We start from the raw sequence: 57,348 nt of genomic DNA, 5'->3' as shown, positions 1-57,348 counted from the left end.
TAGATCCCACCGCCCGTTGTCGCGTCAAAGCCACGAATACTGATCGTGTCGCGCCGGGTATCGACGCCGTTGGCTTCACCATTGACCCCCGCCGTATAGCGCAGCACCTGCCCGATGCTTTGTGGCTGCTGAGCATCGATCTGCTTACGGGTGACCACACTGATCGATTGAGGCGTTTCCATGATCGACGTATCGGTCTTGTTGGCACTCATGGTTCGGCTGGCGACCAGGCCATCGTTGCGGCCCAGCGAGGTGTCGTACGCAGTGCCACTGATTGCGGTCGGCGCCAACTCCAGCACGTCGCTGCTGCTCGGTACCAGCAGCAGGCTACCGTCATCCTGGCGCTGATAGGTCAGCCCCGAGCCGAGCAAGAGCTGCGTCAAGCCGGCCTCAGTACTGAAATCGCCTTGCAGCCCCTGGGTATTCTTGCCAGCCGTCAGCGTTGAGCTGCCCGCCATGGTGATCCCCGCCTGCGCGCCAAACCGTGACAGCGCGGCATCCAGGGGGCCTGCGTCGATGCTGTAATGCTGCGAACTACCGGCGGCAAAGACAGGAAGGCTGCAAAGCGGTTGCACGCTGAGCAACAACAGTCCAAGCGTACGGGCACGCAGGGCGCGGGAAGGTGAAGTCATACGGGGCTCCTAAGGGGTTAAGACCCACCTCTGGCGGGTGGGTGATCCCTATAGGCCAAGCGAGTTTGAAAAAACTATCGCGCAGCGGAAAAAATAATTCAGGCGGGTACGATCGAAACCCAATACCGGGTCATGCGCTCGATACGCACCGGCAGCGTGCGAGCGACCAGCGTCAATGCTGCATCGGTGTCATCCAGCGAAAAACTGCCGGTGAGGCGTAACCCTGACACCTGCTCATGGCAACGTAAAACACCGGGACGGTAACGCGAGAGTTCCGCCACCAGGGCATCCAGGCGCAGGCGATCCGCCGGCAGCACTCCGCGCAACCAAGCCTGGGAGACCAGGAGATCGGCGCGGTTTGGCACGCCAATCCCGAAGCGGTCCACGCGTGCCTGCCATCCAGCCTCGAACGAGGATGGCGCTTGTTGGCCTCGTGAGTGCACCTGCACCTGGCCTTCCAGTACCGTCACCTGTGTGCCCTGCCGATCATGGCGCACCTGCAAATACGCGTCGCGACTCTGCAGGATCGCGTCCGGTGTGATCAGTTGCAGCGAGCGCGACTCTGCCCGAACACGCAAGGCCAACTCACCCTCGATCATCTGGATGCGCCGCACTTGGTCAGTAAAATCCAGGTTCACGGCGCTGGCCGTGTTCAGCCACAGCGAGCTGCCATCAACCAGGGCCCACTGGTGACGCTCGCCCGTTCCTGTGCGGTAGTTCGCCAGTGCAGCGCGCACCGGCGTGGAGCCCGCGCCTTGCCAGGCAACCCCGCCAACCGCCCCCAGGATCAACAGGCGCTTGAGTACCTGCCGACGTTTCTGCATGTCCGGCCCGGCCGATTCCAGTGCCCTGCGCGCGGTGGCATCGCGCAAAAGATTTGCGCCAGGCTGCTGCAATAACGGCAAGCTGGCGACACGTTGCCAGGCATGTTCATGCTCATCGCTCGCCTCGCGCCAACACCGCAATGCCTCCAGATCAGGCGCATTCATCAACCCGGACTGCATCCTGACAAGCCAATCAATGGCGGTATCGCGCACCTGCGGACTAATGTCGGACCTCATTCGAAACGGCTCGCATAGCAAACACTGAAGGCTTTACCCATGGCCCTTTGCACTTGGGCCACGGTCAGCCCCAACTGCGCAGCGATCTGTGGATACGTCAGGCCGTCGAGCTGAGACATAAAGAAAACCTGTCGTACGCGCGCAGGTAGGCCAATCAGCAACGAGTCGAGTTGCAACAAGGTTTCGATCACCAGATAGCGGGCCTCGGGTGACGATTCCACCCCTTCGGGTCGAGCAGCCAACGCTTCAAGATAAGCCCGCTCAATCTCCTGGCGGCGCCAGCGATTGATCAGCAGTCCATTGGCAATTGCTGCGAGAAACGCCATGGGCTGGCGCAACTCGCGCACCTGCTGAGGCGCGCGCAGCACGCGGATGAACGTGTCGTGGGCCAGGTCCTCGGCATCGGCACTCTGCCCCAATCGCCGGTTCAGCCAGCCCTGCAGCCAGCCGTGATGATTCTCGTACAACTGTTCGACGGACGATATTGGGCTGGCATCCTGCATGTGAGGCTCGCGAGGCGTGAATGATAACGCTTCTCATCTTATTGGTCCGGCGGAGGGTTGTACAGCGTTTACACATGTTTCGCGGTGGAATTCTCCGCCAATCAAACTACGACCCGGTGACCTTGCGGTGCGTGTGGGCAGGAAATTCCGTGTCGTTTCGCTGACTCCCCAGCCTCAACGCCACCGCGGGCGGCTCGAAACCGTCCAGTTCGAATTGATCAACCGGGGCCCCGCCTCAGTTGTCCGAATTTGATTATATCTTGGCAGCATACTCAATATCGGCAAGCCCCAGCAGTCCCTACCATCCTCATCAAGGCCATTGCCGACGGCGAGACTCAACCGATCATGCGGCGCTGGCTGGACGGGAAACGCGGATATCCGCACCCGTTTCAGTTCAAACAACCAGGGTGAGATGAAATGAAGCAACTTCTTATTTGGGCGCTTTTCGGCACTATCGTGTCGACTCCACTGGCCGCGCAGGCATCGGATGGGGCAGATGCGCTGGTGCGCTGGCATGAGCAATTCAAGCAAGAGCAAAAAAAGCTCACTGAGCGCCAGGAGTGATCATGGCTCCGGTAGTTCTCAGCCATCCGGCTTGATCTATGTGCCGGGAGCTGTCGTTCAGGCGGCAACTATATGATGGCCGGCACCGCGCACGTCTGGGAGTCCGCTTCTATACACTTGAGCAAGTACGGCTAGGCGCAGGCATGTGGGTATAGTCGATCCTATCGTCCAGCGCACATCCCGGAGTTTCCAACCCGTGTCTGACTTGCCAGGCAACGCCGCCTACACAAAACGCTTCGACGCCGTACTCGCCTATATCGACGCGAATCTTGAAGGCGACTTGTCGGTGAAGACGCTGAGCCAAGTGGCGTATTTTTCGGCGTTTCACTTCCATCGGCAGTTCACCGCGTTTGTGGGCATGCCTGTTGCGCGCTATGTGCAGCTGATGCGTCTACGACGCGCGGCGCATGACTTGTCTTCCCGCGCTGACTATTCGGTGCTGGAGGCCGCATCGGGGGCGGGCTTTGAAAGCCCAGAAGCCTTTTCCAGGGCGTTCAGGCGAGCGTTCGGCATGGCGCCGAGCGCATTCAGAAAGCGGCCGAATTGGCAGGTCTGGCGTGGGGTGTTCAGCGTCCCTCATTTTTCCAGGAGCATCATCATGCAGGTACGAATAGTTGAGTTTCATTCCGTCAGGGTTGCTGCATTAGAGCACCTCGGCGACCCAGAGCGCGTGGATGAAAGCGTGCAGTCATTCATCGCCTGGCGCATGCAGAGCGGGCAATCGCCGGTAGCTTCCAGTCGCAGCTTCGGTATTCCTTTCGGCAATCCTGATACCACCCCGGCCGATGAGTTCCGGTTTGCCATTTGCGGCGAGATCCACGCGCCGCTGGCAGCAAATGCGTTCGGCGTCACTGAACGCGTCATCCCGGGTGGGCGCTGTGTGGTGGTGCGTCATGTGGGTTCGCCGGATCACATCGCAGAGTCGATCTATCCGATCTATCGTGACTGGCTCCCTGGCAGCGGCGAAGAGCTTCGAGACCAGCCATTGTTTTTCGAGTACCTGAGCATCTTCCCCGAAACACCGCAGGATCAATGGCAGACCGATATTTATGTGCCATTGCAATAGTGGCGCTTTACCGCCGGTAGAGTGAAGAATGCCCATCCAAGGCCGCGATGGCGGTGTTATTGGCGCACCGCTATGATGTGGCCTTTCGCTAAACGCCTCAGGAAAGACCATGCCCGCCCTCACCTTCCGCAACGCCCTGCCCGCCGACGCCGCCCGTTGCTTTGATATCGAAATCAGCGCCTATGAGGGCGACGAAGCCGCGACGCTGGAGAAAATCGCCACGCGTATTGCGCAATACCCGCAAGGTTTTTTGATCCTGGAGGCCGCTGGCGAGGTGGTGGGTTTTATCAATTGTGGATGTGCCCATCAGGTGGTGATGTCGGACGAGGCGTTCAAGGAGCTGGTGGGCCATTCGCCCGAGGCGCCGAATGTGGTGATCATGTCGGTGGTGGTCGACCCGGCGCATCAGGGCAAGGGCTATTCCACGCTGCTGATGACCGAATTTGTGCAACGTATGCGGGCCATGGGCAAGCAGACCATTCACCTGATGTGCAAAGAGCGCCATGTGCCGTTGTACACGCGCATGGGCTACCGCTATGTGCAGCCTTCGCCCTCGGATCACGGCGGGATGGCGTGGCATGAGATGGTGATGGCTTTTTAATGGAGCCCCGTGAAACCAATCCCGTTTGCAGCATCCAGCCAGGCACCACGAATTGACTCGGAATGCCTTGATGTCCAGGACTCGGATTAGCAGCCGGGTGTTTCTGTCTAAAGCGCTGTGATCGTCAGGGCTTTACCGAACAACCGGTTCTCATGGGTTTCGCCCTGGAAGGTATACGTCGGCGAACCGAGCAGCTCGTACCCGCGCCGAGGGTAGAACCCCAGCGCCCGCTCATTACCCACCCACACCGTCGCCCACACTAACGTCGCGCCCCCCAGCCGCGCACGTTCTTCCGCCGCTTGCAGCAGTTGATAGCCGATGCCCCGGCCGGTAAAGCGTTCCTGGATGTACAGGCGTTGCAGTTCGGCCACGTCGGGCCCTGGAATCAGCGGGTGGCCGGCGCGTAACTTGAGTTGGGCAAAGCCGACGAGGTGACCGCCGGATTCAGCCACCACCAGCGCAATCCCCGGCTCGCTGATCAGCCGTGCGATGGTCTGCGGCGCAAAGGCTTGCAGCGCTTCGGTGGCGATGGAAGTCCGTATACCTTCGGTGGCATAGGTGTCGAGGAAGACCTGCATGCCCAGCACGCCGATACACAGGGCATCCTGGGGAATGGCGTCGCGGATCAGGTAGGTCATTGCGGCATGGGCTCGATACGGGATAGTTTTTTGTAGGCGCGAACACGTTCGCGCCTATTGTGGGGCTCATTCACCTCACTCACCGGCAAGGCTGAGTAGTAAGGTTTTTACGGGTTAGAGATTAACGTCCCCGTACCGGCAGGCGGGTAGATGATTTCCTGGGTATCCAGGTTCCGGATGCTGGAATAGGTGTGGTACTGGGTACTGTAGTTGGGCCCGACCCCCTGGGTGCTTGCACTCAGGCGGTAGGTCACCACATAACGCTGCCCGGCCTTGAACTCCACGTCGTCGGCGCCTTCATTACAGAACGCACCGCCAGTGCCCAGGGCATTCATCGACACGTTGCACCAGCGCAGCGAATGTTTGCCAGGGCTGAGCTTCAGTGCCTGTTCGCCGGTCACGTTGAGGATCGAGTGACGGCCAGCGCCGGGCAAGGGCACACCATCGACTTCGAACGCCAAGGCCAGGCGGTGAAATGGCACGCCCAGTTCACGTTCGCGCCAGGTATCGAAGTACACCAGCGCGGGGTTGGGGGCGCCGTTGGACAGGTCGACGGGGTGGAGTTTTTCCGGGGCCCAGTCGCCCTGGTAGTTTTTGTAGTGGTAGTCGGAGCAGGCGCCGAGCAGTGGCAAGGTCAATACGGCGGCAAGTTTCAGCAGTTTCATCGGGTAACGGTCCTTGTGGGCGATGAGATCCTATCGACAGCACTTTTGTTTTCTTGAATAACCATCGCGCCCGAACACTGACAACCATGGCGGTGCCTCGCCGGGCTGTGTAATCATCGCCTCTCGATCTCTCGAGGGATGGAGCCACCGCCATGTCGCTGAACACCACCACCCACCCGGCGCAAGCACCGCGCTTCTGGCGTGACGAGCGTCTGCCGTTCATCGAAGCGCGGACCATTGCCGACGGGCGCAAGGTCACCTACACCCGCCACTCCCACGAGCATTTTTCCATCGGTGCGATCACCACCGGGCGCAGCTATTACCACTATGGCGCGCAGACCTTCCAGATCAGCGCCGGCACCGTGGTGTTGATGAACCCCGGCGATGTGCACGCGTGCAACCCGATCCATGACCAGCCCTGGTCGTATCACATGCTCTACCTCGACACCCCGTGGCTGACCGACCTGCAATACCAACTGGGGTTCAGTACCGACCAGGGGTATCGCCCGTTCAGTGCGCCGCACACCCGCGACCCGGTGCTGTACAAGGGCCTGATCGAGCTGTACCAGGTGCTGCTGGATGAGCAGGCCGAATTGCTGCACAAACAGAGCGTGCTGGTGAGTTACTTCACGGAAGTGCAACAGCGCCTGAACCCTTCGCCGGCCCCCGTGCGGGAGGTCAACCACAAGCTGGAGCGGGCCGCCGAGTACATCCGCACGCACTGCACCGAGGCCTTGAAACTGGAAGACATCTGCCTGGCCGCCGAGCTGTCGCCGTCTTATCTGATCCGCGCCTTCAAGCAGTATTACGGGTTGACGCCCCATGCCTTCCTGGTGAACCGGCGCATCCAGTTTGCCCGTACCCAATTGCGCAAGGGTGAGTTGATCGCCGATGTGGCCTTGGCTGCCGGCTTTGCCGACCAGGCGCATTTCCAGCGCACCTTCAAACAGCATTTCGCGGCCACGCCCGGGCAGTACCGCGACTTGCTCAAGCCATCAGCAAATAACCCACACTGGCCACCAGCAACGCGGCCATTGAGCGGTTGAACAGGCGCACGCCGTGCGGGTTGCCGAGGTAGCGGCGCAAGAACGTACCGGCATAGGCCCAGCACGCTACCGACAGGTAGCAGATCACCAGGTAGAGCCCGGCAAACAACCACACTTGCCGGGCGTCGCCATCGGCGACAAACAAGCCCATCCCCGCCACGCAGGCCAGCCAGGCTTTCGGGTTGAGCCATTGCATGATCGCGCCATAGAGCATCGACGGCGCGGTGGCCGAGCCGTCGGCGTCCAGCCGGCCATCGTCCACCGCCAGCTTCCACGCCATGTACAACAGGAAGGCCACCCCGCCCCACTGGATCAACTGAGTCAGGATCGGCCAGCGCACCAGGACTTCATGCAGCCCCAGGCCGATCAGCACCAATAGCAACGTAAAACCTGTGGCGGCGCCGAACACGTGTTTCTGGCTGGCGGCAAACCCGAAGCGCGCGCCTGAACTGAGCGCAACCACATTGACCGGGCCCGGGGTGATGGAGGTAGCCAGAGCGAAGGCCGCCATGGAAATGATCAAGCTCATTGCAGTTCCTTTTTGTCATGCCAAGCGAAGATGACTTCACGGTAAAGGGCCAGGCCAACGCGGTATTGAACAAAATGACCCTGGCGCCTCAAATGCGCCCCGGTTGGGCTTCCTTGACGGTAAATAGACCCTGTACCCTGTCGCCGCGCCCCCACTGTGCGCCGACCGATCCCAGCCACGTCAGGATGCCAATGCCAAACCCGATTCCTCGCCGGCGCGATGCCGCCGTCACCCGCGACGCCATTTTGCTGTCTGCGCGCAAGGTGTTCGCCCGCTCGGGCTATGACGCCGCTACCGTGCACGACATCGCCGTCGGCGCGGGCCTGACCACGGCGCTGGTCGACCGCTACTTCAGTTCCAAGGAGCAGTTGTTCGCCGACGTTGTCGCCGACACCCTGGCTCGCCCGCTTATTCCCGCCGACGGCCATCTGCGTGCGGACAACCTCGGGCGCACCCTGGCGACGGCACTGGTGAGCATCAGCGACGACAGCAGCGCGTCGCTGGAAGGTTGGCTGCTCCTGCTGCATTCGGCGTCGAGCCCACGCGCAGCGGCGATTGGCCGCGCGCAGCTGGAAAACAGTCAACAGCCGAGCATGGCCGCGACGCTCAAGGGCGCGCACGCGCAAGAACGCGCGGCGCTGGCGATGGCGCTGGTGGCGGGCTTTCAGGTGATGCACCAGCAACTGGCGTTGTCGGCACTGGTCAAGGCTGACCCGCAGGTGTTGATTGACTTGCTGACACCGCTCTTTCAGCAGTTGGTAGACGCACCCTCGACGTGACGGACGTGCGGCCATTCAACTGGAGTGAGCATGGGGACCGGGCTGCACACTGGCTTACTCGCCGGTCATGCGCGCCAGGCTGTTGCTCAAATGCAGCAGCATCGCTGCGCGTGCCGCGTCAGGGTCCTGGCGGCGGATGGCGTTGAGGATCGCCTCATGTTCCAGGTTGGCCAACTGCCCCAGCTTCATCAAGTCCGCATCGCCGCGCTCCTGGGCATTGATGCGCGCACGCGGAATCACTGAATTGCCCAGGTGCTGGATCACGTCGGTGAAGTAGGTGTTGCCGGTGGCCTGGGCGATCAATTGGTGAAAACGCACATCGGGCTCGACGCTGCTGCTGTCCTGGTTGCCGAGTGAGTCCTGGTAATCGTCGAGGGCCTGGCGCATCTGCTGCAATTGCGCGTCGCTGCGGCGCAAGGCGGCCAGGGCGGCGGCCTGGGTTTCCAGGCCCATGCGCAATTCGAGGATGCCGCGCACGCTGACGGCGGTGTCATGGGTCAGGTGCAGGCCCTGGCGCTCGTCGCGCGCCAGCACAAATGTGCCCACGCCATGCCGGGTTTCCACCAGCCCGGCCGCCTGCAGTTTCGACAATGCCTCGCGCACGACCGTGCGGCTGACGCCGTACTCGCCGACGATGGCGGATTCGGAGGGCAACCTCTCGCCCGGCAGCATTTGGCCAAGGAGGATGCGCTGGGTCAGCGCGGTGACGATGTCATGGGCCAGGCCCTGGGAGCGCTTGCGAGGGGGGTTGTTGAGCATCGGTCATTCCATGCATGGGACTCGGCCAATACTAACACCCTCGATCGCCACCAACTTGTATGACAACAAACAAACTTATCCTTTGCGATGCTGCGTTTTTTTACCGGACCGACTTGCCTGCGGGGAAAGTCCCGCAGCGCATACCTCCCGCAATATCGATGTTATTCGAGGGAAACCGGCTTCCACACAGGGTGCAGACAACTGAAATTTACGTTGCCACATCGAAAATCCAAGTTGTATGATGTCTATCAAGTTGTCAGACCTCTCCGACAACCCCTGAACCCATCCCCGCACAACAATAATCAGTGGGAGTTCTACCTCGTGACCCCTTCCAGCCCTGCGACAGCTGCGCCTGCCCTCGACCCCGTCCTGGCCCGCGCGATCAAGAAAGTGAAGAGCCATGTGCTCCCACTGTTCGTGATCATGTTCATCGTCAACTACATCGATCGCGTCAATATCGGCTTCGTGCGCACCCACATGGAACACGACCTGGGCATCGGCGCGGCCGCCTATGGTTTCGGTGCCGGCTTGTTCTTTATCGGCTATGCCTTGTTCGAAGTCCCCTCCAACCTGCTGCTGCAAAAAGTCGGCGCGCGTATCTGGCTGACCCGCATCATGTTCACCTGGGGCATCACCGCAACCCTGATGGCCTTTATCCAGAACGAAACCCACTTCTACATCCTGCGTTTTCTGCTGGGGGTGGCCGAGGCCGGGTTCTTTCCGGGAGTGATCTACTACTTCACCCGCTGGTTGCCTGGGGTGGAGCGCGGCAAGGCGATTGCGATCTTCCTCAGCGGCTCGGCCCTGGCTTCGCTGATCTCCGGCCCGCTGTCCGGGGTGCTGCTGCAAATCACCGGGCTGGGCCTGCATGGCTGGCAATGGATGTACATCATCGAAGGCATGGCCTCGGTGCTGCTGTGCTTTTTCGTGTGGTTCTGGCTCGACTCCAAGCCCCACGACGCCAAGTGGCTCAGCCGTGAGGAACAGGACGCACTGGTGGGCGAAATCGAGCGCGAACAACGCGAGCGTGACGCCGCCACCACGGTCAAGCCGAGCCTGGGCAAGCTGCTCAAGGACCGCCAGATCATGCTGTTCTGCGCGCTGTATTTCTGCATCCAGCTGACCATCTACGCCGCCACCTTCTGGCTGCCGAGCATCATCAAGAAAATGGGCGACCTGAGTGATATCCAGGTGGGCTTCTACAACTCCATCCCCTGGCTGATCTCGATCATCGCCATGTACTCATTCGCGGCGCTGGCCGGCAAGTACAAGCACCAGCAGGCGTGGGTGGCCACGGCGCTGTTGATTGCAGCGGCGGGCATGTTTTTCTCCACCACCGGCGGACCGATCTTTGCGTTTGTCGCCATCTGTTTTGCGGCGATTGGCTTCAAGTCGGCGTCGTCACTGTTCTGGCCGATCCCCCAGGGTTACCTGGATGCACGCATCGCGGCGGCAGTGATTGCGTTGATCAACTCGATTGGCAACCTTGGCGGGTTTGTCGCGCCCACGACCTTCGGTTTCCTGGAACAGACCACCGGGTCGATCCAGGGCGGTTTATATGGGCTGGCCGGCACCTCGATCCTCGCGGCGATCCTGGTGTTTTTCGCCAAGACCCTGCCAGGCGCCCACACCCCCAGCGTGCCGCACCCCGCCCCCGTCTTGAGCAAATAAGGAAGCGTTTTCATGAACACAGAACATCAGCACCACGCCCGCCACGCTCCGGTCGTCACCCACCTGGACGTGATCCCGGTGGCCGGCCATGACAGCATGCTGCTCAACCTCAGCGGCGCCCATGGGCCGTTTTTCACGCGCAACATCGTGATCCTCAAGGACAGCGCCGGGCATATCGGCGTGGGCGAAGTACCGGGGGGCGAACGCATCCGCGAAACCCTGGAAGACGCGCGCAGCCTGGTGATCGGCAAGCCGATCGGCCAGTACCAGGCTATCCTCAATGCCATGCGCCGCACCTTTGCCGCCCGCGACAGCGGTGGGCGCGGCCTGCAAACCTTTGACCTGCGCATCACCATCCATGCCGTTACCGCCATGGAAGCCGCACTGCTCGACCTGCTCGGCCAGTTCCTCGAAGTGCCGGTAGCGGCGTTGCTGGGCGAAGGCCAGCAACGCGATGCAGTGAAGATGCTCGGCTACCTGTTCTACATCGGCGACCGCCACCAGACCGACCTGGCCTACCGCAGCGAAGCCGACGCGGACGACTGGTTCCGCCTGCGTCACGAACCGGCCATGACCCCGGATGCCATCGTGCGCCTGGCCGAAGCCGCCCAGGCCCAGTACGGCTTCAACGACTTCAAGCTCAAGGGCGGCGTGCTGCGTGGCGCCGAAGAAATCGAAGCGGTCACCGCGCTGGCCGAGCGCTTCCCCGACGCACGCATCACCCTCGACCCAAATGGCGCCTGGTCCCTCAAGGAAGCCATCGCCCTGTGCCGCGACCAGCATCACGTGCTGGCCTATGCCGAAGACCCCTGCGGCGCGGAAAACGGCTACTCGGGGCGCGAAGTCATGGCCGAATTCCGCCGCGCCACCGGCCTGCCGACCGCCACCAATATGATCGCCACCGACTGGCGCGAGATGGGCCACGCGATCCAGCTGCAATCGGTGGACATCCCCCTCGCCGACCCGCACTTCTGGACGATGCAAGGCTCGGTGCGCGTGGCGCAGATGTGCCATGAATGGGGCCTGACCTGGGGCTCGCACTCCAACAATCACTTCGATATTTCCCTGGCGATGTTCACCCAGGTGGCCGCCGCCGCACCGGGCGATATCACCGCGATCGACACCCACTGGATCTGGCAGGACGGCCAACGACTGACCAAGGCACCGCTACAGATTGTCGACGGCCATATCCAGGTGCCCGCCAAGCCGGGCCTGGGGGTGGAGATCGACATGGACGCCGTGGCCCACGCCCACGAGCGCTACAAGGGCATGGGCCTGGGCGCGCGCAATGACAGCGTCGCCATGCAGTTCCTGATTCCCGGCTGGAGCTTCGATAACAAACGCCCCTGCCTGGTGCGCTGAGCCGATGCCCGCGAAAAAGTGACAGCCCGAGTGGCGTCAACCGTTGATCAACGAGAAGTGCGCGCCCACCCCGGCGCGCACGCCCTCGGCCACCGCCAACGCCACGGAACCGGCGGCCAGTGACGCATCGCCACAGGCAAACACGCCGGCCACGGAGGTCTGGCGGGTTTCGTCAGTGTGCAGGTAAGGACCGGTGGGGCCGTCGACGCGCCCGCAGCCCAGTTGTTCGGCCAACGGGCTGAGCCGGGTCCGCGACATTGTGAACACCCCATCCAACTGCACGATTCGGCCGTCAGCCAGTTCCAGGTCGGCACGCTCACCGCTGATGCGCGTCACGGCTGCGCTTTCCACGCTGACACCGCGCCGGTCCAACTGCGCCTGTTGCTCGGCATTCGGCGTGAACACGCCATTGGTGAACAAGGTGGTGCTGCCCCAGTCCGGCAACATCAGGGCATGGTGCATCGCCAGCGGCGAGGTGGCCAACACGCCGATGCGCCCTTGGCCCAGCTCATAGCCATGGCAATAAGGGCAATGGAACACCCGCTTGCCCCAGCGCTCCTGCAAGCCGTCAATGCCGGGCAATTCATCCACCACTCCGGTGGCCAGGATCAGCCGCTTGGCCTGGAACTGCCCATTGCATTGGGTGCGCACGCTGAAACCGCCCTGCTCCGCCCCCGCCTGGACCACGCTGTCCTGCACCCAGGTGACCGTCGGGTACTCCATCAACTGGCTGCGACCTTCGGCGGCGATAATCCCGGGCGCCTGGCCGTCCTGGCCGAGAAAGCCGTGGGAGGTCGCCGCAAACCGATTGCGCCGCAGCCCCGCATCAATCACCAGCACCTTGCGCCGCGCCCGCGCCAGTTGCAGGCCCGCTGACAGGCCGGCGTAGCTGCCGCCCACGATAATGAAGTCGTGCATCATGGAAGTGACCCCGTGTTGGCGCGCGCGGTGGTCCGTGCGCCTTCACGACACACCATAAGTTACGTAAAAATACCGCGTCAAGTGTCTCGCAACTTTTTAGGTTACGAACGATACTCCCGACCGAATCGACTTGAGGGTTTTTGATGAGAAATGACACCCGCCTCTCGCGCATGCTGCATGTGCTGATCCATATGGGCCGCCATGAAGCGCGCGCCACCTCGGAGACCATCGCGCAGATGCTCGGCACCAACCCGGTGGTGGTGCGACGCACGCTGGGGCTGCTCAAGGAAAAGGGCTATGTGCGTTCGGAAAAAGGCCATCAGGGTGGCTGGACCCTGGGCAAGCCCTTGAGTGAAATCACCTTGCTGGATATTCACAACGCGCTGGGCACGCCGTCGATCTTTGCCATCGGCCTATCCACCGATCACCCGCAATGCCTGGTGGAGCAGGCGGTAAACGCGGCGCTGACCGACGCGTTCGACCAGGCCCAGGCCTTGTTGCTGGCGCGCTTGGGCGATGTGACATTGGCGCAACTGGCAGATGACTTTGACGAGCGCTACCGCATCGCCATGGCGCCCTGATCGCGTTATAACCCGCGCTTGCGCAACCACTGCAGGAACCCCTTCTTCGCCGGCACCACCGGCGACTCCTGGGTCATGACCTGCGCAGCATGGATGCGGAAATCCAGCAGTGCTTTCATCGCTTCGCCGATGTCATGCCGCGCATCCAGGCACGGCTTGAGGTATTCCTTTTCGATACGGTACAGGGTGCAGAAGGTCTTGGCGGAGAAGTCCGCCGGGGTGGCCTCGTCGGACAAGATCCCGGCTTCGCCAATCACTTCCCCCGGCCCCATGCGCCCGGCCTCGAACTTGTGCCCGCCCTTGACCAGCATCACTGAGACCACGCCGGATTCCACGATAAACAAATGGTCGCTGACCTCCCCCGCCGGCAGGATCATTTCACCGGCACGGTAGCTGTGCAGGGTCATGTTCTGGCTGAAGGTGTCTTTCTCTTCCTGGCGCAACGTGGAGAAAATCGACGAGCGCTCCAGCAACGCCCGCGCACCGGACACCGCCGGCGGCGCGCTGCTTTCAGTGGCGGATAACAGCCCCACGCCCGCCGCCTGCAAATGCCGGAAGGCCAGGTCATACAGCTGGTTGCGCACCTCGCGCTTGAGCGGCATGGCCGGCACGAACCCGCTGATTTCGTACTCCACGCCCCCACTGGCCGAGGTCTTGAACGCCACGCTCGGCGCGGGCTTGGCCAGCAGCGGCCGGCAACCTTGCATCGCGCGCTCCAGCGCCTCGATCACCGTTTGCGGGCGTGCATGAGGGCTGACTTGCAGGCACACCGACAAGCCGAACATATCCGCCGGGCGCGAAAAGTTGATGATCTTGGCCTTGGCCGCCAGGGAGTTGGGAATCACCGCCATGCTGCCCTGGGAGGTTTGCAGCCGCGTGGCGCGCCAATCGATGTCAGTGACACGGCCTTCGGTGCCGTCGATGGAGATCCAGTCATCCAGCTGGTAGGGCTTGGTGGTATTGAGCACGATCCCGGAAAACACATCACTCAAGGTGCTTTGCAAGGCCAGGCCGACAATGATCGCCACCGCGCCGGAAGTCGCCAGCACGCCCTTGACCGGGAGGTCGAGCACATAGGCCATGGCGGCGATGATCGCGATCAAGAAGATCACCGCGCCCATCAAGTCCTGCAACAACCGCCCGGTATGCCCGACGCGCTGCATCATCAAGGTGCCGAGCAACACCGTGAGGGTCCGCGCGGCGAACAGCCACCAGCCGATCTGCAACGCGGTGGCCGCCAGGTGCAAGGCCGTGTTGTCGGCATAAGGCGCCAACTGCATGGGGTTCATGCCGTCGTTGAACAGCACGGCGCTGAATACCGCGAAGATCACCAGCCGCGCCGCCAGCTTCCAGTTGGCCAGGTTGGCGGAAATCAGGCGCCATACGGCGATGTCGATAAAGATCAGCGCCAGCGCGCATAACATCGGGTGATCAGCGATAAATGAGGGCATCCAGGCGACTCCAGGGTGAATGACGGGAAGATCGCATGAAATGGGGATGCGGGGTATAGCGCAGAACAAAATGTGAGGGCGAGCGCGCTCGCTCCCACATCAGGTTTGGCGTCACCTTTGAGTCAGTGCTACATCCGCCCGAACTTACCCGATTGGAAATCGGCAAACGCCTGGTGAATCTCCTGCTCGGTGTTCATCACAAAGGGACCATGCCCAACGATCGGCTCGTCGATGGGTTCGCCACTGAGCAGCAGCACCTTGGCGTCGTCATTGGCCTCCAGAGTCAGTTGGGTACCGTCACGCTCGAACACTGCCAATTGCCCCTGGCGCGCAAGCTCTTGGCCATTGACCAGCACCGTACCGCGCAGGATCACCAGGGCGGTGTTACGTCCGGCATGCAGGTCCAGGCTGACCGCCTTGCCAGCACGCAGGCGCAGGTCCCACACATCGATGGGCGTGAAGGTGCGCGCCGGGCCTTGGGTGCCCGCGAACTCACCGGCGATCAGACGCAATTGCCCGGCCTGGTTGGCCAACGGCAACAGCGGAATATCTCCGTCGAGAATCGTCTGGTAGCCGGCGTCGGCCATCTTGTCCTTGGCTGGCAGGTTGACCCACAGTTGCACCATCTCCAGTGCCCCGCCGCTGCGGGCGAAGGCTTCGGAGTGGAATTCCTCGTGGAGGATGCCCTTGGCGGCGGTCATCCATTGCACGTCGCCCGGGCCGATCTTGCCGCCGGCACCGGTGGAATCACGGTGTTCGACTTCGCCGTCATACACGATGGTCACGGTTTCAAAACCGCGATGCGGGTGTTGGCCGACGCCGCGACGTTGCTCAGTGGGGGTGAAATCGGCCGGGCCGGCGTGGTCCAGTAACAGGAATGGGCTGATGTGTTTGCCCAGGGTGTCGTAGGAAAACAGCGTACGCACCGGAAAGCCATCGCCGACCCAATGGGTGCGGGGGCTGGTGTAGATGCCGATCAGTTTCTTCATGGTGGTCCTCCAAAGTGCCTACACCATAAGTCGGCATAAGCTGGAGTACTAGCCGGTGAAAGCAGCTTGGTTCGTTCTACGTATAGGACAATCCGCTGACTCGGCGCTCACGTGCCAATGGGGAAGCCCTATACGCCGCCAACACCTGGCACGCTTGGCCCCGCCCAATCGGCGCGCTACTGCCGTCACGTAAATAGCTCAACGACAAGCCGCCAAACCCCATCCCCCTCTTAGCCAACCGTTGGAATTGTCACGCTCATCACCACAATCCGCCGCGTGATATTGCGCAGGGCTCAGGTGAAACCGACGGTCTGCATCGCGCGTCGGGAAGGCGCCGGGGCATCCGACAGGGAAATAGTCCGAGGGCTGGTCATCCCTGGCCTATGTGCTGATTGGCGGAGTCCTGGTGGGCACCGTGTTGACCCTGTTGTTTTTGCCGGCGCTGTGCAGCCTGGTGCTGGGGCGGGAGAAGCAGATAAGTGTCGAAACCTCCCACTTGACGGCCGGATAGCCTTCCGGGACACCGCTCTCCAAGGCTATACCGCCCCCCCTGTGGCGAGCGAGCTTGCTCGCGTTGGGCCGCGAAGCGGCCCCAGTCCAGGCGATGGGGATGTTCAGGTCAATCGCGTTGTCTGCTTCAGGGCTGCTGCGCAGCCCAACGCAAGCAAGCTCACTCGCCACAAAGGGAGATGCGATCATCGGCTAAGAGGGGCTCACCCACACTGAACGGATGAGCGCCTATCCCGGTCAGCGCTTTGAAAGCTCCATGATCATCCGGCTCAGCAAGTAGACCCGCGGCGCGACACTTTCCACTTCCGCATATTCTTCAGGCGTATGAATGTTGCCGCCGACAATCCCAAAGCCATCCAACGTCGGTGTCCCGACCCCGGCCGACAAACTCGCATCCGCCGCGCCACCACTGCCTTCAATCGTCAACTGCTTGCCCAATTCCGCATAAATGCCTTGGGCAATCGCCACCAACTTGTCTGACTCCGGTGTCTGCGGCATCGGTGGCAAGCCGCGTTGCAAACTGGTCTTCACTTGCGTCTCGGGAATCAACTTGTTGGCCGACACCCGTGCCAGATCTTTTTCGATCCGATCGAACTCTTCGGGTAACGCCGCGCGCACGTCGGCCTTGGCGATGGCTTGATCGGGGATGACATTAGTGCGATCCCCGGCCTTGATCACAGTGAAGTTGATGGTGGTTTTCTTCTCTTCATCCCCCAGCTTGCCCAGTTGCAGGATCTGGTGCGCGGCTTCCATGGCGGCGTTGCGCCCCAGTTCCGGAGCGACGCCGGCGTGGGCGGCCTTGCCTTTGACTTCGACCACCGCGGTGGCGCTGCCCTTGCGCCATACCACCAGGCCGTCCGCCGGCCGGCCGGGCTCCAGGTTCAGGGTGACGTCGTGGGCCTTGGCGGTATTGCGGATCAGCTCGGAGGCGGCGTCGGAGCCGGTTTCTTCGCTGGCGTCGAGCAGGAAGGTGATTTGCGCATAGTCCTTGAAGCCTTGGTTTTTCAGGACCTTGAGTGCGTAGATACCGGCGACGATGCCGCCCTTGTCATCCATCACGCCGGGGCCATAAGCGCGGCCGTCCTTGATGTGGAACGGGCGCTCGGCAGCGGAGCCTTCCTTGAATACGGTGTCCATGTGGGCCATCAGCAGGATCCTGGCCTTGCCGGTGCCCTTGAGGGTGGCAATCACATGGCTGCTGTTGGCGGCCGCATCCGGCACGCGCTCGATGCTAAAGCCCAACTGCTGGAGTTCATCGACGGCAATGTCACTGACCTGGGTCAGGCCCGGCCCGTAGCCGGAGCCCGAGTCGATATTCACCAGGCGCTCCAGCAGTTTCAGGGCATCGGCCTTGTACTGTTCGGCGTCTGCCTGGATCTGTTTATGGGGTTCGACGCTGTAGGCCGGGAGCGTGAAGGACAAGGCCAGGGTCGCGGCCAGAAGGGTACGGGGGAAGGTAAAAAGCATGCAACGGTCCTTGTTTTTATAGGGAGGTTACGCCACACCCTACCCCACTAAACCGACCGCAACCAAGCCCCCTGCACCGCACTGACGCAGTTGCGCCCGCTGCTCTTGGCTTCGTACAACGCCAGGTCAGCGTCATTGAGCCAACTGGTGGAGTCGGCATGCGTGAGTTGATAAGGGGCCAGGCCGATGCTCAAGCTGGCGCGCAAGGTCGGGTCCTGGGCGTAGGCCAGCGCGTTGAAGCGATCACGCAGGGCGTCCATCACTTCGGTGGCACGGTTGAGCGGCATGCCCGGCAGGATCACGCAGAACTCATCACCGCCGTAGCGCCCGGCCAGGTCGGCGACACGCAGGTTCTGGCGCAGCACCTTGCTGAGCTGGCGCAGGACGATATCGCCAGTGACATGGCCGTAGGTGTCGTTGATCACCTTGAAATGATCGATGTCGATCAACGCAATGGCCGCGCCCTGCTGCTCGCGCCGGCAGCGCTGAAACTCGATTTCCAGATGGTCCTTCCAGGCGCCGTGGTTGAGCAGGCCAGACAGGCTGTCGGTGCGGCTCAGGGCCAGCAGTTCGCGCTTATGCCGTGCAAGGTTCAAGGCCTGGCGGTAGCAGATCCAGCCCAGGGCCAGCGGGTAAAGCATGAGGATCGGCAGGCACGCATAGAGCTGTGCCGGCGTGGTCAAGGCAATGAACGCGGGCGTGAATATCAGCAGTGATACGCCAATCCCCAGCCCCTGTGCCACCCAGCCCATCAGCATGAAACGCGGGCCGCCGATGGCGACGTTGTTCATGGTCATCATCGACAGGGTGGTGACGCTGGGCAGCGGGTTGAAGTGCATGGCACCGACCCAGAAGCCGCCGCAAAAGGAGTCGAACAGAAGGTTGCGGCGTTCACTGCGCAGGGCCTGGGGCGCGCGCAATGTGGACTGAAAGGCCAGGTGCGGCCATACGAAGGCGTTGAGGATCATCCAGACCCACACCCATAGGGGCGGGTTCACTGGATACATGCCAAACGCCACGCACACAAAACCGAGCGTCAGCCCCAGGGTGCGGGATTTATACAAGCGTGTAGCGAGTGGAAATCCCTTTCCTCCGGCGGCCGGCATGCTCTGATGATCCTATATGAATGCCTGGAGTCTATCAGGGCGGCGGCAATACGCCACTACCGCTTATAAGCTTACAGCCCTTCCGGGGAAAAACCCCGCGCCAGCATCAACGCCACCCCCAGCAACAGCGCGGCCGTGACCCGTTGTAACAACACCCGCCGCCGGGGGTTTTCCAGCACGTGCCGGATACGCTGGCCGAAATAGCAGTACAGGCAACCGCTGGCACATTGCAGCAGCAGGAAGGTCAGCCCGAGGATGGCGATGTCCGTCGTCGAGCGGTGCTCCCCTGCCCCGGCGAATTGTGGGAACACGGCGCTGAACATAATGAGGGTCTTGGGGTTGGAAAACCCCGTCAGCAAGCCCTTGCCGAACAGGCCGCGCGCGCCCTCGACACTGCCGGCGGTGTCGATTGGCAGGCCGCTGCTGGTCCACTGCTTGTAGGCCAGGTAGAGGATATAGGCCACGCCGACAATCTGGATGCCCTGGGTAATCGCCAGGTTGCCCTTGATCAGTTCGGAAAACCCCACGGCGAAGATCAGGATCGAGATCAGGTACGACACGCTGGCACCGACCTGCGCCGGGATCGAATTGCGCAACCCGCCCTTCAAGCCCAGGCTCAGCAGCAACAGGGTCATGGGGCCTGGGCTGAACGTCAGGGTGGTGCAAAACAGCAGAAAGTAGAGAAACGAAGATAGCGTCAATGCGCTGGTCATGGCCCTGGCTCCTGGGATCAGACAGCCGCAGATGGGCCGGATGCCGCGCAGTCTAGGACAGCGGCATTGCGCAAGGCAGGTAAAGTAATGCCTAATTCGCCCTAACTTCACCGGTAAAATGACCGGCAAAGACAAGGAAGCCTTATGTTGGTAACCCCCATCGCTTTTGTCGACGGCACCCCCAAGGTGCAGCAGATTGTCGACGCGTTCAGCCAGTCCATCGAGCAAGGCGAATGAGCACCCGGCAGCAAATTGCCGTCGGTACGTGAGTTGACCGAGACCCTGGGCGTCAGCAAATTCACCCTCAACGAAGCGCTGGATCGCCTGCGCGGGCGCAACCTGCTGACGTCCAGCCAAGGCCGCGGTTTCTTCGTGGCGATGGACACCGCCCGCCCCGCCTCGGCGGCCTGGGTCGACCTGCTGCCCCAGGACCTGCTCAGTGTGTTGCGACGGCCCTTGGTCAGCGCCGGCAGCGACCTACGCCCCGGCGGCGGCCACTTACCGGAAAGCTGGCTGGACAGCGAAGCGATTCGCCAGGCGATGCGCAGCGTCGTACGTGCGCCATCGCTGCGTATCGCCGGGCTGGGCACGCCGGCCGGGCTGTTGCCGTTGCGCCAGGCGCTGCAACATAAGCTGCACGGCGAAGGCTTGTCGGTACCGGTGGAGCAAATCATCACCACCCCCAACACCGTGCAAGGCCTGGACATGCTGATGCGCCTGCTCGCGCGCCCCGGCGACACGGTGCTGCTGGACGCACCGTGCTACTTCAACTTCCACGCCAACCTGGCCCTGCACGGGGTCAAGGTGTTGACGATCCAACGTCGTCCCGACGGTTTCGACTTCGCCGCCCTCGAACAGCTGCTGGCCGAGCACCGCCCCAGCCTGTACCTGACCACCAGCGTGCTGCACAACCCCACCGGGCATTCCTTCAGCCCTGGCCAGGCGTTTCGCCTGCTGCAACTGACCCAGCGCTACCACTGCCATATCATCGAGGATGACCTCTACGGCGACCTTCACCCCAACCCGCCGCCCCGCCTGGCCGCCCTCGCCGGGCTCGACCAGGTCACCTACCTGTCAGGCTTCTCCAAGATCCTCAGCGCCAACACCCGCGTCAGCTACGTGGTGGCGGCGCCACAATTGGCGGCGAACCTGACCCACATGAAGTTGATGAGCGGCGGCGTGACCTCCGAGCTGTTCGAGCAGATCGTCTACCGCATGCTCAGCGAAGGCAGCTACGCCAAACATCGCAAGCGCATGGTGCAGCGCCTGATGGAGGCCGGTGGGCGTGTGGAGCAATGGCTCAAGCGGTGTGGCTGTGAACTGCCGATGGGGTATGAAGGCGGGATGTTCATCTGGGCGCGCCTGCCCGTCGGCGTGGACAGCGAGCGCTTGGCCCAGGCCGCATTGAAGCAAGGCATGGTGCTCGCACCTGGCGCACTGTTCGGCTACGACCCGGCCCATCGCGACTCGATGCGCTTCAATGTCGCCCACAGTGATGAAGCGCAGGTGCGGCAGCTGTTCGAGGCGCTGCTGCTCAAGGCGTGACGCGCCCCAGCCGTGCCAGGTGCAGCCGGACGCAACGCCCTGGCTTCCTCCAGCAGTGTCTGGATCACCTGCTCCTGCTCGTCATAACGGCCCTCTCCCCAGTGGCTGTAGCGCCTTTTGCCGGTGGCGTCGAAGAAGTAATGGGCCGGCCAGGCCTGGTTGTCGAACGCCTGCCAGATCCTGAAGTCGTTATCGATAGCCACCGGGTACCCGATCCCCAGCTTCTTCACCTGCTGACGCACGTTATCCAGCACTTTTTCGTGGTCGTACTCGGGGGTGTGCACGCCGATCACCACCAGGCCGTCCTTGGCGTACTTGTTCGCCCACTGGTTCACGTACGGCAAGCTGCGCTGGCAGTTGATGCAGTCGTAGGTCCAGAAATCCACCAACACCACTTTGCCCTTCAGCGCGGCCGCATCAAGCGGCGCTGAGTTGAGCCAGGCCACGGCACCGTCCAGGGACGGCATGGTCGGGTTGGGCTGGCTGAAAGGCTCGGCGTCGACTGCTTTGGGCAGCAAGTAACATAAGGCAGCGGCCAGGGCCAGGCTCGCGAATAAACAGCAGATGGTCCGGGTCTTCATCACAGCGTCCTCGGCAGGTGTTCGATGACGTCCATTGAGCCTGCGCGAGGTATCCGGATTGTGTCGAAAAAAGCCCGCGGTATCGGTATTTTAGCCTCACCGTGTATCTGCTTATCGCCAGATACACTGGCATACAAAGGGCACAAGGCAAGGCACCGGGCAGTGACTAGACTGCGCAGCAATAATGACTGCTTGAGGAAAACAGCATGGACCACGTCGATCACATCCTGATCGTGGATGACGACCGGGAGATCCGCGAACTGCTCGGTCATTACCTGAAGAAAAACGGCATGCGCACCAGCGTGGTCGGCGACGGTCGCCAGATGCGCAGCTTCCTCGACACCACCCCGGTGGACCTGATCGTGCTGGATATCATGATGCCCGGCGACGATGGCTTGCAGCTGTGCCGGGAACTGCGGGTCGGCAAGCACAAGGGCACGCCGGTGCTGATGCTCACCGCGCGCAACGATGAAACCGACCGCATCATCGGCCTGGAAATGGGCGCGGATGATTACCTGGTCAAACCCTTCGCCGCACGCGAGCTGCTGGCCCGGATCAACGCGGTGCTGCGCCGCACGCGCATGCTGCCGCCGAACCTGGTGGTCAGCGAAACCGGGCGCCTGATCCGTTTCGGGCGCTGGCGCCTGGACACCACCGCGCGCCATCTGCTCGATACCGACGACACCCAGGTGGCCCTGAGCGGCGCGGAATATCGCCTGCTGCGCGTGTTCCTGGATCACCCGCAACGGGTACTCAGCCGCGACCAGTTGCTCAACCTGACCCAGGGTCGCGACGCGGACCTATACGACCGCTCCATCGACCTGCTGGTCAGCCGCCTGCGCCAGCGCCTGCTGGATGATGCCCGCGAACCGGCCTATATCAAGACCGTGCGCAGCGAGGGTTATGTATTCTCCCTGCCGGTGGAAATCCTCGGGGCCGGACAATGAAGTGGCGCCTCGGCTGGCCACGCACGCTGGCGTCGCAGTTGTCGCTGATCTTTCTGGTCAGCCTGGTGTGTGCCCATGGCCTGTCCTTCAGTGCGCAGTTCTACGAGCGCTATATCAGCGCGCGCACCACGATGCTGGATAACCTGGAAAACGATGTGGCCACCTCGGTGGCAATCCTCGACCGCCTGCCCGCCAATGAGCGCGCCAGCTGGCTGCCGCGCCTGGACCGGCAGAACTATCGCTACCTGCTCAATGCCGGCGAAAGCGGCGAACCGATGAACAGTGATGACATACCAATGGCGGCCGCGTCGATCAGGCATGCCCTGGGCGAGCATTACCCCCTGACCTTTCGCACGATCCCCGGCCTACAGAAACACTTTCAGGCGCACCTGACGCTGGCTGATGGCAACCCGATCACCCTCGACGTACGCCCCGCCGCCCCGCCCGTTGCACACTGGTTGCCGGTGGTGCTGGTCCTGCAACTGGCGCTGCTGCTCGGCTGTACCTGGGCGGCCGTGCGCCTGGCCATCCGCCCGCTGACCCGTCTGGCCCGCGCCGTGGAAACCCTCGACCCGAACGCCCACCCGACGCCCCTGGACGAAACCGGCCCCACCGAAGTCGCCCACGCCGCGGTCGCGTTCAATGCCATGCAGCAACGCATTGCCGAGTACCTCAAGGAACGCATGCAGATCCTTGCGGCGATTTCCCACGACCTGCAAACCCCCATCACCCGCATGAAACTGCGCGCCGAACTCATGGAAGACTCCACCGACCGCGACAAACTGTGGAGCGACCTCGGCGAAATGGAGCATCTGGTGCGCGAAGGCGTGGCCTACGCGCGCAGCGTGCACGGCGCCAGCGAGGCCAGTGCACGTATCAACCTCGACGCATTCCTCGACAGCCTGGTGTTTGACTATCAGGACATGAACAAGCGCGTCAGCCTGTCTGGCAGAAGCGCTCGGGTCTTCGACACCCGCCCCCACGCACTGCGCCGCGTGCTGGTCAACCTGGTGGACAACGCGCTGAAATTTGCCGGCAGCGCCGAGCTGGAAGTGGGCGCTACGGCGACGGGCGAACTGTCGATCAAGGTGCTGGACCGCGGCCCCGGGATTGCCGAGGGTGAACTGACGCAAGTGCTGCAGCCGTTTTACCGGGTGGAAAACTCACGCAATCGTGGCACCGGCGGCACGGGGCTGGGGTTGGCAATTGCGCAACAACTGGTGGTGGCGATTGGCGGGACGCTGACCTTGAGCAATCGTCTGGGCGGCGGGTTGTGTGCCGAGATTCGCCTGGGTCGGCCAGTCAGTCGGCCGCGCAAAGACTTATAGTGCGAAGGGGCTTGGTCGACACCTCACGATCCTCCACATATGACAAATACTAAACTGCCATCACGGACAAAGACCGCTTCACCTAAATTACTTATCACGCATTAAAAAACTGCACTAGCATATGTCTACAGCTGCACAAATACCCTCGCAACACCCCCCGCTCACCGCGTTCACTCCTATAGAATAAACGGACGAATGTTAAAATTTGTCACGTTTTGCCGTAATCAATTCGATTAGTATCTAAACGCTAGCAGCGATTGAACTGTCGGCCTTGCATGCCGGAAAAGGGAGTAGGTGATGCATTTTTCCAACGTCCTCGCTATTGCACGGACTCCGTCTAAAACCGAGGATTTTAGAGCGCTTATAGTTCGCACTGTACCGAATGATTTAAAAGTCGATACACGTAGCTACGGCCAACTAGTTGACTCACTGGATGACCCCGTCAATTACCGCGCCATCATTATAGAAATCGATACGCCCTCTGCCAGCCATCAAACTCTGGACATCATAAAGAAGACACGAACCCAACATCCGGGTTGCATCATATGTGTCGTGGTGACATTTGCGTCCACCCAGAGCAAGACCAAATACTATTTGGCCGGCGCCGATTACTGCATCAAAGTAGTCGAAACTTCCCCCGAGAAAAAACTCGATTTAGTCGATGCGTTTCTGAATGAAACGTATCGGTCGGATTCTTGCGAACTGATCCTCGACCAGGACCGGATGTGCATTTATGGCGGTGGCCAAAAGTTAGAGATCTCCTTCGTTGAAATGAAGGTACTCGAAGCACTGATTCATAAGCGACTGCTCAGTCACGATGAAATCGCCGCGGTCATGGGGCTCAATACCAAGTTCTACGATTCCCGCGCTCTGGAAAAATCCATCAGCCGCCTGCGCAGCAAGATCAAGGCGCAATATGGCGAAAACATCATTCAGAATATTCGAGGCTACGGCTATAAATTAAGCCGCGGGATTATTTCTGCCAACCATCTGCACCCTGTCAAGGAGAGGTCGAATCGTGAATAGCGAGAAAATATCACCTGCAGGCATTGCCGAGTTCAAGTTCCTGAGGCAGGCGATAGTTGAACGAAACTGCACGCTATGGGGAAGTGAAACTCGCGTCGACAGCACGACCAACTTGCTCACTCATGCGCATGAGCTGCATCCGATGTGCCGCGAACAACTGCAATGTGCCTATCGTGAGGCCCTGCAACTGTTGACGCCACGTTCAACGAACGCAACCCGAAAACTACCAGCGGCTTCGCGTTACCCGGCCATGCATAAGTTCCTGCGCATTGACCAATCGGCACTGATGTGCCCAGACATGCTCAAGCAGTTAATCCAAACTTCCGATACGTTGGAGCAGTACAAACAGCAACTCGTCATCAGCGTAGAAAACCCCTTGGACGCATTGCCAAGTCCAGTGGAGCGCAGGGCCATGGTGCGCCAGCTTTATACCCTGAAAGACCGCAGCGGTATCAAACTTGCCTACAACAACTACAAACTCGATACAAAGCCGGCTGACCTGCTGATAGAACTCAAGCTCTATGACTATATAAAAATGCCCTTTCCGGACACGGCCATCCGCTTGAGCCTAAATACGCACTCCGACCTGTTCAATCGGCTCTACGACCGTATGCTAGAGCTGATAAGCGTCACGCGCGTGTCATTTATCGCGGACCAGGTTGAATTTTCCGACAGTGCCATGCTCGCCAAACACCTGCCTTTTAATTACTTTCAGGGCGGTTATTACTCGCCCGCTGAAAGTTTATAGTTTTCTCCCCCCACTGATAACGGTGAACACGATGAGCTCACTCAAAAAGCACGCCTTCTCGCCCGCACCTGTGCCTATTGCGCTTCAGGATTTTGCACCCAACGTCGAGTTGACCTATCGCGACCACACTTATACTTTACGGGACAATACCGTGAGGGCCACGCTAACGTCTGCGGTGATCGACACTCCGTTGCATCACAACCACTACTTCACCCCACCGACAAGTCACTACATTTTCATTGATAAACTCAACTTCTCAACTACCCCGTCAACACCGTGTCTGCAGGCTGCTGCACAACCGTCCAGTGACAGCCACTTAAAATCTCAACTTACCAATACTAAGACACATCGCAATCTCCAGGAAAACAACGCTGACTTCACCGCGCTGCACACGCCGGACTTTTGGTTACTGACACAACAGGATCGGATACTGGTTAAAGGTGGCCTGCGTATTTCATTAACCACGATTGAATCGGCGCTGATCAAGAAGATGCTCCACCATGAAGAACGGGTGGTCAGCAAAGAGGAACTGATCCGCAACATCGGGCGCGAACCTGAACTGTATCGCGGTCTGGAAATGTGCCTTAGCCGCCTCCAGGAAAAATTCAAACGGGTTAACGACGGCGAGCGCTTGTTTCGTTCAGTGCGAAATCGAGGCTATTGTTTGACGCAGAAGATAAAAAAATCACTGGAGCTCACCACGCAACGCCACTAAAACAAAAATAATACACTTACACAATAATCACCCTGCCACCCACCACCCTATTAAAACTGCCTTTTTATAACAACCCCCTCCTCGTCATACAGCTACTAGATACTGCCATGACCCTGTTATAAGTCGTCAGCTATTGCTCCCTACCGTTGATTACTATCCCTTTGTGCGCCTCTGCGCGCCTGTCGTTTGGTGGTTATTAACGCCACGTGTCGCTTAACTCTGCCACCACGAGTGGTCACCACTGGGAGCAGTAGCATGCTGAATAACCAAAGAATGCATCGTCATCTAACACCTAAAGGCTTGACCTTCTGGGGGCAATGGACACTGGCCTCCAGCCTGGTCGTGGCATTACTATTTGCATTGGTTGTTTTAAAGACCGGCCAACTTGACTATTACTATCGGGCATTGGCCGCTTTTACGATACTTGCCTCTCTACCGGCGTATATGTTGTGCGATGTGTACAGCAAGAAAGATGATTATGGCGTGGGCCTGGGGCGGCTCTTCATGGGCTGGCTGCTAACACTGATTATTTTATTAGCCGTGGGCATCGCCTGTAATGCCGGGGCACTGTTCCCCCTGGAGATCCTGTTACTGTGGGCCGCCACCAGCTACGCGCTACTAGCATTATGCTATATCCCTATTCATAGTCTTTCCCGTTATTACCACAACCAACTTCACGAGCGGCATAAATCGCTGATCGTCGGTACAGGCAAGCTCGCCGCAGACCTGGCCACCACCCTGTCCCGGCGTAAACGCTCGCCCCTGGTTGGCTTGGTCGGCGCCCGCGACACCGCTGCGCCGCAGCTGCAGTCGCAGATACTCGGCGAGCTGCCGGACCTGCCGCAGTTGATTCGCCAGCACGGTATCCGTCGGCTCTACATCACCCATTCACTGCAGGAAGCCACGCATATCGAGGCGTTGTACATCAACCTGTTGGACATCAGCGTGGATGTGATCTGGGTGCCCGACCTCAATAACATGCTGCTGCTCAACCACTGCGTCGCCGAGGTGGATGGCTTGCCGGCGATTTTCCTCAATGAAAGCCCACTGACCAGCCGCCCGACCGCGGCCCTGAGCAAGTCGCTGCTGGACAAGAGCCTGGCATTGCTGGCGATCATCCTGCTAAGCCCGTTGTTGTTACTGTTCGCCGTGCTGATCAAGCTCACCTCTCCCGGCCCGGTGATTTTCAAACAGGACCGGCACGGCTGGAACGGCCAGGTGATCAAGGTGTGGAAATTCCGCTCGATGCGTGTGCATGACGACAAGGAAGTGCGCCAGGCCAGTCGCAACGATTCGCGCATCACCCCGGTGGGCCGCTTCATTCGCCGCACCTCCATCGATGAACTGCCGCAATTGTTCAACGTATTGCAGGGGCACATGGCGTTGGTCGGCCCACGCCCCCATGCGGTGGCGCACAACGACTACTACTCCGGGAAGATTCACGCGTACATGGCACGCCATCGCATCAAGCCCGGTATCACCGGCCTGGCACAGATCAATGGTTGCCGCGGGGAAACGGAGACCCTGGAGAAGATGCAAAAACGCGTCGACATCGACCTGCGCTACATCAACAACTGGTCACTGTGGCTGGACATCAAGATCCTGCTGAAAACGCCGTTTACGCTGCTGTCCAAAGACATCTACTAGATCACTGTGGCGAACGGGCTTGCCCGTTAAGGCTTTTTGTAGGAGCGAGCTTGCTCGCGAAGAACTCACAGGCGCCGCGTTCATTCAGGAAGCACGCGTTATCGTTAACGTTTTTCGCGAGCAAGCTCGCTCCTACAGAAGCCGATTAGGGCTTGCCCTCATGCCATTCAGTTAAAGCTTTTTTGTAGGAGCGAGCTTGCTCGCGAAGAACTCACAGGCGCCGCGTTCATTCAGGAAACACGCGTTATCGTTGACGTTTTTCGCGAGCACGCTCGCTCCTACAGAAGGCGATGTACGCTTAACTGAAACGGCATTAGGGCTTGCCCTCATGCCGTTCAGTTAAGGCTTTTTTGTAGGAGCGAGCTTGCTCGCGAAGAACTCACAGGCGCTGCGTTCATTCAGGAAGCACGCGTTATCGTTGACGTTTTTCGCGAGCACGCTCGCTCCTACAGAAGGCGATGTACGCTTGCCTGAACGGCATGAGGGCAAGCCCGCTCGCCACAAGGGCTACTGCCTACTCAGTGATCTTCTCGAAGTTCTTGTAGAACAGGTCACTGTCACGCCCATCGGTCATCGAATGCAGTGAGTACGCGCGGTTGAGTCGCGCACCGCCATCACGCGTCAGCGGTGCCCACACCAGGTTGGCGCGGCGCAGGGTCGACAGGCTCATCAACTCATCGAAGGGAATCGACAGGTACAGGCCCTTGTCGAAACTGCCTTCACCGTAGGCTTCCTTGGAGGCCGTGGTCCGCGTGACCCACGCGCCAATGCGCACGCCATTGTTGAATTGCCGCGACAGGTCAAGGGTCGCGCCCCAATCCCGCGCCAGGTAGCGGCCGACACTCAGTGCGCCCTGGGTGTTGAACGGCAAGTCGGTGTAGCCGGTGATATGGCCGGTGAGCGTGCGGTAGTCGCGCAGGCTGAAGTCCTGCTCGAACCCGCGCTGGCGCACATAGTTCAGGTCAGCCCCCAGCGCCCAGCGCTGGCCCATCGGCCGGTACAGCACTTCACTGCCGACACCGGCATACATCGACTCCAGCAAACCGCCGTAGACCATGCCGTAGAGGTCCTGGTCCAACTGCACCGCACGGTTGAGCTGAAAGGTCGGCAAGGTCACATCGGACGTGGTCATGTACTTGCGCAGATCGGTACGTACCCGTGGCAAGCCACTGGGCGCGTCGTAGGTGAAGCCATCGTAGTTGTTCAGCAGGTTGACGCTGAGCAAGCCGCTCCACCAGGTGTTGCGGGTGAAACGGTACTCGGCGTCGAGGTCGGCGGAAACCTGGTAGAGCAAGCCATCCGGGCCGCCGACGTTCTGCTTGTAGCCCAGCCCGGCGCCGTAGCTCAGGGGGTTGGCGGATTGGGTGTAGAGCACCGTCTGGTTGTGCGCGCTGGCACGATTGACTTCGGTCTGGCGGTGCAGGTCCTGCAAGTCCTCGCGGTTGGCGACCACCTCACGAAACGTCTCGCGAGGCACGCTGGTTTCTTCGATCGGCATCGCGTACCGCTCGCTGACCAGGGTGAACCAACTGATCTGGTCATTGACACTGTTGTCGAGGATACGACTGGCGCGGCCCACGGCCTTGGCGCCATGGAAATAGCGCTGTTGCTCGCCATACACCAGCAACTCCGGCCCGCGCTGGGCGATGCGCTGGACGCTGTAGCCGGCATTGTCCTGCAAGCGCTTGGACACTGCCGCCCAATCCACCTGGTCCATGGGCGTGGTCGGTGCCTGCGCGGGCAGTGGCGGCGGCGGTGGGTCATACGTCTTGACCGGTGCCTTGCGGCTGACGAAGTTGGTGTGCAGGGTAATCCCGAACATGGCGGTGTTGCCCCGCTCCCAGGCGGCACTCAGGTCGATGGAGTCGGCGACCTTGAAGACCAGGCCAAGGTTGATCGGCGAGTCCTGGCGCTGGTTGTTATCACGCGGCTCGTGCTGGTAGTCATTGCCCTCGTATTCAAGCTTGAGGCTCAGCGGCGCCCAGGGTGTCTGGTAGGCGACGCCTCCAAACAGCGCCGGCCGGCCGCGAAAATATCCGTTGGAAAAACTGCCGGAGCCTTCGGCCGTGGGTCGCTGGTTGAAACGATCATCCAGCGCGCCCAGCGGGTTGCCCAAATCGCCACGGCTGCCCATGTAGCCCCAGGCAATACCGGCACTGAAATCCACATCGCCATAGCGCTTGTTGGCCACCAGGTACTCGCTGGAAAACAGGCCCGTACCGCCCAAGTCCATCATCCCCAACGCGACCTGGGGCAGCCAGTGGCTCTCCTCATACAGGCGCACTTTGGCATCGACGGCCTTGTCCTTGTAGCTCTGGCCGCCACTGAACGACTCAGGGCCATAGGGGCGGTTGGTGATCGCGGTGTAGCGGAAGGTGCCTTCAAGCCAGTCCAGCGGCTGCGCCGAAAAACTGTAGCGGCTATAGGGGTCGGTGCGGCTGGCATTCACGCTGAGTTCGCCAAGCGGGGCCATGCGTGCGGTGGGGGTTTGCAGCAGCCCGACGCCGCCGAAGTCATTCTGGGTGTAACGGGGTTCGCCATGCGCGACGCCACAGGGCACCAGCAGCACGGCCGCAATACATAATTTCAAGGCGTGACCTCGGCCAGGGGTTGGGTGGCGAGAAACTCGGCCAGTTGCTGGTTCAACTCGGGGGTGGGCGGCTCCAGGTCGTCGCTGCGCAACGGCACCAGCACGGTGCTGCCCGGTGCCGGCGCGGCGCCCTCCTCGCGGTTCCATGGGGCAATGCCCAGGCGGGTGACGTGGCCGTCGGGCTGGATCAGCCACAGGTAGTCGCTATCGGCCCCCGCCACGGGCGGGCATTCATCCAGGTAATCACGGGCCTGGCGCTGCGCCTGGAAGGCCACCGTGCATGACGCCGCGACGGCGCCGAGGATGCGCACGCTTGCGGGCCTGGGTGGATAGATCAACTGGTCGCCATCGTTGACGCGCGGGTTTGGCGCAAAGCCGACCTCTACCGCCACCGGGTCCAGCACCGCGACTTGCCGGCCGGTCACCGGCAGTGCCTGCACCTGCTGATAAAGGCGCGCCGCCTGAACGGCGCGGTTCTCGCGCCCGGCGTCCAACGCGGCGTTGCGCAATGTCTGAAGGTCAAACAGCACACCGGCCTTGAGGCGTGCCTGGCGTTCCAGCAACGGCCGGCGCAGCCAGGCCGCACCCAGCCAGTAGCCCTCGGCATCCGGCTGCGACGCGATGATCACGTCGAGCAAGCGGGCCTCGGGAGCCAAGGGGATCGGCCCCGGATGAAGCACTTGACCGCTGACGGTCATGGCGGCCTGGCATGCGCCGGCACAGCTCCACGCCAATGCCAGTACCCAGCGTCTACGGCAGCTCATCGGGCCTCCTTGCGTGCGGGTTGCAATTGGGTGATTTTCAAGGTGAGGCGCGGGCTGAGGTGTTGTTCGCTTTGCACGATAAAACCGTCACGGGGGTCGACCCAGTAACGGTTGCGCGCCCGAAAGCCCAGGGCGGTGGCTTCGATGTCTTCATCCACGCGCAGCAAGGTGTAGGGTTTGTCGAGGATATCGACGGTCTCCAGGCCCTCGCGGGTCAGGCGGCTGGTGACGCTGATGCCGACGCGATAACCGTCCACCAGGTCGATCCGCCGCGTACTGCGATAGCCATCCGGCACGCGGTGCAGGCCCTGTTGGAAGGGCGACGGGCCATCCCAGTGCGTGCCGTCCAGGTCAGTGCCCAGGCCTACGGTGCGCACCACCAGGCCGTCGCGCAGCAACAGCACCTGCTTGCCGGACGCGACCCAGAATTGCAGGTCGCCGCGCTGGCGAATCATCGCCATCACCCCTTCGCTGGACACCGTCTTCACCTGGATCTGGGGAAACGGCACGGCGTCCACCTGGGCCTGGGTCAGCTCCAGGGGCGAAGGCCCCGAGACCGCCGCCTTGAAGGTGTCGAGCGAGGCCTGCATCAGCGGATTGCAGCCAGCCAACAGCCACGCCAACCCCGCGTACGTACCGATTTTCAGACTGTTCACGCAGGTTCCACCCTATCGGCTGTTGGCTTCGCTCAGGTTGTTCTGAGTGGATGCACCAATGCCGATAATCGACGCGGAAGGCACCAGTTGGCTGATAAAGCGGTTCCAACGCGTGATATTCGCCGGCCCGACAAACACCACGTCCTGGGGCTGCACATCAAAGCGCGTGGCCAGGGCCATGGCTGAGGGGGAGCCGGCTTCCAACTGGAACACCTTGGCCGGTTCCACATCAATGTTCTGCGCACCGCGAATCACGTAGATGGCATCGGCGTTGGAGGTGTTCTGGTTGACCCCGCCCACCGAACCCAGCACATCGGAGAGGTTCATGCTGCGGGTCTTGAAACTCAACGCACGGGGCTGCATGACTTCACCCATAACATAGATGCGCTTGCGATCGTTGTAGGCCAGGTAAAGCTGGTCACCGTCCTTGAGGTAGACCTCGTTCAAACGCGACGCTTCGAGGTTGAGCGTATCCAGGTCCAAGGTGTAGTGCTTGCCGCCACGGGTCAGGGTCAGGTTCGACAGGTCAGCATTGAGCGGGTCTATACCGGCGGCCCCCAGGGCTTCACTGACGTTCATGGGGATGGTGGTGATCGGCACCGGCCCGGCCTTGACCACTGCGCCGCTGATCACCACTTTCTGGCTGGCAAAGCGCAGCACACTGACATCCACTTGGGGGCTGTCGATGTAGCGGCGCAACTTGTCGGTGATCTCGCTGCGCAGCGCCTCAATGGAACGGCCCTTGGCAACCAATTCGCCCACATAGGGGTAAAACAGATTGCCCTCCGGGCTAACCAGTCGGCCATTAGCATCGATCTGCTGTTGCGGGCCGGACGGCGCGGTGAGTTCAGGGTGATCCCACACGGTGATATACAACGCATCATTGGCACCGATCAGATACGGGCCGGGTTTATAACTCAGTAGTTCCGCCGGGATGGCATAAGGCACTTGCGTGGCAGCGTCCATGGCCAATAACTTTGGGGTAATTGGAATTAGATCCACTCGGCTACTCTCTGCCCCGCCCGGCTCAGTCAAGGCAGCGGTGTCCATATATTGACCCGGGGCAAACATGCAGCCTTGCAATAAGACAGCGGCCACGACGGCCAGGGGAAAAATACGCATCATAGTGTTAGGACACTCGCGATAAACAACAAGAAAAAAAGACCACTTGGATGGGGGTGCCAAGCGGTCTAAAAGCGGAAGGTTTGCAACTGGCAACTAGCGACTGGTACTCGTGGTACCGGTAGTACCGGTGGTACCCGTAGTGCCGCCGCCATTGGAGCTGCCGCCGCTGTTGGACACCGCGGCAACACCCGCAATCAGGGCAGCGCCAACCAGCAGCGTTTGCCCAACTGTCACGGTACCCACCACTTGCGTATCAAGTCCCAACGGCAACTCATCGGCCAACGCAGAAGTGCTCAAGACACTGAGCACCATGATAGCCAGTGATTTTCTCATTTCAGACTCCTTATCGTCAGTGAACAGGAAAGTCGATAGTGCCACTCAACTAAACAACGCACCAGACGCGCAACTTTTAACTGACTTAGTTGAAAATAACGTTTTTCCGGTGAAGCGCCCGGTGGCCACTGCATCGGGACAATCAAAGTTATTTAAAACGTTATTAATTGTCGAAAAACATCAGGCCCTGCCGTACTTGTCTTCAAAGCGCACGATATCGTCCTCGCCCAGGTAGGAACCCGACTGCACCTCGATCAATTCCAGGGGAATCACTCCTGGGTTTTCCAAGGCATGCACCTGACCGATGGGGATGTAGGTCGACTGGTTTTCCGCCACCAGGTAAGTCTGCTCGCCATTGGTGACCCTGGCCGTACCGCTGACCACGATCCAATGCTCGGCGCGGTGGTGGTGCATCTGCACCGACAACTTGGCCCCCGGCTTCACCGTGATACGCTTGACCTGATAGCGCTGGCCGTTGTCCACCGAGTCGTACATGCCCCATGGTCGATACACCTCGCGGTGGTTGAGATGTTCATGGCGCCCGGCCTGCTTGAGCAGGTCGACGATGCCCTTGACCTGCTGCACCTGGTCCTTGTGGGCCACCAGCACCGCGTCCTTGGTCTCGACAATGATCAGGTTCTGCACCCCCACCGTGGCCACCAGCCGACTGTCAGCGTGTACGTAGGTATCGTGAGTGTCCAGGCTTAGCCCATCGCCGCGTATCACATTGCCGCTGGAGTCTTTTTCGCTGGCCTCCCACAACGCCGACCACGAGCCAATATCACTCCAGCCGGCCTGCAACGGCACCATCACCGCGTCACTGGTTTTTTCCATCACCGCGTAATCGATGGAGTCGTCGGGGCAAGCGGCAAAGGTCGCGGCATGCACGCGGGTGAAGGGTTGATCCTGGCTGCCGCCTTCCAGCGCCACGCGACAGGCCTTGAGGATGGCCGGCTGGAAGCGTTCCAGTTCCTCCAGGTAACGGCTGGCGCGGAACATGAACATGCCGCTGTTCCAGTAATACCCACCATCGGCCACATACGCGGCAGCGGTGGCGGCGTCCGGCTTCTCCACAAAGCGCTTGACCTGATAACCGCCCTCGCCCGCCGCCGCGCCTTGTTCGATATAGCCGTAGCCGGTATGGGCGCTGGTGGGCGAGATACCGAAGGTCACCAGCTTGCCGTCACGGGCAAGCGGCAGCGCCACTTCCAGGCTGGCATGAAACGCTGGGATGTCTTCGATCAAATGGTCCGCTGCCAGCACCAGAAGGATCGGGTCCTGGTCCTCGGCCACCGCCTTGCACGCCGCCAGCGCGATGGCCGGCGCCGTGTTGCGCCCCGCCGGCTCCAACAGGATGCTGGCCTGCTCCATGCCCAACTGGCGCAACTGCTCGGCCACCAGGAAGCGGTGCTGTTCATTGCAGATCAACTGCGGCAGCGCGACGTTAGCGCCTTCCAGCCGCGTGATGGTCTGCTGCAGCATCGAAAGGTGCGCGTCGGTCAAGCGCAGGAACTGCTTGGGGTTCAGTTGCCGCGAAAGCGGCCACAGGCGCGACCCCGAACCGCCTGCCATGATCACGGGTAACAACATGAGAGCGTCCTCGGGAGAGAGAGTCAGAAATAGGCGCGAGTGTGTTCATGCACCCGCAGGCTGATGCGCAGTTCATCCTCGGACCACCAGCGGTAATGCTGGTGTTGCTCCGTGGGCGGCTGCAGGGTCTGGCCTTCCGGCAGGTCCAGGCAATAGCTGAGCACCACATAATGGGTGTCCGGCCCGGCCCCGGCGTTGGCAAACACGCTGTCGTCGTAGAAGTGCTCGAACACCCCCAACAGCCGCGCCTCAGCGCGCTCGAAGGTGTACCCCAGTTCGTCGCAGGTGATGCGTCGGAATGCGCTGTCGAGGTTTTCGTTTTTCTGGATACGCCCGCCGGGCACGAACCAGAAGCCGTAGGCCGGCCGGTTGACGCGCAAGCCCAGCAGGGCCTCGCCACGGGTATTTCTTACCACCAGGTCGATCGCCACCAGCGGCGTCGATGCCACGACCGTATTGAAGGTCGGTAAATCAAGCCACATACCCATCAGACCTGTGCCAGAAAGCGTTGCAGAATGCGTTCCTTGTCGAGGAACTCCTTGGCGTAGTTCAGCGCCACCTCGTTGCGCGCGGGCAATGCCAGTGCCCGCTCGATCCCTGTGCTCAACGCCGCGACGGATTCCGGTTCAGTCAACACCGCAATGCCGGGGTGTTCCTCGCACAGGCGGCCGAGGGTGGTGCCAGGGTCGGCGGTGATGATGGCGTGGCCGCCCACCGCCAGAATGTTGGTCAACTTGGAAGGCAGCACCGAGTCCGCCACCCCGCGCTTCTGGATCACCAGGTGCACGTCGGCCGAGGCCAGCAGCGCCGGTAAATCCTCGTAGGCCTGCAACGGCGCAAACAGCACATTGCGCAGGCCATCACGCTGCACACGCTCAAGCAAGCGCGCCTTGCCGGTGCCCTGGCCGACGATCAGGAACACCAGCTCCGGGCGATCGACATGGGCCTGGGCTGCATCGAGGATCAATTCCAGGCCCTGCTTCTCGCCGATATTGCCGGAGTACAACAACACCTTTTGGCCGGGCGCCACACCCAGGCGTTGCAGCAGCCCACGACTGTGGGGCACCTGGCGAAAGCGGGCGGTTTCCGACCAATTGGGAAAGAACAGCAGGCGCTTGCTGCTCACGCCTTTGCCCCGGGCCTTGTCGAGCATGCCGCTGGAAATCGTCGAGACCCGGTCAAAGCGCCGCAACAGCCAGCGTTCAAGCCCAAACGCCAGGCGACGCATAAGGGAGCCGCCACCGAGGCCGAGGCCGAACATCGCGTCCACCTCGTAGTCCTGGATGTGCAGCACCGAGCGCGCGCCACTGAGCTTGGCCAACAATAGTGCCTGGGGCGCACAAAACAGGGTGGGCACTACCAGGATCACCAGGTCCGGTTTCCAGCGCAACTGCCCCATGACCGCAAGAAAAGAACTGGCGGAAAAGCTCATCAGGTGCAGCAACCGCGTCAGCGCACGAGGCTGGCGCGGTACATACAGCGGACAACGAATCACCTTCACACCCTCATCCTGCTCGGTGCGAAAGCGCCATGGCGAATACCCCTCGCCCACCTGCCACAGCGGGTAATACGGCGGCGCCGTCACCACCCGCACGTCATGCCCCTGGCCCGCCATCCAGCGTGCCTGTTCACCGCTGTACTTGCCGATGCCGGTGAGCTCCGGGCTGTAGTTGATGCCGTACAGGAGGATCTTCATCAGTAGCCCCGAGGCTGTTCAAGGGCCGCGAGGTAGGCGTTGTAGGCGTCGCGCAGGCCCTCCTCCAGCGGCACATAGGCTTCCCAGCCGAGGGCGTTGATCCGGCTCACATCCAGCAGCTTGCGCGGCGCGCCGTCGGGCTTGCTGGCGTCAAAGCGTAACTGCCCCTTGAAGCCGGTGACCCGCACCAGCGCCTGGGCCAGTTCGGCGATGGTGCAATCCACCCCGGTGCCGACGTTCAAATGCGAACACATCGGCTGGGTCTGCTCGCGGTAACGTTCCTGGCTGAGTTCCATCACATGCACGCTGGCCGCCGCCATATCATCCACATGCAGGAACTCGCGCCGCGGCTTGCCACTGCCCCAGATCACCACTTCCTCATCGCCGCGCTGGGTTGCCTCATGGAAGCGCCGCAGCAAGGCAGCGATCACATGGCTGTTCTGCGGATGGTAGTTGTCGCCCGGCCCGTACAGGTTGGTGGGCATCACGCTGCGGTAATCGCGGCCATGCTGGCGGTTGTAGCTTTCGCACAGCTTGATCCCAGCGATCTTGGCCACCGCGTAGGGTTCGTTGGTGGGTTCCAGCGCGCCGTCCAGCAACACCGCTTCGATCATCGGTTGCGGCGCATGCACCGGGTAGATGCACGACGAGCCAAGGAACAACAGCTTTTCCACGTCATGGCTGTGGGCAGCGTGGATCACGTTGGCCTGGATCATCAGGTTCTGGTAGATGAAATCGGCCGGGTACGTCGCATTGGCGTGAATCCCGCCGACCTTGGCAGCCGCCAGGTACACCTGGTCCACACGGTGCCTGGCGAAGTACGCCTGCACCGCCGCCGGATCGAGCAGGTCCAGTTCGTCACGGCCGGCGGTGAGCAACTGCGTGTAGCCCAGGGCCCATAGGCGCCGCACGATGGCCGAACCGACCATGCCGCGATGGCCGGCCACGAAGATCCGCGCATCAAAGTCACGTGCCATGCTCAGTTCTCCACTGCAATCGGTGCGTCATGCCCGTGCAGGCGCAACAAGGCGTGGCGCTGGGCGATTTTGAGGTCTTCGCGAACCATCTCCGCGCACATTTCCTGGGCGCTGATTTCCGGCACCCAGCCGAGCAGGCGCTTGGCCTTGGACGGGTCGCCCAACAGCGTCTCGACTTCCGCCGGGCGGAAGTAACGCGGGTCGACGCGCACAATCACATCGCCCACCAGGATACCCGGCGCCAGATCGCCGTCGATCTGCTCGACCACCGCCACCTCTTCCACGCCCTCGCCAACAAAGCGCAAATGCAGGCCCAGTTCCGCCGCAGACCAGCGAATAAAGTCGCGCACCGAATACTGCACCCCGGTGGCGATCACAAAATCCTCGGGGTGTTCCTGTTGCAGCATCATCCACTGCATGCGCACGTAGTCCTTGGCGTGGCCCCAGTCGCGCAGTGCATCCATGTTGCCCATGTACAGGCATTGTTCCAGGCCCAGGGCGATGTTGCTCAGGGCGCGGGTGATCTTGCGGGTCACGAAGGTCTCACCGCGACGCGGCGACTCGTGGTTGAACAGGATGCCGTTGCACGCATACAGCCCATAGGCTTCGCGGAAGTTCACGGTGATCCAGTAGGCGTACAGCTTGGCCACCGCGTAGGGCGAGCGCGGGTAGAACGGCGTGGTTTCCTTCTGCGGCGTTTCCTGCACCAGACCGTACAACTCGGAGGTCGAGGCCTGGTAGAAACGGGTCTTCTTTTCCAGGCCCAACAGGCGGATCGCCTCAAGGATGCGCAAGGCACCCAGGGCATCCACATCGGCGGTGTATTCCGGCGAATCGAAGCTCACCGCCACGTGGGATTGGGCGCCGAGGTTGTAGATTTCGTCGGGCTGGATCTGCTGGATGATGCGCGTCAGGTTCGACGAATCCGCCAGGTCGCCATAGTGCAGGATCAGGTTCTTACGCAGGGCCTGCGGGTCCTGGTAAATATGATCGATGCGCTGGGTATTGAACGACGAAGAACGTCGCTTGAGGCCGTGCACGGTATAGCCTTTTTCCAGCAGCAGTTCTGCCAGGTACGAGCCATCCTGACCGGTGATCCCGGTGATAAGCGCGACTTTATTCATGTCTGTCTCCCAATTGATAGGCGAGCGAAGGCCGACACCCAGACTTGGGTGTTTGTTAAAAACGCTCAGTTACTTCGGTGTGGGCAGGTTCAAGTTATGTCCGGTCAACTTTGATAGTTCCCGGACAATGGCTTCCTTATCGTTTAAGTGCGCAATCGCGGTTTCCAGTTCGAGCACTTTGGCGCCCACCAGAAAGCGGTACCAATAGCCCTGGAGCAGGTGATAGACCAGACCACTGCGGCCATCGAGAAACCCCAGCTGGATGATGTAGCGCCACAGGAAATACGCGGTAGAACTCAGGGTGAATGGCACGCGGTTATATAGGCGGTTTTTCACAAGGCGCTTCGCCCTGGCCTGGAACGAACTCTGCCCGGCATGCAAGTCGTCACGTATTTCAAACAGCCCCAGCCGTGCATTCAGCACTTCAATCGCTTCACGGGTGGCATAGCCGTTGTGCTTGTGGGTGAAGAAGGTCAAGTCATGCAAATTGTGGTCGGCAAAACCGCCTTCCAGCGTGATGGTGCGGCCCTCGGCCACCGAGATGTGCTCGTCCATCCAACGGTCTTCGATACGGCCTTTCCCGGTACGCCACAACCGCAGCATCTTCAACGGATAGCGGCCGCCATGACGCACCCAGCGCCCCATGAAAATATGCTTGCGCTTGAAGTTGATGCCGGTGATGTCACTGGTCAGTGTGGGCAGCCGGGTATTGATGGCGGCGGCCAGGTCCGCCTCGATGATCTCGTCGGCGTCCAGACGCATCGTCCAGTTGCCGGTGATCGGCAAATGGTCCAATGCCCACTGGAACTGCTTGGCCTGGTTGACGAACGCATGCTGCACCACTAGCGCACCGTGGAGCCGGGCGATGTCACAGGTGTCGTCGCTGGAGAACGAATCCACCACCAGCACTTCATCGCTGAAGGCACGCGCCGACTCGATGGCTCGGGCGATGTGAAGGCTTTCGTTATAGGTGAGGATGATTACGGTGATGGTTTCACGCGTCATGGCATCACCTCGTGCAAGTGTTGTGTGCGGTGGCCGATTTGCCGGGCGGGATGCCCGGCGTGGACGGTCCACGGCTGCGCAATGCTCTTGATCACCAGGGTGCGGGCGCCCACTACCACGCCATCGGCAATACAGACTCCAAGGGTGACGAACGCGTCGGCGCACACCCACACATGCTCCCCCAGCACAATGGGCTTTGCGTACAACTGAAAGTTTCGACTGTTGTAGTCGTGGGAACCGCCGCACAAATGAGCGCCCTGGGAAATGACGCTGTAGCGTCCGATGGAAATCATGGCCATGTTGTAAAGATTGGTGCCATCGGCAATACCAACATGATCACCGAGTTCAAGATTCCAGGGTGCCCACACTTTCGCGCGCGGATAAACATGTACACCTTTGCCCAGGCGTGCGCCGAACAGTCTCAGTAAGAAGGCTCTCCAGGCATGAAACGGGCGCGGACTGGGCCGAAACAGCAACACGTACACCATATTCCAGAGTTGGCGACGCACCCTGTGCACGAACGAAAACGAGGGCGAGTGATGGGGGTCATTGCCTTGAAGAATCATGGGAGGCACTCCCGCACGATCTCCAACAGACGCTGAGCCCCACGTCGAATATGAAAGCGCTCGGCGAAGCACGCTTGGGCTCGCCCGGACATTTGACCGTAGCCGGGCAAGTCGAGTCGCAACCAGCGTTGCAGGTTTTGCACGGCGCCAGCAGCAGTGTCTTCGCTGACAAACCCTACGGCGTCCTTTTCGATTTCACGCCAGATATTGACCTTGTTACTGATCAGCACCGGTTTGCCACAGGCCAGCGCCTCCGCCACGACTACGCCGAAATTTTCCTGATGTGAAGGCAGGCAAAATACCTCGGCCGCATAAAACGCCCCCCACTTTGCCTCCCCCTGCAACATGCCAGGCCACGTCACTCGATGAGCCACTCCCAAGTCCAAGGCTTGGGTCTTCAACGCCTGTACCCAGCCCCCTTGATCAGGGCCGGCCATGACCAGATGCAAACGCTCATCTTGCCCTGCGACCTGGGCAAATGCCTGCAGCAGTTGGTCGCAACCTTTCTTTTCATGGATACGACTCAAGAACAGGATCACCCGTTTGCCCTTCAACTCTGGGTGGTCATTGACGAAAGCCTGAGCCAATCGTGCATCGTCCGACGGCGGGCTGGCGGTACCGTAAGCCGTTATCGTTTCATTAGCCCGGTATAACCAGAACGACTCACGCGCACGGATTTTCTCTTCTTCACTGGTAAATACCACGCGCTTCGCATCCCTCAGCACCCGGTACTCACCCCACGGCCAATACAACCATTTCTTCAAATGCTTGAGTGGATAAGCGTGCTTAAACCAGGGATCAAGCATCCCGTGGGTATACACAATGTAGGGTCGGCCCAACTTGTTCAGCACCTGGCGAGAGACGAAACCGTGGTACTGCCATAGTCCATTGATGATGAAAAAGTCATAGTGCCGTGCGTGCTGTTCAAGCCACTGCCGAATGTTTGCGTTCAAACCGTAGCCAAATCGGCTCGGCCCCATGAAGTGCACCGTTCCCGGATAGTCGACAGCGAAATCCGCATCCAGCGTCAATACATCAACACGATGCCCGTCCTGAACGAGGACCTTGTCAATTTCCCGAGCGGCATTAATAGGACCGCCATTTTCCGGTTTAACCGAAGAGATGATTCTTAATAACTTCAAGTGCTGTCCGCTCATCCGTTGAATAGATTCAGGTCTTCTTACAAGTAGCAAGATCCAGGTAGACGGCGTTCACGCCTGACGATCAGGTATTGGCCCTGCCTTGAATAAAGTCGGCAATATGAAATTCGCACACTGACAAACAACCCACTGTTATCTCAGGGACCGCACTGAATACGCTTTCCTGCCACCGCGCCACGTCAAAGAGTGCCGTGTTGGCACGCCAGGTGGTTATTAACTATTAGTGAGTAGTTAAAGCCTGCTAACGCCCGCCAGCGGCAAACTGAATACCTGCTCTCCTAGCAGGAAATTCATCAGCAAAACAACCCTATCACTTCCCTCCATTGTCAGAAAGATCGCCTTCAACTCGGCAAAGGGGCCTTCATTAATACGCACTGTTTCCCCGGGAGTAAGGCATGCCGCTACGGGAGCATCGCTATTGCGCTCGTAAAGCTGCGCAATCAACACATCACGGACCGGCAGCGGCTTACCACCAAATGCCACAACCCGTAATACTCCACGGGTCGAACGCAGAGGCCCCCAATTGTCGTTTGAACTGACTTGGATAAATAAATAGCTGGGAAAGAGAGATTCACAAACCACCCTTCGTTGCCCTTTTAGAATCCGCTCACGCCGATGCGTGGGACGAAAACAGGTATAGCCTTGTTCGATCAGATTATTTTCAGCTCGCTCATCCTGATTCGCCTTGCATTGGACCAAATACCAGGCAGTGGAACCAACGTCCTCACTCTGGATAATCGGAATGCTTGTCGCGTCATGTGCCAACACTTTCAGCCTCCAACTAAGCAAGGTTAACGGACTTCCTGCACACTAACGTCAAAAACAACTAACTCACTTTATACCGAGCGACGCCCAAAAAAGCCATGAATGTTATTTTTTGTCAGTTGGAAACTGAAGTGTTATTTTTTGTCGAACTTTAAAAGCTGGCGAACTTCGAACAATATGGCATTAAGTACACAGGTGATATTTAGGGTTGCTGTTACGGCGCATTCAACGTTAAGCTTCTCAACGTGAATCCCTCTAAGCAAATTATTCAACTGACGCTTAAACCTTACAATACCCCTCAGCATTCTCGAATGGGTTAGTTCACCTGAGCACTTGTCTACGCGCCAAGGAGGTTGCCGTGTTTAAAAAAATTCTGGTCGTCTGCATCGGCAACATATGTCGCAGTCCTACTGCAGAAGTTTTGTTACGTGAAGCCCTCGCTCGCTCCGACATCGAAGTTAGCTCGGCTGGCCTCGCCGCCCTGGACGATAACCCTATCGAGCCTACTGCGCGAATGGTCCTTGAGGAACACGGCTACGTGCCCACTGCGCACAAAGCCAGTCAACTGACCTCAGAATCGGTATGTGGGTCGGACATTATCCTGGTAATGGAGCAAGGCCATATCAAGGGTGTTTTGAACATCGCCCCCGAAGCACGGGGAAAAGTCTTCTTGCTGGGTAAATGGCAAGACAACCGCGAAATCAGAGACCCCTACCGTCAAGGGAAACCTGCTTTTGTACATGCTTATACGTTGATAGAAGAAGCCGTACAGGCATGGGCACAGCGTCTCGCACGCTGAGTGTCATTCACCACATAGTCATCAGGGCCGATAAACTAACTTATGCAACAGTCAACCGTAGTGAATGCGCAGGATTATGACGATGACGAGATTGATCTTCTCGGCATGTTCGGAACGATGATAGATCACAAATGGTTGATTATGGCAATTACCGTGATCTTTATGATCGTGGGCATTGCGTATGCGCTGTTGGCCTCGCCCATCTATCAGGCGAATGCGCTGGTTCAAGTTGAGTCCAAAAAGAATGACCTGCTCGGGTTCTCGGATGTCAGCAGTATGCTGGGTAAAGAATCTCCTTCTACCACCGAGATCGAACTGATCAGGTCGCGTGCAATTATTGGCGAGACGGTCGATAAACTACAACTTGATATTGTCATCGTGCCGAACTACTTCCCTGTGGTAGGTGAGTTCATTTCTCGCCGTTTCAAAGGGACGGCTCAGGGCGAGGTCGCCAGTCCGTGGCTGGGTATGAACAGCTTCGCGTGGGGCGGAGAGTCTCTTAAGGTGTCTCAACTCAACCTGCCGGAAAGTCTACTCGGTAAAAAACTGACCCTCGTCGCCGGCGACAGTGGGGATTACGTACTGCTCGACGAAGACGGCAATCTGTTGGTGGAGGGCGAGAGGGGGCAAGCAGTCAATCAGCGGGGGATTAAACTTCAAATTGATGAACTGCGCGCGAATCCAGGAACGAAGTTCAGCGTTGTCCGCAACCCTCGTCTGAACAGCATTTTGGAATATCAAGACGCCTTGGATGTGCTTGAACGCGGGAAAGAATCAGGCATTCTCAATCTTTCACTGGAAAGTAAAGACGCGAGAAAATCGGTAAAGATACTAAATACCATTGCTGAGCTTTATGTACGCCAAAACGTGCAACGCACCTCGGCAGAGGCTGCTCAAAGCCTGGACTTTTTGAGAGAAAAGCTCCCAGAGATCAAAAAGGATCTGGAGAAAGCCGGGAATGCGCTGAACCAATACCAGACACGTAACAAGTCCGTGGACATCAGTCTGGAAACCAAGTCGATCCTTGAGCAGATGGTCAATTTGGATACCAACATATCCAACATGAAACTCCAGCAAGCGGAGATGGATAGAAAGTTTACCCCTGAACACCCCGCTTACCGCGCTCTTTTGACGCAGATCGGTGAGTTGACCGAAAAACAAAAGATGCTGGAGAGAAAAGTTACCAGCCTACCCGCCACCCAGCAGGAATTACTCAGCCTCACTCGCGATGTTGAGGTTGGCACTGAGGTCTACACACAGCTGTTGAATAAATCCCAGGAACTTGACGTCATGCGGGCGGGCACCGTCGGAAACGTGCGCTTGATCGATACTGCGGATGTGAATATTCAGAAGCCCGTCAAACCCAAGAAATTCTTGATCGTACTGGGCGCTACCCTATTCGGCGGTTTCTTCGCTGTGGCCCTGGTGTTATTTCGAAAAACATTGAACAAAGGGTTGGAAAACCCGGATGCGATCGAGCAATTAGGCTTGCCAGTGTATGCCTCTATTCCCTACAGCGTGTTGCAGGAATCCGAGGAAGCAAAGACCCATCGAGGTCAGGGCCTTTACAAGGCTGCCGCTTTGCTCACCCTGTCTCATCCTACCGACCTGGCGATTGAAGCGCTGCGCAGTCTGCGCACCAGCCTGCACTTTGCAATGCTGGAAGCACCTAACAACCGTTTGATGATCTCCGGTCCCAGCCCGCTGGTGGGGAAAACGTTTGTCTCGGCAAACCTCGCCGCGGTGATCGCGCAGTCAGGGCAGAGGGTCTTGTTGATCGATGTGGATATGCGAAAAGGCTATTTGCATAAAGTGTTGGGAACGCCGGCAGAAAATGGGCTGTCCGACTTGCTGGTTAAACGCTGTGATCTCATCACCGCCATACACAAAACGGATATCGAAAACTTCGATATCATCGGACGAGGGCAAATCCCTCCCAATCCGTCGGAACTGTTGATGCACTTCAACTTCAGTGAATTGTTAGATCAAGTCAGTGCCCTTTACGACCTCGTAATTCTTGATACACCGCCACTATTGGCAGTGACAGACGCCGCCATTGTTGGACGCCAGGCCGGTACCAGCTTGATTGTTACGCGCTTTGGCATGAGCCCGGCCCGTGAAATTGAATTGACTATGCGTCGTTTCTCTCAAAATGGCATACACCTGAAAGGTGCCATCTTTAACGGAGTTGAAAGACGAGCGTCGGCAGCTTATGGTTATTCAAACTACGGCTACTATCACTATGACTATAAGTCCGACAAGGCTTAAAGCGCCACCCACTGCAGGTGATTCGACTTTTCCAGTTTCACCGTGTATTCAGTAAGCGCCTACTGAGCCTCTATCGGCTTGGATGCAATTAACTAATCAATCGATATCGCTCTCAGGGACTAGCAGAACATCCTGGGGCGGTAGCGTGCCAAACACATTAACTTTTCGCACTTAAATACTTCCATAGAGAATCGACATGAAAGTCACCGTTTTCGGCATTGGTTACGTAGGGTTGGTCCAAGGCGCGGTCCTGGCCGAAGTCGGTCACGAGGTCGTCTGCGTTGATATTGATGCTGATAAGGTCCAACAACTCAAGCAGGGGCACGTACCGATCTACGAGCCGGGCTTGGAAACCTTGGTAAAAGAAAATTACGCAGCGGGTCGTCTCACTTTCACCACAGATGCAGCCTCAGCCGTGAAACATGGTGATGTGCAGTTTATTGCCGTTGGGACGCCACCGGATGAAGACGGATCGGCCGATTTGAAGTACGTGCTCGGCGTCGCCGAAACAATCGCCCAGTACATGGAAAGCCATAAGACAATCATTGACAAATCCACCGTGCCCGTAGGAACGGCCGACAAGGTCAATAGGCGTATCGTGGAAGTCCTTGCTCAGCGAGGACGTGAAGAACTGACATTCGAGGTCGTGTCAAATCCCGAGTTTCTCAAGGAAGGCTCCGCAGTCGCAGACTGTATGCGCCCTGACCGCATTGTCATCGGCACTGACAGTGCATATGCCGAGGAGGTCATACGTGAACTGTATGCACCGTTCAACCGCAACCATGAAAAAATTATTGTCATGGATGTACGGAGTGCCGAACTCACGAAATACGCGGCCAATTGCATGCTTGCCACCAAAATTAGCTTTATGAACGAAATGGCTAACCTTGCGGCGATGCTCGGCGCGGACATCGAGATGGTTCGCCAAGGCATAGGTGCTGATCCCCGTATCGGCTACCACTTCATCTACCCTGGTGTCGGTTACGGCGGATCGTGCTTTCCGAAAGATGTACAAGCGCTGATTCGCACAGCCAGCAGCGTCAATTTCGATGCCAGCATCTTGAAAGCAGTTGAACACCGGAATAATGAACAAAAAACCCTCCAGTTCAAACAAATCCATAAGCATTTTTCGGGTGATCTGGTGGGTAAGACATTCGCTGTCTGGGGCCTGAGTTTCAAGCCCAACACTGATGATATGCGTGAGGCCCCCAGCCGAGTACTTATTGAAGCGCTATGGGACGCGGGAGCCAAGGTTAGTGTCTACGATCCGGAAGCCATGGAAGAAACCCAGCGTATCTATGGCGTCCGTGACGATCTGAATTTGTGTGGCACCAAGGAAACGGCACTGAAAGATGCAGAGGCACTGGTGATTGTTACCGACTGGCCAGCGTTCAAAGCACCGGACTTCGAGTTCATCAAACAGCAGCTCCACCAGCCCGTGATTTTCGATGGTCGTAACTTGTATGAGCCCGCACGAATGAAAAAGAAAGGCATCACTCATTACTCCATCGGGCGATAAGTAAATCAGGCCTACAGCCCCCTCGAACGATCGAATTCACCATTGACACAAGCCCCCTGCCCCACCCAAACCAGAGATCTTATGCTGTGCGTCTAGATAATCGACTTCGAAGGCTGGTCAAGAATATTTTTGGGTCCGCGGCCGCCCGATTATTTAATCTGTTGATTGTAATGGCTCTTATCCCGCTCACTATTAACGCGCTGAGCGTGGTTGATTATGCATTTCTGTCAATGGCGATATCGTTATCAGTACTGTCCGCCTACGCAGACTTTGGTATTGGCTTGGCCATTGTCAACACCCTTGCGGGAGAGAGCAAAGATTCAGTGTCCGAAGGCTCACGCAAAGCGGTTTCGGTGGTCTGGTTTACATTACTGACGATTGCATGCGTGGCCCTGATCGTGACGGGCGGGTTAGCACTGTGGGTCTACCACTACGCGCCCATCGCTGACATTGCACGCTATCAGGCGATGTTGTTGGGTTCCGCCTGCGTCTTCGTGGGTTTGCCATCAGGGCTCATCCAACGGATTTTGTTCGCACGTCACCGTACGACGGAGGCTAATGCCTGGACCACCAGTGGACGCCTGCTGTCCCTGCTGTTTGTATGGGCTGTGGTAGAGAGCGGAGCCGCAAACTTGTCACTGCTCGTCTTCGGGGTGATTGGCGTACCGGTGATCATTGGCTGGGTTTCAGTGCTGGTGGTATTTCGTAGAAGCAGCATGAAACTGTTGGTGCCTCGATTTAAATATTATGACCACACCCTTTTAAAACCTTACTTGATAACGGGGCTGTCATTTTTGATTCTGCAGGTCGTTCCGTACGCGGAAGTAGGCATAAATACCTTACTGGCCGGCAGTTTGATCGGCATCGACATCGTCCCCTCGCTGGACGTGTACACCCGGCTGTATACCTATGTACCCGCCCTCGTCTCCATTGCGCTATTTCCCCTCTGGCCAGAAATTGCCAACGCAAAAGCGGAAGGGAATGGCGCCTGGATTCTAAAGATCACCCGCTGGGCTTATTACCTTACAGGGACGCTGGCGTTCATCATCAGCTTGGTTCTTTTGCTCTTCGGGGAACGACTGGTCAACGTGTGGACCCACCAAAACCTGACACTTCCTTCCCCCGTGCTGACCGGCATGGCGGTGTTCGCAGTACTCACGTGCATAGGCACTGTACAGTCGATGGTATTAAACGGTGCGGGTGTCATCAAGCAGCAGGTACAGCTCTACATCGTGTACTTATTCATTTTATTCACGGCAAAAGTATTAGCCACCTCTACACTGGGATTAGTCGGAATGATCTGGTCATTGAATGCTTGCCAGGTACTCAGGCTGGTGGTCGGAGGAAGCCTTCTCAGAAGCCACATCAAACTGACGCTCCCGAAAAATTTGCAGACAACCTGTCCTTAGCTAATAAAAAATCGCGATCGGGCTTCTCTAAAGTGGATCAACGCTCGTAGGCTTATTTATTAGATAGTGAGCGTAAACAAACTCACGACACCTTTTTCAATGGACAGCCTCGCGCAACTACCGCGCCACCTTATTGTGACTGGGACTATTCGCATGCCTGATCTTTATCCTCTACCAGGTCGACCCACGGTGCTACCTTCGCTTAAAAAAACTATCGACCTGAACAGATCTCGACTGAAAATGGCACTCCGTTTGACGCCATTATTCATCGGTTTTTTCTCCAGCCAGAAATTGTCCTTCGGCGGTGAGATTTATGCAGGAGAGATCCTTGCGCTCATTTATCTGGCGTTGAACCTGGGCCGGCTTAAGCTGGGAAAGGGTATTGGCACACTTGTTGTATTCGGTATGATTTGGACCATTTGCCAATTTATTTCCGATCAAGTCAATCAATCCGAAACCGTAGACTCGGTTAAAGGTATTGGCGCGCCCGTTATCTTTCTGTGTACGTTCGTGGCCTTATCGACATATTTTGATCGTGACATCCGGCGCATGCCATCTTTTTTAATCGGTGCCTATCTCGGCGCTATCCCTCAATTTATTTTATTTCCCAGTGAGTACTTCCTGGGCAATGCTTGGAAATGGGGGATAGGGCAACTGGTCATCGCACTCTTTGCCACGATTTACACTTTTTTCATTGCGCGGAAAAAAAATGCCCATCTCATCCTGTTGATATCGATTTTTTCAATCTTCAGTTTTTTTAACGATTCACGCAGCATGGCCATTTTTCCACTTCTCGCGGTCACCGCTTATACACTGCTCAGTCGAAAACGTCTTGCAGCAGCCCTCAACAGTATGAAAGGACCATTTGCCGCGACTAAAATGCTTTTTTTTATTTTTGCATTCCTTCTATTAATCAATGCCGTCTTTACCTCGATTTTTTCATCAGACTGGTTCCTGGATAAACTGCCCGAAGAGTCGGCGAAGAAATTTCAGATTCAGGCCAGTGGTGAATATGGCGCTCTGCTCGGGGGGCGCAGTGAAATGCTTGTGTCTGTGGGTGCTTTCCTCGACAAACCCTTATTGGGGCATGGCTCATGGGCAAAAGACACAGGGGGTTATCAGGACAAACTGACCGCGCTTAAATTTGCATTGGGCTATTCGGAAAAAGACGAAGCAAACTACAACACGGATCTCATACCGGTCCATTCCTACCTCATGGGTGGACTGGTCTGGGCTGGCGTTGGCGGTGGTCTTTTCTGGATAGTCATGAGTCGCTGGTTATTAATCGAGTTTATTAAAAACTTCAGATTTCTCGGATTTTATTTCTATAACGGCATCATAGAGTTGTTCTGGAATATTATGTTCTCACCCTTTGGTGCGAGTGCACGGTGGAGTACAGTCATATTCATTGCTGCGCTCTACTGCTACTCAAGACACCTGTCAAAGCACGGAAAACCACATTGAAAATCTCAATTGTCACCATTTCATTTAACCAGGCTGACTATCTAAAAAAATGCATAGACTCAGTCCTGTCACAACATTTCAACGACCTCGAATATATTGTCGTTGACCCTGGCAGCACTGACGGTAGTCGAGAAATAATCGAGTCGTATGGGGATCGATTAATTAAGGTTTTCGAAAAAGATACTGGCGCCGCCGACGGCCTTAACAAAGGATTTTCACGCGCCACTGGCGATATTTTCGGCTTTATCAACTCCGACGATGAGTTGCTTCCTGAGGCGTTGGAAAAAGTCGCTGAAGCTTTCCGGACAAACACTCAAACCAGCGTTATTTCTGGTTGTGGTTACTTTGTTGATGCCTCTGGCGCGTTTATAAAATCAATTACGCCATCGAAATTTACGGCTTGGCGGTACGCGTATGGCGCAGTTTCAGTCTTTCAACAAGGCACTTTTTTTCGTAGCGAATGGTTTAGAAAGGTAGGCGGCTTCAATACTGAAAATCGTACATGCTGGGATGGCGAACTGTTTTTAGAGATGGCCCTGGCAGGCGCCAGTTTCAACACCATGGGTGAAGACTTGGCTATTTTTCGCTTGCATGACGCCTCCATCACTGGGAGCGGGCGCCTGAATGAATTGTATGCGAGGGACGCTGATCGTCTTTTCCGCTCAGCGCTCAAACGGCCACGGTCCGAACGAGACCGTTACATTGCGATTCTGGCAAGGCTGCGCAAATGGCTTCTTGAGCCTTCATGGCTGATACGACGTATAGCCCGACTCCGATAGTTGCAGGATAACTTGATATGCATACCGATTCCCCCGCCCTTCGAAGACTGGTTATCTGGGAGCCGTCACTGTCCCCGCACAAGGCAGATTTCTTCACGGCACTGGCACGCTTGAACCCTCAACTGGAGTTGATTTGCTGTGCCGATAAAGAACTCTCTGAGAGTCGTCGCGCGCTCGGCTGGAGTGTTCCTGACCCAATAGGCTACACAACACTCGTTGCCCCCAATCTCCAAACTATCGAATCGTTAGTGGCAGAGTCCGTTTCAAGTTCGCTGCACATCTTTTCAGGGATAAGGTGGGTTCCAACGATCCTCAAAGGACTGACATCCATTAAAGCCAATAAAGCGCGCTATGCCATTATGTCTGAACCACGCGTCGCCTCAGGCTGGTCTGGTGCATTGCGGTGGCTGCAGTCCTGGGGCGAGGAACGCTATCACCGTCGCCACGCTGCGTTCATCCTGGCCATCGGTCGTAATGGACCACCGTGGTTTACATCGATTGGCTATCCTGCGGAAAAAGTCATTCCATTTGCTTACTTCATATCCCCTCCGATCGTGAAGCCCCATATACCGCCGTCTACCGAAAAACTCCGCATCGGCTACTTGGGACGTTTGGTGAAGTCAAAAGGTATATTTGATGTGGTGGACGCGCTGGCACAATTGAACGGCCGCGTAACGTTCGATATTGCCGGTGGCGGCCCCGAAGCAGAAGCAATGAAAGCCCACTGTATTTCAGCCGGCGTCGAAGCGACATTCCGGGGCGTATTGCCCATGAGCGAAATTAATTGTTTTTTCCGTCAGATCGATGTCCTGATATTAGCCTCTACCACGTCCGATGACGGGTGGGGTGTTGTTGTCAGCGAAGCCCTCATGTGCGGGGTCGCCGTTGTGGCCACCACAACCGTCGGCGCCTCGATAGTCCTGGACCGAAGTCTCTTTGGTCGCTGCGTTCCACCCAATAACCCTACTGCGATTGCCGATGCCATTGAACAGCTAAGAGACACAGGCGAACTAAAACCTGCCAAGAGAACGCTACGCACTACAACGGCAGTGAACATTCTCTCAGCGTATGCGGGTGCTGAATATCTCATGCAGGTGATTTCATGGAGTGACGGTCACGGTGCTCGACCGCAGGCTTTTTACCAGAAACATGACAAATGCAGTTAGTGGCCCCCCTCTCTCCTCAGTCGAGGACTCTTAACGTTCCGCCAGGTAATAACGGGCTAAAAACCTCAACCAACACGTGATAAAAACTCAATCCAGCCTGTTAGTTTTTGTCGAATTAAAACCGTCGCCGGCGATCAGGACTATGCGTATCGTCGCCACATCCACCGACTATAAGTGCATCGTTTCGCCTCGTGAAATTGGGCACACGATCAAGACCCATTAATGATCGAGCAGACAGTATGAACAATGCTTTTTTGATCGTTACTGCATATAGTATTTCCCTGCTTTTTTTAAGCGTGTCCTTTGCGCGTCTCAACCTCTTGACCGAGCATACCTTCTTGAGGTCTTCGCCCATTGATGCCCTTCGCGGACTGCTGGCCACGTCTGTGGTTTGTCATCATTTTGTTGTGACCTACCACTGGAAGGTCAGTGGGGTTTGGGAGCGTCCACAAAGTGCCATTTTAAATAATATGGGGGTGGTGCCAGTTTCGCTTTTCTTCATGATAACCGGCTTTCTATTTTTTGGAAAAATATACCAAAAAAATCCGCATTGGAACCTTCTACTGAGGTCAAGAATTCAAAGAGTGATGCCACTTTATATATTTGTCGTCCTCATGGTCTTTGTCATTAGTCTTATGAAAACCGGTTTTGTTTTTGATGCCGACACCAAGGGACTCATAAAAGGCCTGGTGAGCTGGGGGCTTTTTGTCGGTTCGTCTTTTAATGGGTCGCCAGACAGCGTTCATATGACATCCGGCGCGCATTGGACACTCCGATATGAATGGCTTTTTTATTTATCTCTTCCCGCAGTGGCTGCTATTTTCAATAGGCGCTGGTACGGCAAATATCTCGCCTTATCAGTAACGGTAATGATAGTGGCGATCCCAGGCATTTACCTCGGCTTGGTAGTTCCTAAATTAGCCCTGCTATTCTTTATTGGTTTTATTCCCGCAATCATAAATATAAATTTTCCGGCGTTTTCGTCGTTTGCCAAATCGAGGACGGCGTCTGTTGTGGTTTTAGCTTTTATCGCCTCTGGGATGTTTATTGACCAAGGATATTCTATTTTCCAGATGCTGCTACTGGGTATCCCCTTCATCATGATTGCCCTTGGCAATACTATCTTTGGTGTACTGGAAAGCAAGGGGCTCAAGACCCTGGGCGAAGTGAGCTATAGTATCTACCTGATTCACGGACTGATTCTTTATATGCTGTTTTCAGTATTTAACGTATTTTCCTTCGAGAAGGGCAGCGCACTTCAATATATCGCATCATTACCGATTGTACTTGCGCTGGTCTCAGCTGTTTCCGTTTTGACTTTTTCCGCGATAGAAAAGCCATTTATCTTTGTAAGGGATAAAAAGCTCACAGCACTCCCCTGATGCGATCAGTTTATTGACTGGCTGTATGGACCTTCCTGCAAGTTGGGCGCGACAGCAAAATTGGCTGCTGACGTGCCCCAAACAACTATTGGCCACCCCTTCATGATCAGCGATTACTCATGCTCTGGGCCCTTTCGGTGGAGCCTGGGCTTATTGAACAACGCAACGGAGTACCCTCATGAAAAGTCCAAAGTTATTGGTAGAGCGCATCGGCCTATTTCCTTCTTCAGGGAATATACATATCGAGGTGAATAACTCGACCCGTGTCCTCGAACGCATGCAGGTGCTGTACGCCGACCACTCCCTGGACAGCGATGACTCCGGCGCCGGGCTGTCCATGGTTTTCGCCGACTGGCGTTTCAAGCTGCAGGTCAGTGATGCACTGTCGGTGTGCCTGTGCGTGGAAAGCCGTGGCGACAGCCAGTTCATGCAGGTCAAGACCGATGAGTTGCTGGCTAATATCTCCGGCACCGAGGAGCGGCCATGAACCTGTGGGAGGACCTGCGCCGTAGCCATGCCCTGAGAAAACTCACGCGCATTTTCGAAGGGCTTGTGGAGCCAGCAGTCGGCGCTCAGTACCAGCAGAACACCCGGGCAATAGGCTACTGGCTGGACCAGTTGCAAGGCAGCTCACCCCAGCAAATCACCCATGCGCTGCTCAAGCAGATGCAGGGTGCACAACGTCGGGGCGATATGCGGCAGTTCAATGCGCAAACGGTGCTGCTGGAACTGATGGTGGAGAGCAACCGCGCCCTGGACCTGGCGACCTATTCGGCCTTGCCACGCGCGGCGCCCAGACGCCAGGCCGGTTCCTGATGGGCTTGTTCGGCCCCTGAAAGGCTCACGGCAACGCGGTTGAGCAGCAACTCCGCGTTATATTTGGGCACCAGCGCACAGGCCAGCAAAAACACCAGCCCACCGCTCATGAACGAGGGGGATACCTTGACGTTGGCGGTATCAATACGCCAGAGAAAGGTAATCGCGGCGACGGCGCCCAGTGCGGCACCGGCCAGGGCTTCATTCAGTGGGTGTATATAGGGAGCGACACAATAAGCACTGAACCCGATACTTAGCGTGAGCGCCACACACGCCGCCGGCCAGCGCCACGCCAAATTGAACTGGCGCGCCAACATACTTGTTGCCACCGTCACCATTAAACAGGTGTTCATGGCATGGCCGCTTATTACTGCAATGTCCACGTGCTGGAAAGATAAACCCCACCCTTTGAACATTAACTTACTAGCCGCCACAATCGAATAAGTCACACCGACCGTCATGACCCACGCCCGAAGCGCCCAAGGGGAGGAATACCTTAACCAGACAGCAATCACCACCGCGGCCGGAATCATGACGGTGATACCGCCATATTGCGCAAGTTCTGCCCGCATCAATGCTCAACCTTCGAGGTGCCGTTTTCGGCGCCCATCAGACCTTAGCCCTGGGCAAAATACAACGTTATCTAACGTCAGCCTTACTCACAAAATGCAATTTACTGATCAAACAACTAAACTATGATTCTATATTTTAATAATTAGAATAGAACCAAACGGCATTTTACACAGGCTTTGGCTGGCCCTACCGTGTATGAACATAACCGACCCCCTGCCCGGTGGAGGTGTTAACCCCGTACTCGACAAGGACAGACCATGAGCATTGAATTCATCGGCTATATCGGTGGCCATCACGCATCTGAGATCCACCCGCGCAGCGGCCCGACCCTGCAACCGGACTACGTGGAGACCGTGGCCCGGGCCCACGAAGAGGCCGGCTTCGACCGCGCCCTGGTGGCCTTCCACTCCAACAGCCCGGACAGCACGCTGATCGCCTCCCATGCGGCCAGCGTGACGAAAAAACTGCAATTCCTGATTGCCCACCGCCCCGGCTTTGCCCAACCGACCCTGGCAGCGCGCCAGTTCGCCACCCTGGATGTGTTCAACGGCGGGCGTACCGCCGTGCATATCATCACCGGGGGTGACGACCGCGAACTGCGCGCCGACGGCAGCCATATCGGCAAGGACGAACGCTACGCGCGCACGGACGAATACCTGAGCGTGGTGCGCCAGGAATGGACCAGCGAACAGCCCTTCGACTTCGCCGGCACTTACTACCAGGTGGAGGGCGCGCACTCTGCGGTGAAGTCACCGCAACAGCCGCATATCCCACTGTACTTTGGCGGCTCCTCCAAGGCCGCGATTGAAGTGGCAGGCAAACATGCCGATGTGTACGCGCTGTGGGGCGAGACCTATGAGCAAGTGCGCGAAATCGTGACCCAGGTGCGGGCTGAAGCGGCCAGGCACGGGCGCACGATTCGCTTCAGCCTGTCGTTGCGGCCGATCCTCGCCGAGACCGAGGAACTGGCGTGGGCGCGGGCCGAGAGCATCTTGCAGCAGGCGACGGCGCTGGCGCAGAAGAACGGTTTTGTGCGGCGTGAACCGCCAAACGAAGGTTCACGCCGCTTGCTCGCGGCGGCGGCGCAGGGGGCGCGACTGGATAAGCGTTTGTGGACTGGGATTGCCGGGTTGCTGGGCGCACAAGGTAACTCCACCTCGTTGGTGGGCACCGCTGAGCAAGTTGCGGAGGCCTTGGTAGATTATTACGACCTCGGTATCACCACCTTCCTGATTCGTGGGTTTGATCCGCTCAACGATGCGATCGACTATGGCAAGCGGTTGATCCCCCTCACCCGCCAGCTGATTGCTCAACGCGAGCAGAAAGTCGCCTGACAACCACTACAAAAACCAAGGAGGGAGGGGCGGTGCGACGATTCGACTTGCCCCCGATGGCCATGCCCCGATGGCGGTGTATCAGTCAGCTCATCTGTCACTGACCCACTGCTATCGGGGGGGCAAGTCGAATCGTCGCACCGCCCCTCCCACACTTTGATCTTCACCAGGCTCCGGATCAGTTCTTATAGTCGGTATCGTTGCGCTCCAACTGCCGAATCAGCGCATTCCAATGCCGCGCCACACCCGGCCCCTCGCCGCTGGCAAACGCCTTGGCCTGTTGCTCGACCTTCGCCACCACTTCAGCTGGCGGGAAGATCAACTCCGCATTCCCCGCTGCCTGCGCCGCGACCTGGATATTGCACGCGCGCTCCAGCTGTTGCAGCTGTTGAAACGCATGTTCAACGCTGACACCCGCGGTCAGCAGCCCATGGTTACGCAGGATCATCACGCTCTTGTCGCCCAGGTCGGCCACCAGGCGCTCACGTTCGTCGAGGTCGAGGGCCACGCCTTCGTAACCGTGGTAAGCCACACGCCCCGAGAAGCCGATGGAGTGCTGGGAGATAGGCAACAAGCCGTCCTTCTGCGCCGACACCGCAATGCCGTCGCGGGTGTGAGTATGCAACACAGCGTGCAGGTCATGGCGTGCGCCGTGGATGGCACTGTGGATCACGTAGCCGGCGTAGTTGATGCCCAAGCCGGTAGGGTCGTCGACGATGGTACCGTCGAGGTCGACCTTGACCAGGTTGGAGGCACTGATTTCATCGAACAATAGCCCGAAGGCGTTGATCAGGAAGTGCTCGTGCGGCCCCGGTACACGGGCGGAGAAGTGGGTGTAGATGTGGTCGGTCCACTTGTACACGGCCGCCAGCCGGTAAGCGGCGGCCAGTTTGACGCGCACGTCCCATTCTTCGGGAGTGACACGCTGGCGAACATGGTTGGAAACGCTGGAAATCGGAGTGACGCTGCTCATGGCAAAACTTCCTGGATGGCCTTAAGGACTTCCAAGCAAGCCTAGGGGATGGAAAAAAATAAGAAAAAGCACATTTTAATCTAAGCTAATTATTATTTTTTTTCATAACACCCACACCACCAACACAAAGCCCCCTCCCACATTTTTGATCTCTATACACCCAGTCAAACCGGAGCTGTTGCCCAAGGCAGTGAATGCCAAGAATGCCTTGAAGGCTTGCACAGTCCAAATGTGGGAGGGGGCTTGCCCCCGATGGCAGTGGGTCAGCGACAGACGAGCTGACTGATACACTGAAGTGCGCCCCAGAAGTTGGACACCCATCCAATTTCTGGGGCGTTTTCATGAGCAAGTACACCACGCAGTT

General features: G+C 58.4%; 54 protein-coding genes and 2 pseudogenes (1 of these 56 only partly in view). 26 read left to right on the top strand and 30 right to left on the bottom strand.

Annotated features, from left to right (window positions below):
• From AC1Q6I_RS20460 to AC1Q6I_RS20450, 3 genes are all read right to left on the bottom strand, one after another.
• Positions 1–632, bottom strand: the 5' portion of a protein-coding gene (locus AC1Q6I_RS20460; protein ID WP_069076411.1) for a TonB-dependent siderophore receptor. The gene continues 1,792 nt to the left of window position 1, outside the view; only the first 632 of its 2,424 coding nucleotides appear in the window; the start codon lies at positions 630–632; the stop codon falls past the left edge of the window.
• A gap of 98 nt (positions 633–730) precedes the next feature.
• Positions 731–1,693, bottom strand: a complete 963-nt coding sequence (locus AC1Q6I_RS20455; protein WP_102624795.1) for a FecR domain-containing protein — start codon at positions 1,691–1,693, stop codon at positions 731–733.
• Positions 1,690–2,196: a sigma-70 family RNA polymerase sigma factor gene (locus AC1Q6I_RS20450; RefSeq protein WP_102624796.1), complete on the bottom strand. Its 507-nt coding sequence runs from the start codon at positions 2,194–2,196 to the stop codon at positions 1,690–1,692. Before AC1Q6I_RS20450 ends, AC1Q6I_RS20455 begins: the two co-directional genes overlap by 4 nt.
• Positions 2,197–2,613: 417 nt before the next feature.
• On the opposite strand from AC1Q6I_RS20450, the gene AC1Q6I_RS20445 reads away from it, so the two are divergent.
• The 3 genes from AC1Q6I_RS20445 (at position 2,614) to AC1Q6I_RS20435 (ending at position 4,427) form a co-directional block, all read left to right on the top strand.
• Positions 2,614–2,760, top strand: a complete 147-nt coding sequence (locus tag AC1Q6I_RS20445; RefSeq protein ID WP_024074943.1) for a hypothetical protein — start codon at positions 2,614–2,616, stop codon at positions 2,758–2,760.
• 196 nt (positions 2,761–2,956) lie between these two features.
• A complete protein-coding gene (locus tag AC1Q6I_RS20440; protein WP_069076414.1) occupies positions 2,957–3,826 on the top strand; it encodes an AraC family transcriptional regulator in 870 nt (289 codons plus the stop codon).
• A 109-nt stretch (positions 3,827–3,935) separates the two neighbouring features.
• Positions 3,936–4,427: a GNAT family N-acetyltransferase gene (locus AC1Q6I_RS20435; RefSeq protein WP_024074941.1), complete on the top strand. Its 492-nt coding sequence runs from the start codon at positions 3,936–3,938 to the stop codon at positions 4,425–4,427.
• 107 nt (positions 4,428–4,534) lie between these two features.
• Here AC1Q6I_RS20435 and AC1Q6I_RS20430 read toward each other — a convergent pair whose 3' ends face one another.
• Both AC1Q6I_RS20430 and AC1Q6I_RS20425 read right to left on the bottom strand, forming a co-directional pair.
• The gene (locus AC1Q6I_RS20430; protein WP_024074940.1) at positions 4,535–5,065 is read right to left on the bottom strand and encodes a GNAT family N-acetyltransferase; all 531 of its coding nucleotides are present in this window, start codon (positions 5,063–5,065) and stop codon (positions 4,535–4,537) included.
• A 107-nt stretch (positions 5,066–5,172) separates the two neighbouring features.
• Entirely contained in the window at positions 5,173–5,730 is a 558-nt protein-coding gene (locus AC1Q6I_RS20425; RefSeq protein ID WP_069076416.1) for a hypothetical protein, read from the bottom strand.
• 152 nt (positions 5,731–5,882) lie between these two features.
• Between AC1Q6I_RS20425 and AC1Q6I_RS20420 the strand changes: the two genes are divergently transcribed.
• Positions 5,883–6,776, top strand: coding sequence for an AraC family transcriptional regulator (locus AC1Q6I_RS20420; RefSeq protein ID WP_024074938.1), 894 nt, complete (start codon positions 5,883–5,885; stop codon positions 6,774–6,776).
• Here the strand turns inward: AC1Q6I_RS20420 and AC1Q6I_RS20415 are convergent.
• The gene (locus AC1Q6I_RS20415; RefSeq protein ID WP_024074937.1) at positions 6,718–7,305 is read right to left on the bottom strand and encodes a LysE family translocator; all 588 of its coding nucleotides are present in this window, start codon (positions 7,303–7,305) and stop codon (positions 6,718–6,720) included. The genes AC1Q6I_RS20420 and AC1Q6I_RS20415 overlap by 59 nt on opposite strands.
• Positions 7,306–7,496: 191 nt before the next feature.
• Here AC1Q6I_RS20415 and AC1Q6I_RS20410 point away from each other — a divergent pair, with 191 nt between their 5' ends.
• Entirely contained in the window at positions 7,497–8,084 is a 588-nt protein-coding gene (locus AC1Q6I_RS20410) for a TetR/AcrR family transcriptional regulator (protein WP_256581227.1), read from the top strand.
• A gap of 54 nt (positions 8,085–8,138) precedes the next feature.
• Here the strand turns inward: AC1Q6I_RS20410 and AC1Q6I_RS20405 are convergent, their stop codons facing one another.
• Positions 8,139–8,843 (bottom strand): FadR/GntR family transcriptional regulator, encoded by a 705-nt coding sequence (locus tag AC1Q6I_RS20405; RefSeq protein WP_024074935.1) that lies wholly within the window; start codon positions 8,841–8,843, stop codon positions 8,139–8,141.
• A 321-nt stretch (positions 8,844–9,164) separates the two neighbouring features.
• Here AC1Q6I_RS20405 and AC1Q6I_RS20400 point away from each other — a divergent pair, with 321 nt between their 5' ends.
• Both AC1Q6I_RS20400 and gudD read left to right on the top strand, forming a co-directional pair.
• On the top strand, positions 9,165–10,514 hold the full coding sequence (locus tag AC1Q6I_RS20400; protein WP_024074934.1) for an MFS transporter: 1,350 nt from the start codon (positions 9,165–9,167) through the stop codon (positions 10,512–10,514).
• Positions 10,515–10,526: 12 nt separating this feature from the next.
• Positions 10,527–11,876, top strand: coding sequence for a glucarate dehydratase (gudD, locus tag AC1Q6I_RS20395; RefSeq protein ID WP_069076418.1), 1,350 nt, complete (start codon positions 10,527–10,529; stop codon positions 11,874–11,876).
• Positions 11,877–11,912: 36 nt separating this feature from the next.
• Here the strand turns inward: gudD and AC1Q6I_RS20390 are convergent, their stop codons facing one another.
• A complete protein-coding gene (locus AC1Q6I_RS20390; RefSeq protein WP_102642564.1) occupies positions 11,913–12,797 on the bottom strand; it encodes an NAD(P)/FAD-dependent oxidoreductase in 885 nt (294 codons plus the stop codon).
• A gap of 143 nt (positions 12,798–12,940) precedes the next feature.
• Between AC1Q6I_RS20390 and AC1Q6I_RS20385 the strand changes: the two genes are divergently transcribed.
• Positions 12,941–13,378 (top strand): Rrf2 family transcriptional regulator, encoded by a 438-nt coding sequence (locus AC1Q6I_RS20385; protein ID WP_024074931.1) that lies wholly within the window; start codon positions 12,941–12,943, stop codon positions 13,376–13,378.
• A gap of 5 nt (positions 13,379–13,383) precedes the next feature.
• On the opposite strand, the gene AC1Q6I_RS20380 is transcribed toward AC1Q6I_RS20385, so the two are convergent.
• The 5 genes from AC1Q6I_RS20380 to AC1Q6I_RS20360 all read right to left on the bottom strand — a co-directional run bounded on the left by AC1Q6I_RS20380 (position 13,384) and on the right by AC1Q6I_RS20360 (position 19,614).
• Complete coding sequence (locus tag AC1Q6I_RS20380) at positions 13,384–14,829, bottom strand: mechanosensitive ion channel family protein (RefSeq protein WP_024074930.1); 1,446 nt, start codon at positions 14,827–14,829, stop codon at positions 13,384–13,386.
• Between the two features lie 128 nt (positions 14,830–14,957).
• A complete protein-coding gene (locus tag AC1Q6I_RS20375; protein WP_102624856.1) occupies positions 14,958–15,818 on the bottom strand; it encodes a pirin family protein in 861 nt (286 codons plus the stop codon).
• A 747-nt stretch (positions 15,819–16,565) separates the two neighbouring features.
• Positions 16,566–17,795, bottom strand: coding sequence for a M20/M25/M40 family metallo-hydrolase (locus AC1Q6I_RS20370; protein ID WP_102624857.1), 1,230 nt, complete (start codon positions 17,793–17,795; stop codon positions 16,566–16,568).
• 47 nt (positions 17,796–17,842) lie between these two features.
• Positions 17,843–18,901 (bottom strand): diguanylate cyclase, encoded by a 1,059-nt coding sequence (locus AC1Q6I_RS20365; protein ID WP_024074926.1) that lies wholly within the window; start codon positions 18,899–18,901, stop codon positions 17,843–17,845.
• 71 nt (positions 18,902–18,972) lie between these two features.
• Entirely contained in the window at positions 18,973–19,614 is a 642-nt protein-coding gene (locus tag AC1Q6I_RS20360; protein WP_102624858.1) for a LysE family translocator, read from the bottom strand.
• 144 nt (positions 19,615–19,758) lie between these two features.
• Here AC1Q6I_RS20360 and AC1Q6I_RS20355 point away from each other — a divergent pair.
• Positions 19,759–21,159 (top strand): annotated as a pseudogene (locus AC1Q6I_RS20355) (aminotransferase-like domain-containing protein).
• 35 nt (positions 21,160–21,194) lie between these two features.
• On the opposite strand, the pseudogene AC1Q6I_RS20350 reads toward AC1Q6I_RS20355, so the two are convergent.
• A pseudogene (locus tag AC1Q6I_RS20350) lies at positions 21,195–21,629 on the bottom strand (thioredoxin family protein); the annotation flags it as partial.
• Between the two features lie 317 nt (positions 21,630–21,946).
• Here AC1Q6I_RS20350 and AC1Q6I_RS20345 point away from each other — a divergent pair.
• The 6 genes from AC1Q6I_RS20345 to AC1Q6I_RS20320 all read left to right on the top strand — a co-directional run bounded on the left by AC1Q6I_RS20345 (position 21,947) and on the right by AC1Q6I_RS20320 (position 28,151).
• Entirely contained in the window at positions 21,947–22,687 is a 741-nt protein-coding gene (locus AC1Q6I_RS20345; protein WP_069076425.1) for a response regulator, read from the top strand.
• On the top strand, positions 22,684–24,015 hold the full coding sequence (locus AC1Q6I_RS20340; RefSeq protein ID WP_102624859.1) for an ATP-binding protein: 1,332 nt from the start codon (positions 22,684–22,686) through the stop codon (positions 24,013–24,015). Before AC1Q6I_RS20345 ends, AC1Q6I_RS20340 begins: the two co-directional genes overlap by 4 nt.
• Positions 24,016–24,312: 297 nt before the next feature.
• On the top strand, positions 24,313–25,041 hold the full coding sequence (locus tag AC1Q6I_RS20335) for a winged helix-turn-helix domain-containing protein (RefSeq protein WP_024074920.1): 729 nt from the start codon (positions 24,313–24,315) through the stop codon (positions 25,039–25,041).
• Entirely contained in the window at positions 25,034–25,789 is a 756-nt protein-coding gene (locus tag AC1Q6I_RS20330; protein WP_069076427.1) for a hypothetical protein, read from the top strand. Before AC1Q6I_RS20335 ends, AC1Q6I_RS20330 begins: the two co-directional genes overlap by 8 nt.
• A 31-nt stretch (positions 25,790–25,820) precedes the next feature.
• The gene (locus AC1Q6I_RS20325) at positions 25,821–26,504 is read left to right on the top strand and encodes a winged helix-turn-helix domain-containing protein (RefSeq protein WP_102624860.1); all 684 of its coding nucleotides are present in this window, start codon (positions 25,821–25,823) and stop codon (positions 26,502–26,504) included.
• Between the two features lie 255 nt (positions 26,505–26,759).
• A complete protein-coding gene (locus AC1Q6I_RS20320) occupies positions 26,760–28,151 on the top strand; it encodes an undecaprenyl-phosphate glucose phosphotransferase (protein WP_069076429.1) in 1,392 nt (463 codons plus the stop codon).
• A gap of 514 nt (positions 28,152–28,665) precedes the next feature.
• On the opposite strand, the gene AC1Q6I_RS20315 is transcribed toward AC1Q6I_RS20320, so the two are convergent.
• The 14 genes from AC1Q6I_RS20315 to rfaH form a co-directional block, all read right to left on the bottom strand.
• Positions 28,666–30,741 (bottom strand): YjbH domain-containing protein, encoded by a 2,076-nt coding sequence (locus AC1Q6I_RS20315; protein WP_102624861.1) that lies wholly within the window; start codon positions 30,739–30,741, stop codon positions 28,666–28,668.
• Positions 30,738–31,505, bottom strand: coding sequence for a capsule biosynthesis GfcC family protein (locus tag AC1Q6I_RS20310; RefSeq protein ID WP_102624862.1), 768 nt, complete (start codon positions 31,503–31,505; stop codon positions 30,738–30,740). Before AC1Q6I_RS20310 ends, AC1Q6I_RS20315 begins: the two co-directional genes overlap by 4 nt.
• The gene (locus AC1Q6I_RS20305) at positions 31,502–32,161 is read right to left on the bottom strand and encodes a YjbF family lipoprotein (RefSeq protein WP_371858360.1); all 660 of its coding nucleotides are present in this window, start codon (positions 32,159–32,161) and stop codon (positions 31,502–31,504) included. The genes AC1Q6I_RS20310 and AC1Q6I_RS20305 overlap by 4 nt, the downstream gene beginning before the upstream one ends.
• A 12-nt stretch (positions 32,162–32,173) precedes the next feature.
• Positions 32,174–33,286: a polysaccharide biosynthesis/export family protein gene (locus tag AC1Q6I_RS20300; RefSeq protein ID WP_024074913.1), complete on the bottom strand. Its 1,113-nt coding sequence runs from the start codon at positions 33,284–33,286 to the stop codon at positions 32,174–32,176.
• A 93-nt stretch (positions 33,287–33,379) separates the two neighbouring features.
• A complete protein-coding gene (locus AC1Q6I_RS20295; protein WP_024074912.1) occupies positions 33,380–33,619 on the bottom strand; it encodes a hypothetical protein in 240 nt (79 codons plus the stop codon).
• 180 nt (positions 33,620–33,799) lie between these two features.
• Positions 33,800–35,209 carry a mannose-1-phosphate guanylyltransferase/mannose-6-phosphate isomerase gene (locus AC1Q6I_RS20290; RefSeq protein WP_024074911.1) on the bottom strand — a complete coding sequence of 470 codons (1,410 nt, stop codon included), beginning with the start codon at positions 35,207–35,209 and terminating at the stop codon, positions 33,800–33,802.
• 23 nt (positions 35,210–35,232) lie between these two features.
• Complete coding sequence (locus AC1Q6I_RS20285; RefSeq protein WP_041161167.1) at positions 35,233–35,691, bottom strand: GDP-mannose mannosyl hydrolase; 459 nt, start codon at positions 35,689–35,691, stop codon at positions 35,233–35,235.
• A gap of 5 nt (positions 35,692–35,696) precedes the next feature.
• Positions 35,697–36,905, bottom strand: coding sequence for a glycosyltransferase WbuB (locus tag AC1Q6I_RS20280; RefSeq protein WP_024074909.1), 1,209 nt, complete (start codon positions 36,903–36,905; stop codon positions 35,697–35,699).
• Positions 36,905–37,882: a GDP-L-fucose synthase gene (fcl, locus tag AC1Q6I_RS20275; protein ID WP_102624863.1), complete on the bottom strand. Its 978-nt coding sequence runs from the start codon at positions 37,880–37,882 to the stop codon at positions 36,905–36,907. The genes AC1Q6I_RS20280 and fcl overlap by 1 nt, the downstream gene beginning before the upstream one ends.
• A 2-nt stretch (positions 37,883–37,884) precedes the next feature.
• The gene (gene gmd, locus AC1Q6I_RS20270; RefSeq protein ID WP_024074907.1) at positions 37,885–39,006 is read right to left on the bottom strand and encodes a GDP-mannose 4,6-dehydratase; all 1,122 of its coding nucleotides are present in this window, start codon (positions 39,004–39,006) and stop codon (positions 37,885–37,887) included.
• Between the two features lie 69 nt (positions 39,007–39,075).
• Positions 39,076–40,011, bottom strand: coding sequence for a glycosyltransferase family 2 protein (locus AC1Q6I_RS20265; RefSeq protein WP_024074906.1), 936 nt, complete (start codon positions 40,009–40,011; stop codon positions 39,076–39,078).
• Positions 40,008–40,577 (bottom strand): LbetaH domain-containing protein, encoded by a 570-nt coding sequence (locus AC1Q6I_RS20260; RefSeq protein ID WP_041160909.1) that lies wholly within the window; start codon positions 40,575–40,577, stop codon positions 40,008–40,010. The genes AC1Q6I_RS20265 and AC1Q6I_RS20260 overlap by 4 nt, the downstream gene beginning before the upstream one ends.
• Positions 40,574–41,719 (bottom strand): glycosyltransferase, encoded by a 1,146-nt coding sequence (locus AC1Q6I_RS20255; RefSeq protein ID WP_102624872.1) that lies wholly within the window; start codon positions 41,717–41,719, stop codon positions 40,574–40,576. The genes AC1Q6I_RS20260 and AC1Q6I_RS20255 overlap by 4 nt, the downstream gene beginning before the upstream one ends.
• Before the next feature lie 249 nt (positions 41,720–41,968).
• The gene (gene rfaH / locus AC1Q6I_RS20250; protein WP_219730629.1) at positions 41,969–42,502 is read right to left on the bottom strand and encodes a transcription/translation regulatory transformer protein RfaH; all 534 of its coding nucleotides are present in this window, start codon (positions 42,500–42,502) and stop codon (positions 41,969–41,971) included.
• A gap of 358 nt (positions 42,503–42,860) precedes the next feature.
• Between rfaH and AC1Q6I_RS20245 the strand changes: the two genes are divergently transcribed.
• From AC1Q6I_RS20245 to AC1Q6I_RS20200, 10 genes are all read left to right on the top strand, one after another.
• Complete coding sequence (locus tag AC1Q6I_RS20245; protein ID WP_024074902.1) at positions 42,861–43,301, top strand: low molecular weight protein-tyrosine-phosphatase; 441 nt, start codon at positions 42,861–42,863, stop codon at positions 43,299–43,301.
• 42 nt (positions 43,302–43,343) lie between these two features.
• Positions 43,344–45,569 (top strand): polysaccharide biosynthesis tyrosine autokinase, encoded by a 2,226-nt coding sequence (locus tag AC1Q6I_RS20240; RefSeq protein ID WP_102624864.1) that lies wholly within the window; start codon positions 43,344–43,346, stop codon positions 45,567–45,569.
• 196 nt (positions 45,570–45,765) lie between these two features.
• Complete coding sequence (locus AC1Q6I_RS20235) at positions 45,766–47,088, top strand: UDP-glucose dehydrogenase family protein (RefSeq protein WP_024074900.1); 1,323 nt, start codon at positions 45,766–45,768, stop codon at positions 47,086–47,088.
• Between the two features lie 170 nt (positions 47,089–47,258).
• Entirely contained in the window at positions 47,259–48,497 is a 1,239-nt protein-coding gene (locus AC1Q6I_RS20230) for an MATE family efflux transporter (RefSeq protein ID WP_024074899.1), read from the top strand.
• A gap of 153 nt (positions 48,498–48,650) precedes the next feature.
• Positions 48,651–49,961, top strand: coding sequence for a hypothetical protein (locus AC1Q6I_RS20225; protein ID WP_146015779.1), 1,311 nt, complete (start codon positions 48,651–48,653; stop codon positions 49,959–49,961).
• Positions 49,958–50,740 carry a glycosyltransferase family 2 protein gene (locus tag AC1Q6I_RS20220; protein WP_024074897.1) on the top strand — a complete coding sequence of 261 codons (783 nt, stop codon included), beginning with the start codon at positions 49,958–49,960 and terminating at the stop codon, positions 50,738–50,740. Before AC1Q6I_RS20225 ends, AC1Q6I_RS20220 begins: the two co-directional genes overlap by 4 nt.
• 17 nt (positions 50,741–50,757) lie before the next feature.
• Positions 50,758–51,906, top strand: a complete 1,149-nt coding sequence (locus tag AC1Q6I_RS20215; RefSeq protein ID WP_102624866.1) for a glycosyltransferase family 4 protein — start codon at positions 50,758–50,760, stop codon at positions 51,904–51,906.
• Between the two features lie 239 nt (positions 51,907–52,145).
• Positions 52,146–53,288 carry an acyltransferase family protein gene (locus AC1Q6I_RS20210; RefSeq protein ID WP_102624867.1) on the top strand — a complete coding sequence of 381 codons (1,143 nt, stop codon included), beginning with the start codon at positions 52,146–52,148 and terminating at the stop codon, positions 53,286–53,288.
• A 178-nt stretch (positions 53,289–53,466) separates the two neighbouring features.
• Positions 53,467–53,775 (top strand): hypothetical protein, encoded by a 309-nt coding sequence (locus AC1Q6I_RS20205; protein ID WP_024074894.1) that lies wholly within the window; start codon positions 53,467–53,469, stop codon positions 53,773–53,775.
• Positions 53,772–54,104, top strand: coding sequence for a hypothetical protein (locus AC1Q6I_RS20200; protein WP_102624868.1), 333 nt, complete (start codon positions 53,772–53,774; stop codon positions 54,102–54,104). Before AC1Q6I_RS20205 ends, AC1Q6I_RS20200 begins: the two co-directional genes overlap by 4 nt.
• On the opposite strand, the gene AC1Q6I_RS20195 is transcribed toward AC1Q6I_RS20200, so the two are convergent.
• A complete protein-coding gene (locus AC1Q6I_RS20195) occupies positions 54,056–54,676 on the bottom strand; it encodes a phosphatase PAP2 family protein (RefSeq protein WP_024074892.1) in 621 nt (206 codons plus the stop codon). The genes AC1Q6I_RS20200 and AC1Q6I_RS20195 overlap by 49 nt on opposite strands.
• Positions 54,677–54,934: 258 nt before the next feature.
• Between AC1Q6I_RS20195 and AC1Q6I_RS20190 the strand changes: the two genes are divergently transcribed.
• Entirely contained in the window at positions 54,935–56,011 is a 1,077-nt protein-coding gene (locus AC1Q6I_RS20190) for an LLM class flavin-dependent oxidoreductase (protein ID WP_102624869.1), read from the top strand.
• A gap of 178 nt (positions 56,012–56,189) precedes the next feature.
• Here AC1Q6I_RS20190 and AC1Q6I_RS20185 read toward each other — a convergent pair whose 3' ends face one another.
• Complete coding sequence (locus AC1Q6I_RS20185; RefSeq protein ID WP_024074890.1) at positions 56,190–56,984, bottom strand: class II aldolase/adducin family protein; 795 nt, start codon at positions 56,982–56,984, stop codon at positions 56,190–56,192.
• Between the last annotated feature and the right edge of the window lie 364 nt (positions 56,985–57,348).

It is taken from the genome of Pseudomonas sp. MPR-R2A5 (genome assembly GCF_058793055.1).
The sequence above is the reverse complement of the archived record's forward strand: the minus strand, read 5'-3'. Positions and strand labels throughout refer to the sequence as shown.

Coding starts and splice junctions, on each gene's coding strand:
- AC1Q6I_RS20325 (WP_102624860.1), top strand. CDS start 25,821: ATGAGCTCACTCAAAAAGCACGCCTTCTCGCCCGCACCTGTGCCTATT.
- AC1Q6I_RS20425 (WP_069076416.1), bottom strand. CDS start 5,730: ATGAAACTGCTGAAACTTGCCGCCGTATTGACCTTGCCACTGCTCGGC.
- AC1Q6I_RS20200 (WP_102624868.1), top strand. CDS start 53,772: ATGAACCTGTGGGAGGACCTGCGCCGTAGCCATGCCCTGAGAAAACTC.
- AC1Q6I_RS20430 (WP_024074940.1), bottom strand. CDS start 5,065: ATGACCTACCTGATCCGCGACGCCATTCCCCAGGATGCCCTGTGTATC.
- gudD (WP_069076418.1), top strand. CDS start 10,527: ATGAACACAGAACATCAGCACCACGCCCGCCACGCTCCGGTCGTCACC.
- AC1Q6I_RS20295 (WP_024074912.1), bottom strand. CDS start 33,619: ATGAGAAAATCACTGGCTATCATGGTGCTCAGTGTCTTGAGCACTTCT.
- AC1Q6I_RS20335 (WP_024074920.1), top strand. CDS start 24,313: ATGCATTTTTCCAACGTCCTCGCTATTGCACGGACTCCGTCTAAAACC.
- AC1Q6I_RS20370 (WP_102624857.1), bottom strand. CDS start 17,795: ATGCTTTTTACCTTCCCCCGTACCCTTCTGGCCGCGACCCTGGCCTTG.
- AC1Q6I_RS20405 (WP_024074935.1), bottom strand. CDS start 8,843: ATGCTCAACAACCCCCCTCGCAAGCGCTCCCAGGGCCTGGCCCATGAC.
- AC1Q6I_RS20240 (WP_102624864.1), top strand. CDS start 43,344: ATGCAACAGTCAACCGTAGTGAATGCGCAGGATTATGACGATGACGAG.
- AC1Q6I_RS20280 (WP_024074909.1), bottom strand. CDS start 36,905: ATGAAGATCCTCCTGTACGGCATCAACTACAGCCCGGAGCTCACCGGC.
- AC1Q6I_RS20230 (WP_024074899.1), top strand. CDS start 47,259: ATGGCTCTTATCCCGCTCACTATTAACGCGCTGAGCGTGGTTGATTAT.
- AC1Q6I_RS20290 (WP_024074911.1), bottom strand. CDS start 35,209: ATGTTGTTACCCGTGATCATGGCAGGCGGTTCGGGGTCGCGCCTGTGG.
- AC1Q6I_RS20390 (WP_102642564.1), bottom strand. CDS start 12,797: ATGATGCACGACTTCATTATCGTGGGCGGCAGCTACGCCGGCCTGTCA.
- AC1Q6I_RS20420 (WP_024074938.1), top strand. CDS start 5,883: ATGTCGCTGAACACCACCACCCACCCGGCGCAAGCACCGCGCTTCTGG.
- AC1Q6I_RS20365 (WP_024074926.1), bottom strand. CDS start 18,901: ATGCCGGCCGCCGGAGGAAAGGGATTTCCACTCGCTACACGCTTGTAT.
- AC1Q6I_RS20375 (WP_102624856.1), bottom strand. CDS start 15,818: ATGAAGAAACTGATCGGCATCTACACCAGCCCCCGCACCCATTGGGTC.
- gmd (WP_024074907.1), bottom strand. CDS start 39,006: ATGAATAAAGTCGCGCTTATCACCGGGATCACCGGTCAGGATGGCTCG.
- AC1Q6I_RS20385 (WP_024074931.1), top strand. CDS start 12,941: ATGAGAAATGACACCCGCCTCTCGCGCATGCTGCATGTGCTGATCCAT.
- AC1Q6I_RS20410 (WP_256581227.1), top strand. CDS start 7,497: ATGCCAAACCCGATTCCTCGCCGGCGCGATGCCGCCGTCACCCGCGAC.
- AC1Q6I_RS20435 (WP_024074941.1), top strand. CDS start 3,936: ATGCCCGCCCTCACCTTCCGCAACGCCCTGCCCGCCGACGCCGCCCGT.
- AC1Q6I_RS20205 (WP_024074894.1), top strand. CDS start 53,467: ATGAAAAGTCCAAAGTTATTGGTAGAGCGCATCGGCCTATTTCCTTCT.
- AC1Q6I_RS20235 (WP_024074900.1), top strand. CDS start 45,766: ATGAAAGTCACCGTTTTCGGCATTGGTTACGTAGGGTTGGTCCAAGGC.
- AC1Q6I_RS20340 (WP_102624859.1), top strand. CDS start 22,684: ATGAAGTGGCGCCTCGGCTGGCCACGCACGCTGGCGTCGCAGTTGTCG.
- AC1Q6I_RS20300 (WP_024074913.1), bottom strand. CDS start 33,286: ATGATGCGTATTTTTCCCCTGGCCGTCGTGGCCGCTGTCTTATTGCAA.
- AC1Q6I_RS20225 (WP_146015779.1), top strand. CDS start 48,651: ATGCCTGATCTTTATCCTCTACCAGGTCGACCCACGGTGCTACCTTCG.
- AC1Q6I_RS20190 (WP_102624869.1), top strand. CDS start 54,935: ATGAGCATTGAATTCATCGGCTATATCGGTGGCCATCACGCATCTGAG.
- AC1Q6I_RS20195 (WP_024074892.1), bottom strand. CDS start 54,676: ATGCGGGCAGAACTTGCGCAATATGGCGGTATCACCGTCATGATTCCG.
- fcl (WP_102624863.1), bottom strand. CDS start 37,882: ATGGCACGTGACTTTGATGCGCGGATCTTCGTGGCCGGCCATCGCGGC.
- AC1Q6I_RS20210 (WP_102624867.1), top strand. CDS start 52,146: ATGAACAATGCTTTTTTGATCGTTACTGCATATAGTATTTCCCTGCTT.
- AC1Q6I_RS20450 (WP_102624796.1), bottom strand. CDS start 2,196: ATGCAGGATGCCAGCCCAATATCGTCCGTCGAACAGTTGTACGAGAAT.
- AC1Q6I_RS20260 (WP_041160909.1), bottom strand. CDS start 40,577: ATGATTCTTCAAGGCAATGACCCCCATCACTCGCCCTCGTTTTCGTTC.
- AC1Q6I_RS20445 (WP_024074943.1), top strand. CDS start 2,614: ATGAAGCAACTTCTTATTTGGGCGCTTTTCGGCACTATCGTGTCGACT.
- AC1Q6I_RS20415 (WP_024074937.1), bottom strand. CDS start 7,305: ATGAGCTTGATCATTTCCATGGCGGCCTTCGCTCTGGCTACCTCCATC.
- AC1Q6I_RS20380 (WP_024074930.1), bottom strand. CDS start 14,829: ATGCCCTCATTTATCGCTGATCACCCGATGTTATGCGCGCTGGCGCTG.
- AC1Q6I_RS20310 (WP_102624862.1), bottom strand. CDS start 31,505: ATGAGCTGCCGTAGACGCTGGGTACTGGCATTGGCGTGGAGCTGTGCC.
- AC1Q6I_RS20285 (WP_041161167.1), bottom strand. CDS start 35,691: ATGTGGCTTGATTTACCGACCTTCAATACGGTCGTGGCATCGACGCCG.
- AC1Q6I_RS20455 (WP_102624795.1), bottom strand. CDS start 1,693: ATGAGGTCCGACATTAGTCCGCAGGTGCGCGATACCGCCATTGATTGG.
- AC1Q6I_RS20215 (WP_102624866.1), top strand. CDS start 50,758: ATGCATACCGATTCCCCCGCCCTTCGAAGACTGGTTATCTGGGAGCCG.
- AC1Q6I_RS20360 (WP_102624858.1), bottom strand. CDS start 19,614: ATGACCAGCGCATTGACGCTATCTTCGTTTCTCTACTTTCTGCTGTTT.
- AC1Q6I_RS20345 (WP_069076425.1), top strand. CDS start 21,947: ATGGACCACGTCGATCACATCCTGATCGTGGATGACGACCGGGAGATC.
- AC1Q6I_RS20320 (WP_069076429.1), top strand. CDS start 26,760: ATGCTGAATAACCAAAGAATGCATCGTCATCTAACACCTAAAGGCTTG.
- AC1Q6I_RS20265 (WP_024074906.1), bottom strand. CDS start 40,011: ATGACGCGTGAAACCATCACCGTAATCATCCTCACCTATAACGAAAGC.
- AC1Q6I_RS20185 (WP_024074890.1), bottom strand. CDS start 56,984: ATGAGCAGCGTCACTCCGATTTCCAGCGTTTCCAACCATGTTCGCCAG.